The sequence below is a fragment of the Duganella sp. Dugasp78 genome, from assembly GCF_059491455.1.
The window spans coordinates 3,069,202-3,124,347 of sequence record NZ_CP168506.1 but is presented as its reverse complement, the minus strand read 5'-3'; the positions used below and the strand labels follow the sequence as shown (position 1 = coordinate 3,124,347).

At 63.3% G+C, this 55,146-nt stretch carries 58 protein-coding genes and 1 tRNA gene (2 of these 59 cut by a window edge); 31 read left to right on the top strand and 28 right to left on the bottom strand.

The features are described 5' to 3' along the window. Positions 1–1,452, bottom strand: partial view of a TonB-dependent receptor gene (locus ACEN9O_RS13945; RefSeq protein ID WP_495618120.1) — the 5' portion only. Its footprint begins 792 nt before the window's first position; only the first 1,452 of its 2,244 coding nucleotides appear in the window; the start codon lies at positions 1,450–1,452; its stop codon lies beyond the left edge, outside the window. Between the two features lie 203 nt (positions 1,453–1,655). On the opposite strand from ACEN9O_RS13945, the gene ACEN9O_RS13940 reads away from it, so the two are divergent. Together ACEN9O_RS13940 and ACEN9O_RS13935 are read left to right on the top strand one after the other, a co-directional pair. Next, positions 1,656–2,936 carry an NRAMP family divalent metal transporter gene (locus ACEN9O_RS13940; RefSeq protein ID WP_495618119.1) on the top strand — a complete coding sequence of 427 codons (1,281 nt, stop codon included), beginning with the start codon at positions 1,656–1,658 and terminating at the stop codon, positions 2,934–2,936. A 39-nt stretch (positions 2,937–2,975) separates the two neighbouring features. After that, positions 2,976–3,302 (top strand): hypothetical protein, encoded by a 327-nt coding sequence (locus ACEN9O_RS13935; protein ID WP_495618118.1) that lies wholly within the window; start codon positions 2,976–2,978, stop codon positions 3,300–3,302. Here the strand turns inward: ACEN9O_RS13935 and ACEN9O_RS13930 are convergent. Together ACEN9O_RS13930 and ACEN9O_RS13925 are read right to left on the bottom strand one after the other, a co-directional pair. Next, a complete protein-coding gene (locus tag ACEN9O_RS13930) occupies positions 3,295–5,034 on the bottom strand; it encodes a putative bifunctional diguanylate cyclase/phosphodiesterase (protein ID WP_495618117.1) in 1,740 nt (579 codons plus the stop codon). The two genes, ACEN9O_RS13935 and ACEN9O_RS13930, sit on opposite strands and share 8 nt — an antisense overlap. A gap of 869 nt (positions 5,035–5,903) precedes the next feature. Continuing rightward, complete coding sequence (locus ACEN9O_RS13925) at positions 5,904–6,512, bottom strand: LysE/ArgO family amino acid transporter (protein ID WP_495618116.1); 609 nt, start codon at positions 6,510–6,512, stop codon at positions 5,904–5,906. Positions 6,513–6,599: 87 nt separating this feature from the next. On the opposite strand from ACEN9O_RS13925, the gene ACEN9O_RS13920 reads away from it, so the two are divergent. Beyond that, positions 6,600–7,484, top strand: coding sequence for a LysR family transcriptional regulator ArgP (locus ACEN9O_RS13920; RefSeq protein WP_495618115.1), 885 nt, complete (start codon positions 6,600–6,602; stop codon positions 7,482–7,484). On the opposite strand, the gene ACEN9O_RS13915 is transcribed toward ACEN9O_RS13920, so the two are convergent. Next, the gene (locus ACEN9O_RS13915; RefSeq protein WP_495618114.1) at positions 7,481–8,560 is read right to left on the bottom strand and encodes a histone methylation protein DOT1-like protein; all 1,080 of its coding nucleotides are present in this window, start codon (positions 8,558–8,560) and stop codon (positions 7,481–7,483) included. The two genes, ACEN9O_RS13920 and ACEN9O_RS13915, sit on opposite strands and share 4 nt — an antisense overlap. Before the next feature lie 11 nt (positions 8,561–8,571). Beyond that, entirely contained in the window at positions 8,572–8,934 is a 363-nt protein-coding gene (locus tag ACEN9O_RS13910; protein ID WP_495618113.1) for a DUF5710 domain-containing protein, read from the bottom strand. Between the two features lie 104 nt (positions 8,935–9,038). On the opposite strand from ACEN9O_RS13910, the gene ACEN9O_RS13905 reads away from it, so the two are divergent. After that, a complete protein-coding gene (locus ACEN9O_RS13905) occupies positions 9,039–9,926 on the top strand; it encodes a bifunctional helix-turn-helix transcriptional regulator/GNAT family N-acetyltransferase (RefSeq protein WP_495618112.1) in 888 nt (295 codons plus the stop codon). A 54-nt stretch (positions 9,927–9,980) separates the two neighbouring features. Continuing rightward, entirely contained in the window at positions 9,981–10,610 is a 630-nt protein-coding gene (locus ACEN9O_RS13900; protein ID WP_495618111.1) for a hypothetical protein, read from the top strand. A gap of 34 nt (positions 10,611–10,644) precedes the next feature. Here ACEN9O_RS13900 and ACEN9O_RS13895 read toward each other — a convergent pair whose 3' ends face one another. Next, positions 10,645–11,850, bottom strand: a complete 1,206-nt coding sequence (locus ACEN9O_RS13895; protein WP_495618110.1) for an L-dopachrome tautomerase-related protein — start codon at positions 11,848–11,850, stop codon at positions 10,645–10,647. A gap of 97 nt (positions 11,851–11,947) precedes the next feature. Here ACEN9O_RS13895 and ACEN9O_RS13890 point away from each other — a divergent pair, with 97 nt between their 5' ends. The 12 genes from ACEN9O_RS13890 to ACEN9O_RS13835 all read left to right on the top strand — a co-directional run bounded on the left by ACEN9O_RS13890 (position 11,948) and on the right by ACEN9O_RS13835 (position 20,923). Continuing rightward, a complete protein-coding gene (locus ACEN9O_RS13890) occupies positions 11,948–12,850 on the top strand; it encodes a LysR family transcriptional regulator (RefSeq protein ID WP_495618109.1) in 903 nt (300 codons plus the stop codon). Between the two features lie 264 nt (positions 12,851–13,114). Continuing rightward, on the top strand, positions 13,115–14,491 hold the full coding sequence (locus ACEN9O_RS13885) for a tyrosine-type recombinase/integrase (protein ID WP_495618108.1): 1,377 nt from the start codon (positions 13,115–13,117) through the stop codon (positions 14,489–14,491). A 113-nt stretch (positions 14,492–14,604) separates the two neighbouring features. Further along, positions 14,605–15,522, top strand: coding sequence for a hypothetical protein (locus tag ACEN9O_RS13880; protein WP_495618107.1), 918 nt, complete (start codon positions 14,605–14,607; stop codon positions 15,520–15,522). A gap of 160 nt (positions 15,523–15,682) precedes the next feature. After that, complete coding sequence (locus tag ACEN9O_RS13875; protein ID WP_495618106.1) at positions 15,683–15,907, top strand: hypothetical protein; 225 nt, start codon at positions 15,683–15,685, stop codon at positions 15,905–15,907. Positions 15,908–16,053: 146 nt separating this feature from the next. Next, complete coding sequence (locus ACEN9O_RS13870) at positions 16,054–16,299, top strand: hypothetical protein (RefSeq protein WP_495618105.1); 246 nt, start codon at positions 16,054–16,056, stop codon at positions 16,297–16,299. A 109-nt stretch (positions 16,300–16,408) separates the two neighbouring features. Next, a complete protein-coding gene (locus tag ACEN9O_RS13865; protein ID WP_495618104.1) occupies positions 16,409–17,914 on the top strand; it encodes a plasmid recombination protein in 1,506 nt (501 codons plus the stop codon). Between the two features lie 55 nt (positions 17,915–17,969). Next, positions 17,970–18,590 (top strand): DUF6651 domain-containing protein, encoded by a 621-nt coding sequence (locus tag ACEN9O_RS13860; protein WP_495618103.1) that lies wholly within the window; start codon positions 17,970–17,972, stop codon positions 18,588–18,590. A 114-nt stretch (positions 18,591–18,704) separates the two neighbouring features. Beyond that, positions 18,705–19,007, top strand: coding sequence for a hypothetical protein (locus ACEN9O_RS13855; protein WP_495618102.1), 303 nt, complete (start codon positions 18,705–18,707; stop codon positions 19,005–19,007). Positions 19,008–19,037: 30 nt separating this feature from the next. Continuing rightward, positions 19,038–19,373, top strand: coding sequence for a hypothetical protein (locus ACEN9O_RS13850; protein ID WP_495618101.1), 336 nt, complete (start codon positions 19,038–19,040; stop codon positions 19,371–19,373). A 50-nt stretch (positions 19,374–19,423) separates the two neighbouring features. Beyond that, positions 19,424–19,819, top strand: a complete 396-nt coding sequence (locus ACEN9O_RS13845) for a DUF2280 domain-containing protein (protein WP_495618100.1) — start codon at positions 19,424–19,426, stop codon at positions 19,817–19,819. A gap of 214 nt (positions 19,820–20,033) precedes the next feature. Continuing rightward, positions 20,034–20,231, top strand: coding sequence for a hypothetical protein (locus ACEN9O_RS13840; RefSeq protein WP_495618099.1), 198 nt, complete (start codon positions 20,034–20,036; stop codon positions 20,229–20,231). Between the two features lie 419 nt (positions 20,232–20,650). After that, the gene (locus ACEN9O_RS13835; RefSeq protein WP_495618098.1) at positions 20,651–20,923 is read left to right on the top strand and encodes a helix-turn-helix transcriptional regulator; all 273 of its coding nucleotides are present in this window, start codon (positions 20,651–20,653) and stop codon (positions 20,921–20,923) included. 1,067 nt (positions 20,924–21,990) lie between these two features. On the opposite strand, the gene xisR is transcribed toward ACEN9O_RS13835, so the two are convergent. Further along, positions 21,991–22,227 carry an excisionase family protein gene (gene xisR / locus ACEN9O_RS13830; RefSeq protein ID WP_495618097.1) on the bottom strand — a complete coding sequence of 79 codons (237 nt, stop codon included), beginning with the start codon at positions 22,225–22,227 and terminating at the stop codon, positions 21,991–21,993. Between the two features lie 355 nt (positions 22,228–22,582). On the opposite strand from xisR, the gene ACEN9O_RS13825 reads away from it, so the two are divergent. From ACEN9O_RS13825 to ACEN9O_RS13800, 6 genes are all read left to right on the top strand, one after another. After that, on the top strand, positions 22,583–22,927 hold the full coding sequence (locus ACEN9O_RS13825) for a hypothetical protein (RefSeq protein WP_495618096.1): 345 nt from the start codon (positions 22,583–22,585) through the stop codon (positions 22,925–22,927). Then, positions 22,924–23,394: a hypothetical protein gene (locus ACEN9O_RS13820; protein WP_495618095.1), complete on the top strand. Its 471-nt coding sequence runs from the start codon at positions 22,924–22,926 to the stop codon at positions 23,392–23,394. The genes ACEN9O_RS13825 and ACEN9O_RS13820 overlap by 4 nt, the downstream gene beginning before the upstream one ends. After that, positions 23,391–24,023 (top strand): hypothetical protein, encoded by a 633-nt coding sequence (locus ACEN9O_RS13815; RefSeq protein WP_495618094.1) that lies wholly within the window; start codon positions 23,391–23,393, stop codon positions 24,021–24,023. Before ACEN9O_RS13820 ends, ACEN9O_RS13815 begins: the two co-directional genes overlap by 4 nt. Beyond that, positions 24,020–24,259, top strand: coding sequence for a hypothetical protein (locus ACEN9O_RS13810; RefSeq protein WP_495618093.1), 240 nt, complete (start codon positions 24,020–24,022; stop codon positions 24,257–24,259). Before ACEN9O_RS13815 ends, ACEN9O_RS13810 begins: the two co-directional genes overlap by 4 nt. Next, a complete protein-coding gene (locus ACEN9O_RS13805; RefSeq protein ID WP_495618092.1) occupies positions 24,256–24,453 on the top strand; it encodes a hypothetical protein in 198 nt (65 codons plus the stop codon). The genes ACEN9O_RS13810 and ACEN9O_RS13805 overlap by 4 nt, the downstream gene beginning before the upstream one ends. A gap of 648 nt (positions 24,454–25,101) precedes the next feature. Then, the gene (locus tag ACEN9O_RS13800) at positions 25,102–25,668 is read left to right on the top strand and encodes a recombinase family protein (RefSeq protein ID WP_495618091.1); all 567 of its coding nucleotides are present in this window, start codon (positions 25,102–25,104) and stop codon (positions 25,666–25,668) included. Between the two features lie 201 nt (positions 25,669–25,869). Here ACEN9O_RS13800 and ACEN9O_RS13795 read toward each other — a convergent pair. The 7 genes from ACEN9O_RS13795 to ybiB form a co-directional block, all read right to left on the bottom strand. Beyond that, positions 25,870–25,948: transfer RNA gene (locus ACEN9O_RS13795), tRNA-Ile, on the bottom strand. 103 nt (positions 25,949–26,051) lie between these two features. Continuing rightward, complete coding sequence (gene rpoD / locus ACEN9O_RS13790) at positions 26,052–28,292, bottom strand: RNA polymerase sigma factor RpoD (protein WP_495618090.1); 2,241 nt, start codon at positions 28,290–28,292, stop codon at positions 26,052–26,054. 489 nt (positions 28,293–28,781) lie between these two features. Then, complete coding sequence (gene dnaG / locus ACEN9O_RS13785) at positions 28,782–30,578, bottom strand: DNA primase (protein ID WP_495618089.1); 1,797 nt, start codon at positions 30,576–30,578, stop codon at positions 28,782–28,784. Between the two features lie 94 nt (positions 30,579–30,672). Further along, positions 30,673–31,122 carry a GatB/YqeY domain-containing protein gene (locus ACEN9O_RS13780; protein WP_495618088.1) on the bottom strand — a complete coding sequence of 150 codons (450 nt, stop codon included), beginning with the start codon at positions 31,120–31,122 and terminating at the stop codon, positions 30,673–30,675. Positions 31,123–31,264: 142 nt separating this feature from the next. Beyond that, positions 31,265–31,477: a 30S ribosomal protein S21 gene (gene rpsU, locus ACEN9O_RS13775; RefSeq protein WP_008451879.1), complete on the bottom strand. Its 213-nt coding sequence runs from the start codon at positions 31,475–31,477 to the stop codon at positions 31,265–31,267. 193 nt (positions 31,478–31,670) lie between these two features. Beyond that, entirely contained in the window at positions 31,671–32,888 is a 1,218-nt protein-coding gene (locus ACEN9O_RS13770) for a BaiN/RdsA family NAD(P)/FAD-dependent oxidoreductase (RefSeq protein ID WP_495618087.1), read from the bottom strand. A 159-nt stretch (positions 32,889–33,047) separates the two neighbouring features. Then, complete coding sequence (ybiB, locus tag ACEN9O_RS13765; protein ID WP_495618086.1) at positions 33,048–34,037, bottom strand: DNA-binding protein YbiB; 990 nt, start codon at positions 34,035–34,037, stop codon at positions 33,048–33,050. A gap of 74 nt (positions 34,038–34,111) precedes the next feature. Here ybiB and ACEN9O_RS13760 point away from each other — a divergent pair, with 74 nt between their 5' ends. Further along, complete coding sequence (locus ACEN9O_RS13760; RefSeq protein WP_495618085.1) at positions 34,112–35,170, top strand: 3-deoxy-7-phosphoheptulonate synthase; 1,059 nt, start codon at positions 34,112–34,114, stop codon at positions 35,168–35,170. 66 nt (positions 35,171–35,236) lie between these two features. On the opposite strand, the gene ACEN9O_RS13755 is transcribed toward ACEN9O_RS13760, so the two are convergent. After that, positions 35,237–35,476 (bottom strand): hypothetical protein, encoded by a 240-nt coding sequence (locus ACEN9O_RS13755; RefSeq protein ID WP_495618084.1) that lies wholly within the window; start codon positions 35,474–35,476, stop codon positions 35,237–35,239. Between the two features lie 231 nt (positions 35,477–35,707). On the opposite strand from ACEN9O_RS13755, the gene tsaD reads away from it, so the two are divergent. Then, positions 35,708–36,748 carry a tRNA (adenosine(37)-N6)-threonylcarbamoyltransferase complex transferase subunit TsaD gene (gene tsaD, locus ACEN9O_RS13750; RefSeq protein ID WP_117011957.1) on the top strand — a complete coding sequence of 347 codons (1,041 nt, stop codon included), beginning with the start codon at positions 35,708–35,710 and terminating at the stop codon, positions 36,746–36,748. A gap of 4 nt (positions 36,749–36,752) precedes the next feature. Here the strand turns inward: tsaD and ACEN9O_RS13745 are convergent, their stop codons facing one another. Then, positions 36,753–36,944: a hypothetical protein gene (locus tag ACEN9O_RS13745; RefSeq protein WP_495618083.1), complete on the bottom strand. Its 192-nt coding sequence runs from the start codon at positions 36,942–36,944 to the stop codon at positions 36,753–36,755. 133 nt (positions 36,945–37,077) lie between these two features. Beyond that, on the bottom strand, positions 37,078–37,998 hold the full coding sequence (locus ACEN9O_RS13740) for a LysR family transcriptional regulator (RefSeq protein ID WP_495618082.1): 921 nt from the start codon (positions 37,996–37,998) through the stop codon (positions 37,078–37,080). 108 nt (positions 37,999–38,106) lie between these two features. Between ACEN9O_RS13740 and ACEN9O_RS13735 the strand changes: the two genes are divergently transcribed. Next, positions 38,107–38,967 carry an oxidoreductase gene (locus ACEN9O_RS13735; RefSeq protein ID WP_495618081.1) on the top strand — a complete coding sequence of 287 codons (861 nt, stop codon included), beginning with the start codon at positions 38,107–38,109 and terminating at the stop codon, positions 38,965–38,967. A gap of 9 nt (positions 38,968–38,976) precedes the next feature. On the opposite strand, the gene ACEN9O_RS13730 is transcribed toward ACEN9O_RS13735, so the two are convergent. The 7 genes from ACEN9O_RS13730 to ybaK form a co-directional block, all read right to left on the bottom strand. After that, positions 38,977–40,227: a metal-dependent hydrolase gene (locus ACEN9O_RS13730; RefSeq protein WP_495618080.1), complete on the bottom strand. Its 1,251-nt coding sequence runs from the start codon at positions 40,225–40,227 to the stop codon at positions 38,977–38,979. 4 nt (positions 40,228–40,231) lie between these two features. Beyond that, positions 40,232–40,966, bottom strand: coding sequence for an AAA family ATPase (locus ACEN9O_RS13725; protein WP_495618079.1), 735 nt, complete (start codon positions 40,964–40,966; stop codon positions 40,232–40,234). Between the two features lie 3 nt (positions 40,967–40,969). Continuing rightward, entirely contained in the window at positions 40,970–41,260 is a 291-nt protein-coding gene (locus ACEN9O_RS13720) for a DUF427 domain-containing protein (RefSeq protein ID WP_332855131.1), read from the bottom strand. 18 nt (positions 41,261–41,278) lie between these two features. Next, entirely contained in the window at positions 41,279–42,331 is a 1,053-nt protein-coding gene (locus ACEN9O_RS13715) for a GGDEF domain-containing protein (protein ID WP_495618078.1), read from the bottom strand. A 226-nt stretch (positions 42,332–42,557) separates the two neighbouring features. Continuing rightward, on the bottom strand, positions 42,558–43,208 hold the full coding sequence (locus ACEN9O_RS13710) for a DsbA family oxidoreductase (RefSeq protein WP_495618077.1): 651 nt from the start codon (positions 43,206–43,208) through the stop codon (positions 42,558–42,560). Positions 43,209–43,286: 78 nt separating this feature from the next. Next, the gene (gene plsY, locus ACEN9O_RS13705; protein ID WP_495618076.1) at positions 43,287–43,916 is read right to left on the bottom strand and encodes a glycerol-3-phosphate 1-O-acyltransferase PlsY; all 630 of its coding nucleotides are present in this window, start codon (positions 43,914–43,916) and stop codon (positions 43,287–43,289) included. A 59-nt stretch (positions 43,917–43,975) separates the two neighbouring features. Further along, positions 43,976–44,467, bottom strand: coding sequence for a Cys-tRNA(Pro) deacylase (ybaK, locus tag ACEN9O_RS13700; RefSeq protein WP_495618075.1), 492 nt, complete (start codon positions 44,465–44,467; stop codon positions 43,976–43,978). A 47-nt stretch (positions 44,468–44,514) separates the two neighbouring features. On the opposite strand from ybaK, the gene ACEN9O_RS13695 reads away from it, so the two are divergent. Next, entirely contained in the window at positions 44,515–45,513 is a 999-nt protein-coding gene (locus ACEN9O_RS13695; protein WP_495618074.1) for an endonuclease/exonuclease/phosphatase family protein, read from the top strand. Between the two features lie 66 nt (positions 45,514–45,579). Here the strand turns inward: ACEN9O_RS13695 and ACEN9O_RS13690 are convergent, their stop codons facing one another. After that, positions 45,580–47,346 (bottom strand): putative bifunctional diguanylate cyclase/phosphodiesterase, encoded by a 1,767-nt coding sequence (locus ACEN9O_RS13690; RefSeq protein ID WP_495618073.1) that lies wholly within the window; start codon positions 47,344–47,346, stop codon positions 45,580–45,582. 211 nt (positions 47,347–47,557) lie between these two features. Here ACEN9O_RS13690 and ACEN9O_RS13685 point away from each other — a divergent pair, with 211 nt between their 5' ends. Continuing rightward, on the top strand, positions 47,558–48,784 hold the full coding sequence (locus ACEN9O_RS13685; protein WP_495618072.1) for an efflux RND transporter periplasmic adaptor subunit: 1,227 nt from the start codon (positions 47,558–47,560) through the stop codon (positions 48,782–48,784). Positions 48,785–48,787: 3 nt separating this feature from the next. Continuing rightward, entirely contained in the window at positions 48,788–51,934 is a 3,147-nt protein-coding gene (locus ACEN9O_RS13680) for an efflux RND transporter permease subunit (RefSeq protein WP_495618071.1), read from the top strand. A 105-nt stretch (positions 51,935–52,039) separates the two neighbouring features. Here the strand turns inward: ACEN9O_RS13680 and ACEN9O_RS13675 are convergent, their stop codons facing one another. The 3 genes from ACEN9O_RS13675 to ACEN9O_RS13665 all read right to left on the bottom strand — a co-directional run bounded on the left by ACEN9O_RS13675 (position 52,040) and on the right by ACEN9O_RS13665 (position 53,696). After that, entirely contained in the window at positions 52,040–52,222 is a 183-nt protein-coding gene (locus ACEN9O_RS13675; protein WP_495618070.1) for a hypothetical protein, read from the bottom strand. Between the two features lie 71 nt (positions 52,223–52,293). After that, positions 52,294–53,199 (bottom strand): site-specific tyrosine recombinase XerD, encoded by a 906-nt coding sequence (gene xerD / locus ACEN9O_RS13670; RefSeq protein ID WP_495618069.1) that lies wholly within the window; start codon positions 53,197–53,199, stop codon positions 52,294–52,296. Further along, positions 53,175–53,696 (bottom strand): methylated-DNA--[protein]-cysteine S-methyltransferase, encoded by a 522-nt coding sequence (locus ACEN9O_RS13665; RefSeq protein ID WP_495618068.1) that lies wholly within the window; start codon positions 53,694–53,696, stop codon positions 53,175–53,177. The genes xerD and ACEN9O_RS13665 overlap by 25 nt, the downstream gene beginning before the upstream one ends. A gap of 574 nt (positions 53,697–54,270) precedes the next feature. On the opposite strand from ACEN9O_RS13665, the gene ACEN9O_RS13660 reads away from it, so the two are divergent. Together ACEN9O_RS13660 and ACEN9O_RS13655 are read left to right on the top strand one after the other, a co-directional pair. Next, on the top strand, positions 54,271–54,918 hold the full coding sequence (locus ACEN9O_RS13660; protein ID WP_495618067.1) for a TRAP transporter small permease: 648 nt from the start codon (positions 54,271–54,273) through the stop codon (positions 54,916–54,918). Further along, positions 54,915–55,146, top strand: the 5' portion of a protein-coding gene (locus ACEN9O_RS13655) for a TRAP transporter large permease (protein WP_495618066.1). The gene runs 1,157 nt beyond the window's last position; the window shows 232 of its 1,389 coding nt (coding positions 1–232); its start codon is at positions 54,915–54,917; its stop codon lies off the right edge, out of view. The genes ACEN9O_RS13660 and ACEN9O_RS13655 overlap by 4 nt, the downstream gene beginning before the upstream one ends.

Below are 55,146 nucleotides of genomic sequence, written 5' to 3'. Positions count from 1 at the left end.
GCCGGCCTGCGGCAGGAATTTCTTCTCGGCGTCGAGCTCGCCGGCGGCGCGGGTGCCGATGAGGTTGGTGGCCTTGATGTCCACGTCCATCGCCTTGAAGCCGGCGTTGAACTTCAGCTTGCCGTCCATGGCGCTGAAGGTGTCGGCCACGTAGTACTGCGAGGTGGTGGTGACGAAGTTCTGCTTGAAGTCGGTGCGGAACGGATTGGACAGGAAGAACATGGTGTCGGCCGGACCGGTCACCTTGTAGTAGTTGCGGCTGACGTTGTGGTTGCTGCGCTCGCCCCACAGGCCGGCGGTGATGGTGTGGCTGCCCAGTTCCCAGGTCAGGTCGCTGGTGACGCCGTCGCGGCCGATCGAGTACTCGGTGGTGCGCAGCGAGATCGGGTTGGCGGCGTCGGTCGCCACGTACGGCGTGTACCAGTGGCCCTGGCCGTCGTTGTCGTGGTGGTAGATGGTGGTCTTCAGTTCGACCGTCGGGCCGAAGTTCAGCGCCAGCGTCAGGCCGCCGATGGTGTCCTTGCGCAGGCCGCCGGCCGAGTAGTAGGCGTCGTCCATGCTGTTGACGCCGCCGCTGTAGACGCCCTTGGCGGCGTTGACCGCGCGCTGCCAGTCAGGCTGGTAGTTGTCCCAGCCGTAGCCCAGGCGGCGCACCATTTCCAGCGACACGTCCTGGTAGTCGACTTCGCGGCGGTCGGAATAGTTGAGGAAACCGGTCAGGCTGTTTTCGCCGAAGTTGAACACGAACTTCGAGTTCAGCTGATCCTGGTCCTGGCCGCCTTCGCCCTTGGTCTTGTCGGTGCGCTGGCGGGTGCCGCTGAGGTAGGCCTTGACGACGTTGTTGATCAAGCCGGTGTCGACGCGGGCGAAGGTGCGCGAGGTCGAATCGCTGCCGAAGGTTTGCGCGAAGGTCAGGCCGCGCTCATCGCTGGGGGCCAGCGTGAAGAACTGCACGGTGCCGCCCAGGTTGCTGGTCGAGGCGGTGCCGACCGCGCCCGCGCCCTGCGACACGGTGACGTTGCCGAGGTTTTCCGACGAGATGGCGCGGCTGATGTGCAGGCCGTTGTTGTTACCGTAGCTCATGTCGCCGAGCGGCACGCCGTCCAGCGTGAAGCCCAGCTGGTTCTGGTTGAAGCCGCGCACGCTGAAGCGGGTCGACCACTCGTAGGCGCCGAACGGATCGGCGGACTGGAAGTTCACGCCCGGCAGTTTCTCCAGGACCTTCAGCGGGCTGGTGCCCGGCAGCGCCTCGGCCAGGTCGGCCTTGTTGATGTTCTGTACCTGGCGCGACTGGCCGCGGCCGGTGATTTCCACCGTTTGCATGGGACCGACCAGGGCGCCGGCAACCGAACTGTCGGCGGCGGCATCGGCCGCGTCGGCGGCGTAAGCCTGGCAAGCCAGGGCTTGCAGGACCACCAGGCACAAAGGTTTCAGAGGGAAGCGCTGTTGCATGATTTGTTCTTCTTTCTTGCTGGTTAGTGTGGACTAGGCTGGAAACTAAACTCGCAAGATTGTAGGAAGTGCATGTGACGCAGCGATGACGGCAATGTGACCGCTTAGTGACATGGCAACATTTCCTCGCGCACGATAAGTACGCGAACGCACGGACCGCCCGAGGATGCCGGCCTTAGCATGGCCGTCAACGAGGAGACATCATGGACATGACCAAGCCGCCGCAAGCCGGCAAACAAGGCTGGCTCAGCAAGCTGGGGCCGGGCCTGATCACCGGCGCGGCCGACGACGATCCCAGCGGCATCGCCACCTATGCGCAGGCCGGCGCGCAGTTCGGCTACGGCATGCTGTGGACCATGCTGCTGACCTATCCGCTGATGGTGGGCATCCAGGCGGTCAGCGCGCGCATCGGCCGCGTCAGCGGGCACGGGCTGGCGACCAATATCCGTGAACACTTTCCGAAGCCGCTGCTGTACCTGCTGGTCGGCCTGCTGCTGGTGGCCAACACCATCAATATCGCCGCCGACATCGCCGCCATGGGCCAGGCCGTGGCGCTGCTGGCCGGCGGCCCGGCGCACTGGTACGCGGCGGCGGCCGGGCTGCTGTCGCTGGTGCTGCAGGTGACGCTGCCGTACAGCCGCTACGTCAAGGTGCTGAAGTGGCTGACGCTGGCCCTGCTGGCTTACGTGGTCACCGCGCTCACGCTCAAGCTGCCGTGGCTGACCCTGCTGCACCAGGCGCTGCTGCCCAGGCTGTCCTGGCAGGCCGCCTACATCACCACCGTGGTGGCGATCTTCGGCACCACCATCAGCCCTTACCTGTTCTTCTGGCAGGCCTCGCAGGAAGTCGAGGACCTGCGTGCCGATCCGCAGGCCAGGGCGCTCAAGCACGCGCAGGAGCAGGCGCCGCACAACCTGCGGCGCATCAAGATCGACACCGTGGTCGGCATGGGGTTCTCCAACCTGGTGGCGGCCTTTATCATGCTGACCACTGCCGCCACGCTGGGCGCGCACGGCGTCACGCACATCGAGTCGTCAGCCCAGGCGGCCTCGGCGCTGCGGCCGGTCGCCGGCGACTTCGCGTTCGCGCTGTTCAGCATGGGCATCGTCGGCACCGGCCTGCTGGCGGTGCCGGTGCTGGCCGGCTCGGCCGCCTACGCCATCGCCGGCGCCATGCGCTGGAAGAACAGCCTGGAGCTGGAATATTCCGGTGCGCCCAAGTTCTACGCCATCATTGTCGGCGCCACCCTGATCGGCACCGCGCTGTGCTTCACCCATATCGACCCGATCCGCGCGCTGTACTGGAGCGCGGTGCTCAATGGCGTGATCTCGGTGCCCATCATGGTGGTGGTGATGCTGCTGGCGGTGCGGCCGGCAGTGATGGGCAAGCTGGTGATCCCGCGCCGGCTGCGCGTGCTGGGCTGGCTATGCACCGTCCTGATGGCCGCGGCCGTGGTGGCGATGTTCGCCACGCTGGGAAAATAATCGGGTAAGCTGGGGCCTCACCATTTGTGGAGCTCACCCATGCTGCGATTCTGTGCATTGCTGATGGCGGCCTGGCTGTCGCTGTCGGCGCTGGCGTCCGAACGGCCGTTTCCGGCCAACGCGCTGCGCGGCAGGATGACGCCCGGCTATTTCCCCGAGGTGAGCATCGACGGCAAGCCGCGCCAGCTGTCGCCCGCCGCGCGCATCTTCAACCGCGACAATATGATCGAAATGCCGGCCGCGCTGCGCGGCAGCGACATCGTGGTCAACTACACGGTGGACAGCCAGGGCAATATCGACCGCATCTGGATCCTCACCGCCGAGGAAGCGGCGCAAAAACTGCCCACGGCGGCGGATGCTAAATAGCGAAATTATCGGCCTGCGGCCTGGCTAGCAGGCCGCCCGCAAAAACCAGCAACTCCTCCGCCGGGATCGGCCGGGAAATATGATAGCCCTGCAGGTAATGGCAGCCCATCTTTTCCAGGATGGCGGCCTGGCCTGCGGTTTCCACGCCCTCCGCCACCAGCTGCAAGCCCAGGCTGTGTCCCATCGCGATGATGGCGTGCACCAGGTTGTTGCTGCGCTCGCTATGTTCGATGTCCATCACGAAGGCGCGGTCTATCTTCAGCGTGTTCAGGTGAAACTGGGTCAGGTAGCTGAGCGAGGAATAGCCGGTGCCGAAATCGTCCAGCGAGATGCTGACGCCCAGCGAGCGCAATTGCGCCAGCACCGCCTGCACGTGGCCGCCGTCGTCGATCAGCACCCGTTCGGTCAGCTCCAGCTCCAGCTGGCGCGCCGCCAGGCCGTTGCTGGCCAGCGCCTGCCGCACCAGGCCGACAAACGCCGGATCGGCCAACTGCCAGGCCGAGACGTTGATGCTGATGGTGATCTCGCCCAGTGCGCCGGACTTCCACTGCGCCACCTGGCGGCAGGCCTGGTTCAGCACCCAGGTGCCAAGTTCCACGATCATGCCGCTATCTTCGGCGACTGGTATGAAACGGTCCGGTGGAACCTCGCCCAGCATGGCGCTGTCCCAGCGCAGCAGCGCTTCGACCTTGGTCAGTTTTCCGGTGTGCGAGTTGGTGATGGCCTGGTAGACCAGGTGGAATTCGTCAGCCTCGATGGCGCCGCGCAAGGCGCCGTCGATCACCAAGGCGTCCTTGGCGGCGGCGTTCATCGCGTCGTTGAAGAAACGCATCTCGCCGCGGCCCGCCTTCTTGGCCTCATACATGGCGATGTCGGCGTTGCGGATAAGCGTATCGCTATCGATACCGTGCAAGGGATAGCAGGCGATGCCCACGCTGGCCGACACGCCGATCACGTGATGGGACAGGTTGAAACTGTCGGCCATGGTGGCGATGACGCCGGCCGCGCAGTCGCTGGCCGTTTTCTCGCTGAAGCCCAGCGGCAGGTCGGGCAGGATGACGATGAATTCGTCGCCGCCGAAACGGGCCAGCACGTCCTGCGGACGCAGGATGGCGTGCAGCCGGCGCGCGAACTGGCGCAGCAGCTCGTCGCCGACGGCGTGGCCGAAGGAGTCGTTGACGCGCTTGAACTTGTCCAGGTCGATGAACAGCACGGCGCACTCGCTTTGGCTGGAGGCGGCTTTCGCCACCTCCTCGTCCAACCGGCGCGACAGCGCGTGGCGGTTGAAATAGCCGGTGACGGGATCGATGCGGGCCGCCTGGTACAGCAGATCATCCTTCTTTTTGCGCTCGCTGATGTCCAGCAGCTGGACCAGGCAATACATGCGGCCGCGCTCTTCGTACGGCGAACCGAGCATCTCTAATGGCAGTTTATTACCATTATGCAATGTCACGATGGCAGTATCGACGATGGGATACTGGACGCCCTCGGTGACAAAATTGCTGAAATACTGGTCGGCCATCTCACGGGTGAGGCCGGGAAGCAAATCGGTGACATGGCGGCCGATCAAATCGGCCGGACCGCTAAAACCCAGCAAACGGGCGCATCGTTCATTGGCCACCATGACATAGCCGCGGCGGTCCCGGATTAAAAAGCCATTGCTCAGGCTGTCGATGGTACGGGCATAGCGCTGCTGGATCTCATCCTGTACCGCATAAATCAAACCCAACATGCTGAGGGTTTTCAGGATCGTGGTGCCGACAAACCAGATCAGATATAACTCGGGGCCCAGCGTTATCGCAGTGAGGAGATTAAATCCGCCGCGTAATATTAAAGTGATACCCAATAAACGGTAGCGGTTTTTATTTTTTATCAGGCGCTGGCCGCACCACAGCATCATGGCACCCAATATGGCCGCACTACCAGGAGCGATGATGGCTGGATTATTAAACCATATCACTCCGCATATTCCGGCAATCAATATACCGCAAGGCAATATCCAGCGTATTTGATAGCGCTGTAATTCGCCCAGGAAGAATTTCGTTCCGCTCCAATAACCCAGCATGCCTACGCTAAGCAGCAAGGCGCAAAGCATAATGCGCACAGATTCGGAGAAAACGCGATCGCCGATAAACCAGGTAATGATGCCGCCCATTACCGCCAGCTGCCCCAGCCCCCAGAATAACGCATGCTTTTCCTTGCGCTGCATAAGCCAAAGGAAAATAAGCAAGGTACTCAGAATAGCGTCAGCTGCAAAGGCAGCCGCTACTGCGGAGAGATGGGCGTAATTACTGAGGTCCGTGCTCATATATATCGGCCGTCGTGGGGCCCGGAATCCTGAAGAACTGTGTTGAGGTAGCTATCTCCATTGTATGCTGAACCGCCACGCTGGCGGCGTTTCGGGCCGGTCAGAGTGTTGCCGATTGGCACAATGCCCCGTCCCGTCTGAAAAAGAGCCTACAACTATGCTTTTTATGCCAAAAATTAGCATGTACCTGCCAGTTTCAAGCGCGGCTCGCCCTGCCCAGGGGCAAGCTGCGCAGGGCTGGAGGCGGTACGAAATTGATCCATCACGGCGTAAAGGCAATACGGGATATCGCCTTATCCGGCGAACAAGGAAATGGCCAAGGTCCACATGACCAGCGCAATGACACCATCCAAAATCTGCCAGGCGCGCGGCTTGGCAAATACCGGCGTTAAATAGCGGGCGCCGAATCCCAGGCTGCTAAACCAGAGCACCGAGGCGAGCATGGCGCCCAGCGCAAAATATAAACGTCCATTACCGGCTTGCTGCCCGCCTATCGAACCGAGTAATACGACGGTATCCAGATATACATGCGGATTCAATAAACTAAATGCCAGCATCGCGGCGATAACCGTACGGCGGTCGCCGGCCTGGGCATTCTCGCCGGCCACCATCGCGCCTGGATTAAAAGCCGAACGAGCCGCCCGTAATCCATACCAGAACAGGAAACCGGCGCCGGCGAGCTTAATCCAAAACAGCAGCACCGGCGCCTCCATAATTAATCGCCCCATGCCAGCCACGCCCGCGCCGATCAATACCACGTCGCAAATAACGCAAATGGCAATACAGGTCAGCACGAACTCACGCTTCAGCGCCTGCCTGAGTAAATACGCGTTTTGCGAACCGATAGCGACGATCAAACTGCCGCCGAGGCCGATGCCCTTTAAAAATGCCGCAGCTTCCATATTTTTCTCCCTGAATGAAGCCGATAGCTTAAATCGCGCGCCAAGATAAGTATAATTAATAATACTTACCAAATATTAGAGGCGCTAATGAAGCAAGTGGACTATCGCGGCCTGGCGGCGCTGGACGCCGTCATCGACCATGGAAGCTTCGACAAGGCAGCCTTGGCCTTGTCGATCACGCAATCCGCCGTTTCGCAGCGGATACGCATGCTGGAAAACAGCGCCGGCGAATTGCTGATCGTCCGCAGCCAGCCGCCCTCGCCCACCGAGGCCGGCCAGCGGCTGATCGCCCACTATCGCCAGGTGCGCCTGCTGGAGGCGGCGCTGCTCCATCGGCCCGATTCCGGCGCCGCGCGGCCGGAAATCGCCATCGCCGTCAATGCCGACAGCGCCGCGACCTGGGTACAGGAAGCGGTGACGCCGCTGATGCGCAGCGGCGAGTGCCTGCTGCACATCCGCCTGGACGACCAGGACCATACATTGACGATGCTGCGGGAAGGCCGCGTGTTCGGCTGCGTGACCAGTGAATCGGCGCAAGTTGCTGGAACGACATCGACACCGCTGGGCATCATGCGCTATCACTGCGTCGCCAGCCCGGCGTTTGCCCAGCGCTGGTTCCCTGACGGCATGACAGCCGCCGCCGTGCAACAAGCGCCGGCGCTGAATTTCGACCGCAAAGATGCCCTGCAAGAACGCTACATCGCCCGCCGCACCGGCTACACCGGCCACTATCCGCATCATTCCTTCGCCAGCTCGACCGGGTTTGTGCAGTTTATCGAGGCGGGCTTCGGCTATGGAATGGTGCCGCTCTTGCAGTGCGAGCAGCAATTGAAGGCGGGAACGCTGGTAGAAATGACGCCTGGCGATACGCTGGATGTGCCGCTAATCTGGCATATGTGGGATATCCAGACGGCATTTACGCGCGCATTGTCGGACAATATGATCGCTACTGCGCGTAAATGGCTGCTTTAAGCTTTGCTATCCAGCGCCGCAAACTCTTGCCGCACACGCTCTTCCCAGGCGGCCGGATCAGGCTCGTACAAGGCCGCCGAGACCGCCGGCGCCAGCGTTTCCAGCGCCCCGGTGCGCTGGTAAAGCATCACATTGGTCCAGGCCACGGTGCCAGCCGGGAAGCTGCAGAGTAATTTGAACGCCGGGTGCTTCAAGGGATAGGTCGTCGTGCTGACCAGGGCGCCTTCCTGCATCTCGCGCGCCAGCTTGTCGCCCAGGGCATCCATCAAGGGGCCGAAGCAAGTGCTGTACATGAACACCAGGCTGGCGCCGCGCACGTCGACCCGGAATATATCCGCCTCGATAAAGGCGATGCGCGAGCCGAGATCGAGCAGATGGCTGCCGCTCGCCTCGCCGCCAAACGGCAGTTGCAGCGGCGTCTCCGGCGTCAGCGGCAACGGCAGTGCCGCCAGCGCCTGTCGTGCCAGGGTCAGCAAGCCCTGCAAGCGCTGCACCGCCATCGCGTGCCGATAGCCCATCAACTCCACGCCGATGCAGCGCTGGAACGGAAACGCCAGCGCAGCCGACATCACCACCTTGCCCAGCCCGCTGCCCAGATCGACCATCACGCCGCCGGGACGGATCGCGGCGGCGATCGCATCGAAATAATTCTCCAGCTCGAAACGCCTGAGCTCGCCATAGATCAAACCGCCGTCCTCCACCAGCCAGGCCCGCACTTCCGCGTCGCCGATCTGCTCCAGCGGCCGGAAGCCGGGTGGCGCCGCAGTGCGCGGCAACATCCCCTGCGGCAGCAGGCTCGCCGGCAAGGTGCCGATGATCGCGCTCACGTGCGGACGCAGGCGCTGCACCAGATAATCGCGACGCGACTTGTCTTCCAGGCAGGCGCGCAGCGCGTAGCCGACTTCGATAAATTTGAGGAAGGGAGAGTCCGGCCGCAACTCCAGTGGCGGCCGCACGTGTTTTTCACCGCCCTGTATGCTTTGAAACAGCGCCTCGAAGACATCATCGGGATGCCGGAAGCTGGTAACCGGCGGGGTCGCCGCATCCTCGGTGCGAAAAGCCGGTGCGCTCCGCATGGCCTCGTGGCTCAGCCGCGCAGTGCCGCCAGCATCTGGTCGACACTGTCGTGGGCGGCCTGCCAGCCGGAACTAGCCAGCGTCGGTGCGCAGACCGGGCATGCTTCGAAAGGATTGCAGTCGTGCGGCAGTTCCAGGTAGAACTTGCCCACCACCGATTTGCCGACATACGAATCGACCGACAACGGCTTGGCTTTCGGCGCCACCGAAGCCTTGGCCGGCACAAAATCGGCGCCGCCGGGCGCCAGCCAGCGCTCGAAGGGCTCGGTCGGCTTACCGTCTGGAACGTACCACGACTTGCGCTCGCCATTCCAGCGCGCGCCCAGGGCCTTGGCTTCGTCTTTTTCCGCAAACGGAACTTTTAAAAACATCATCGTCGCTACTCCGCTAATGGAAGCGATCATTTTACATGCACACCCGGTTGACTGCACCGCCCATCGCCGATATAGTTGCCAAAAGCAAGCATTAGGAGAGACCCGTGCATCAGGACATGCAACAGCAAGCCGACGTTGTGCGGCAATTCAACCGCTACTACACCGTACACCTGGGCCTGCTGCGCGGGCGCTACCTGGACACCGACTATTCGCTCAGCGAAGGCCGCATCATGTACGAACTATCGATGAATCCGGGCTGCACCGCCAACCACCTGCGCAACAAGCTGGGCCTGGACGCCGGCTACATGAGCCGTCTGGTGCGCTCGCTCAGCGAACGCGGCCTGATCAACGGCGTGCGCTCGGAACAGGACAAGCGCGCCACGCTGCTGAGCCTGACCGACACGGGCCAGGTCGTCATCGCCGACATCAACCACCGCGTCTCGGCGGAAACGGTGCGCATGCTGGGCCAGCTGGGCGAATCGCAGCGCACCGAGTTGCTGGACGCGATGCGCAAGGTGCAGCACATCCTGTCGACCACGGCCACGCGCGTGGTCCGCGCCACCGCAACCCAGCTCGACGATGCGCGGCATCTGCTGCACGAATATTTCGACCTCATCAACGTTGTGCTGCGCGACGACGACGACGCCATCCGCGCCTTCCTCAACGATGCCAGCTCGGCCATGTGGATCGCCTACGTGGACGGCGTCGCGGCCGCCTGCGTGGCCATGCGGCCGCTGGCGGAAGTGGCCGGCGCGACCGAGTGCAAGCGCCTGTATGTCGCCGACCGCTTCCGCCGGCGCGGCCTGGCCGAGGCGCTGATGCAGGCGCTGGAAAGCCATGCCGCGCAAGCCGGCTACGACGCCGTCTACCTCGACACCAAGGACGACCTGCACGCCGCGATCAGGCTGTACGAACAACTGGGCTACGAACGCTGCGAACGCTACAACGACAATCCGCAAGCGACCATCTTCATGCGCAAGCGGATAAAGTGATGGCGCGCTGTCGTCTGTGAGAAAATTCCGGATTGGATTCTACTCGCGACAACAATGCCCATCATCGAACCTATCACCCTGACGCTGGCCGAACTGGCCAGCCGTTGGAACAAGCCCGCCAGCCAGCTACTCGAACAAGGCCTGCCGATGTATTTCTACTTCGACGGCCTGGTGTTCGACTTCGGCGACAAATGGCATCGCGCCAACGGCGACGTGAAAGAACAGCAGGATCTGGATGCGCATCAGCAGCGCCTGTCCACGGTCGACCTGGACCTGCAACGGCAAGCGTTGCACAAGCGCGGCCTGCTGAAGCTGACGCAATGGGAAGACGCGCTCAGCGACGACGAGCTGCGCAATCTGCAAGCCGAGTCCGACCGCCTGCACAAGGAAATCGGACGCCTGACGACGCTGCTGAAAGAGCGCAACGAAGAACGCCAGCGTCACGTCCGCAACGGCCTGCTGCGCGCCGCCCCGCGCACCCTGCGCGACATCGCGCAGCACGGCCAGACCAAGTTCCCGCAGTTCGCCTTCATGCCGAACTCGCCGTCCGGCGACGAGAAAATTTCCGGCGGCGCGGTGGTCGCGCTGGAAGATGGCTTCCCGGCGAAAGCGCTGCTGACCGAAGCGGACCTGGTGGTGGCGATGCTGGACGTGCGGTCTGCGGAGTCGGCCGACAAGGGCTGAGCCGTACCGGACTGCCCGTCCGAAGCTGAACTGCTTATTTCACCTCAACTGGCGCCAGTCGCATGCGCCACAGCTCGTACCGCTCACTGCCGGCCTTCACCGCGCCGGCGAAGTGATTATTGAGCTGGCTTGCGGTGACCACGAGATAGCCGTCGGGCGTGATGGCCGGGGTGTCAGGCCAGGAGATGCCGTCGTCGGTCGCCAGCACGGCCATTGCCTTCCTGGCCGGATCGAAGCGCACAATGCCGTTGCGGCTGACATCGGTGATGTAGAGATTGCCTTTGTCATCGGTGACGATGCCATCGGTATTGCCGCCCACGTCGCCGATCATCTTGACGGCAGACGCAACCGTCTGCGCGTTTGCGGCTGGGTTGCGCAGCACATCGGTTTTAATCGAGAACGCGTGCGTGCCCGTGGTGACGGTCCAATACAGGGTACGCGCATCCGGCGACAGCGCGATGCCATTGATACCCAGTGTCAGCGGATTGCCGGGCCACACCTCCTGTCCATGCGACACTACCTTCACGCCCGGCTCCGGCAGCACAGCCGGCGCGCGGTGCAGGACGCGGCGGCTGGCGCCAGTGGCGAAGTCGGCCACGATGATCGCCGCCAGATTGTTCGGAGCGCTGCGCAGGCCGCTGTCGGAGATGTAGGCGATCTTGCGCGCGTCGTCGACGGCGATGTCGTTGAGGAAGCTGCCCTTGCGGTCGGCCACGCCATCGAGCGCGATGCGTTTCACGACACGGCCGCTGCTCAATTCATAGATCATTATCTTCTGACCGCCAGCCGGAGCCTCGGCCTCGCCGGCAACGAAGCCCATGTCGAGCGCCCACAGCCAGCCGTTGCGACGGTCGATATGGAAGCCCAGCACGTTGCGCAGGCTGGTCTGGGGAGACGCCGCGACCGAGTTGCCGTCCTCGGACGGGAAGGCCGTGAGGCGGGCCGGGCCGCCGTTGGACGCCGTGTCGAGAATGCTCAGCGTGGCGGGCGTATCGGCCGCGATCAGCCGCGGCGTGCTGACGAAGGCGCGTCCGCTGGCGTCGAAATGGATGCCGGCAATGGGCGCGTTCACCGAGTTGCGGAACGGCGTCTGCGCGGCTGCATCGATGCCCCACGTCACGCCGCTGTAGCCGCGCCAGCGTTCGAGCTGCGCACCGTCCGCGCCCCATGCGGTTTGAGCCAGGGCGGCAGTCATCAGCAGCGCGCCGAAAGTGTGTTTGAAGATCCGGGAGGTAATCATAGTGTCATCCGTGTGTATAGGGTGTGAGCACTATATTTGCGTCTCGATAGGAGATAAACTAGCCGAATTGAAAATTATTAGTTCTTAAGAGGATCAAATGAGCCGAAGCTTTGATTACCTGGGAGACGTCGAGGTGTTCCTGGCGGTGATAGAGCATGGCTCGTTCACATCGGCTGCGGCTGTGTTATCGACGACCGCGTCCGTTCTCAGCCGGTCGATTGGACGGCTGGAAGCGCGGCTCGGCCAGCAATTGATGCGGCGAACCACGCGCCGCCTCGGGCTGACGGATGCGGGACAGCGATATCTGGAACAGGCGCGCAGCGCCTTCGGCCTGCTAAGGGAGGCGGAGCAGGAAGCGCAGTCGCACAGTGCGGCGCTGAGCGGGCGCGTGCGCATCAGCGCTCCCACGACGTTCGGCCATTTCCGCCTGCCGGCCTTGCTCAAGCCGTTTCTGGCGCAAAATCCCGAGGTCCGGCTTGAGCTCAACATCACCAATCGCAACGTCGATCTGGTGGCGGAGGGTTTCGACATGGCCATCCGCCTCGGCCACCTGCCCGACAGCGGCCTCGTCGCGCGCAAGCTGGAAGACGCCAGGCTGCGGCTGGTCGCGGCGCCGGACTACCTGAAGCGGGCTGGTGTGCCGCAAAATCTTGAAGATTTGGCCCAGCATGTCTGCCTGCCCTTCGTGCTGCCGCGCACTGGCAAGCACGGCCCGTGGTCGTTCCGCGCCGGCGATGAAGACCTCGAATGGCAGCCCAGGTCTGTGCTGGAAGTATCGGACGATGTGCTGGGCACGGTATCGATGGCCGAACAGGGAATTGGCATCTGTCAGACCTACGACTTCATCGCGCACGAGCGCCTGGTCAGCGGACGACTGGTCGAGCTGCTGCCTGAACTGGGCGGCCGGACGAGACCGTTTTCGCTGGTGTACGCGCCCCATCGACACCAATCGGCAGCGGCGCGCGCGCTGATCAAAGCCCTGGTTGGCGACGGCGGATAAGAAAAAAGGACTTAGATTCGCATCTAAGTCCTTGTTTTATTGGTGGGCCTCCCGTGAGTCGAACACGGCACCAACGGATTATGAGTCTGCGAGATAAGCCATTTCCCTGCGTTGATTCGGACATCAAAAATAAGAACATCCCATAAAAATCAATGACTTGGTATAAAAACGCCTGTACTTTGCGTTGATGAGGATTGATTGCTATACTCTGAATCGGGTTACATGGCGGTTACATGACGACCCTCAATATTGAGTAAGGCAACAATGGCAAAGATAAAATTCACGGCGGGTCGAGTAGATAGCTTCGAATGCGAGCCGGGCAAGGGGCAGTCTTTTCTCTGGGATGCGACCGCACCTGGCTTGGCACTTCGTGCAACCGCCAACGGCGCGAAGTCGTATGTTTTTCAGGCTAAGCTGAAGGGACAGGCAATTCGCATCACCATTGGTGCAACGCAGACGTGGAGCATTACCGCCGCCCAGACCGAGGCGCGCCGCCTCATGGTCATAATCGACAAGGGGCAAGACCCCCGCAAGGTCAAGGCCGATGCGGTAGCCGCCGAAGAGGCCGCCAAGACCGACGCGGCCTCTACCGCACTCAGGGAATCGATAACCCTTGGCGACGTATGGGGTCTTTATGTCGCCGACCGGGCGCCGCGCTGGAGTGAGCGCCATACGGACGACCACATGAGGATGATTTCGCCCGGAGGTGCACCGCGAACACGGTCCAAAATCAAACTGACCAAGGCCGCGCCGCTGGCGGCACTGATGAGCGTTCGCTTGGTCGACCTCGATGCTCAGCGTATAGAGGCGTGGGCAGAAACAGAGGGCGGAATCAGACCAACAAGCGCCCGCCTCGCGCTGCGCATACTGAAAGCGTGTCTGAACTGGTGCGCGCGGCATCCGACCTATTCGGAAATCGTCACGAACAACCCGGCCAGGAGCACCCGAGCCAGAGAGTCCTTGGGCAAACCGCAGGTAAAACATGACGTGCTACAGCGTGAGCAGCTCGCGACGTGGTTCGAGGCCGTTCGAAAAATTAGCAACCCAGTAATTTCCACCTATTTGCAGGCCCAACTGATAACCGGTGCGAGACGACAGGAAATGGCGGCGCTCCGGTGGGAGGATATCGACTTCAGGTGGCGCAGCATGTCAATCCGCGACAAAGTGGAGGGGCGACGCACTATCCCGCTGACGCCTTACTTGGCCTCGCTGCTCGAAACTCTAAAGCGCATTAACAATACGCCGCCGACGCCGAAGAAATTGCGCAGCGGCGCGGCGCCTGCACCGACTTGGACGCCCTCTCCATGGGTATTCAGCAGCCCGGCGTCAAAAAGTGGTCGTCTGGCCGAGCCGCGCATCGCCCATAATGAGGCGCTGAAGGCCGCCGGCCTGCCTCACTTGACAATACAGGGTTTGCGCCGCTCCTTCGGCACGCTCTGCGAATGGGTCGAGGTGCCAAGCGGCGTATCTGCGCAAATTCAGGGGCATGCGCCGCAGGGAGTGCGCGAACAGAATTACATCCGCCGACCTCTCGATATGCTGCGCAAGTGGCACGACCAGATAGAAACCTGGTTGCTCGAACAGGCCGGCGTGCAGTTCCAACCAGCGCCAGCAGGGTTGCGCGCGGTACCGGCCGCCTGACCTCATCAGGCAAGATTTACGCGTCAGTCTAGTTTTAGCGGACGAAAAGCCGGACTCCTTCACCGGCCTGACTGGCGCCCCATTTTATGAGGGTGACACCTGAAGGGGTGCCAATGGAAAACGATGTAGAAGAACCGTCAAACGACGAACTGCCGTCTTTGTGCATACCGACGCGGGCGAAAGATATGCTCGGGATGTCAGGCGAGATAATCCGTAATTTGCTCGACCACCGCTGCGATTACGACTTGATGGCTTTGTATGGTATTCGCCCCGAAGAAGCTAAGGTATCACTACATTTCGCTGATTTGGCTTCGCTACCGGTATGGGATATTGAGGTACTGGCCGAGGTGGCGGGCGTCGCGAGCACTGCCGAACTGGCCGAACTGAGGCGACGGGTAACAGACGCAAAACGCGACATCGACAAGCAGATGTGGTCGAACCAGCTATCCAACAAGGAAGAGGCGGATATCCGTCTTACCCGTAGGCTTCGATTGGCGATGCTATCCGAGAAGCTGGCAGAAACCATTAGTCCTGCGCTGGGAGTCCTCTTCCTGAGGCGGGCTGGAATTGAAGTGCACTACGAGCTGCTGGACGCTGTGGCGACTATCACCATTGGCGCGGACACCGACGAGGCAGTGGAATTGTATCGGGAACTGATGAGGCTCGCCATTTCAAGAACGGCTCAAGTGGAGTTGCAAATTCCTGACGCTCCACGTGCAGCGGCCTTATCCGACGAAGGCGGCGCCGAGCAAGGTATTCCGGGAAAGCTGCCAACAGTCGGCGCTGGCCGAGTCGCGATACAGGTGGCCTGGGCGCTTGAGTGCGAACTGGGACACAGGCCGGCAGCAAAACAGGTTATGACGCGCCTGCGCGAGCTGGCAAATAGCGGAGAAGCATTTTCTGATATTTTGCGTAAAACGTCGACTGAAGTACAAGGAGTCAATTGGATAACTAGGAAGGGGAAGACTCAAATTTACACGGATGGCGCGCTTGTGGCAGCGCTTGGCCGCTGGACGGGGAGCCGACAGTAGGAACGGTAGGAACCGACAGTAGGCACACACTAGGTGCAGTGGGAAAACACTAGGAACAGTAGGAAAAATAGGGCTTTTTTACGGAATATAAATCGTATCGCTATCTACTTAACTGCGAATGAGCGCAGCAAGTAGAAAATCAACATAAGGACATCTAGCGATGCAAACCACCGTGAATATTCCCACTGCCCTAGCCGCGATTGCCGCTGGCCGCGACCACATCCAGACTGCCGAGTTCGCACGTGCTGCGAATCGCGCCAGCCAGACCATCCGTAAGCACTATTGCCTGACAGGTGAGTGCTTCGGCATCCGACCGGTGAAATTCGGCAATCGCTTACTGTGGCCTGTGGAAGGAGTCGCTGCGCTGCTGAATGGCGGCCACTAATGGTCAGCCCGCCCCGCAAGCGCCCAAAGAAAAAGTCCGGGCTCCACCGCCAAGCAGAACCGGACCTCTTCGAAACAGCAGTACCTGCTGCGCATTCTACCTCAACTGCTCAATTTTCAGGCACGGATAATCCGCGTCACCTGCGCGTGATTCATTCGCTGCTGCTGCGCGCCCGCCGGCGCGAGGAAATAGACCGTATCGCCGGCGCCTCGAATGGCCCAGAGCTGATTGCCGAGTTGCGACGTCGTGGGCTGCGCGCCGCGTGCCAGCGCACGCCAGGTATCGACCGCGACGGCAAGCCCGTCAAGTTCGGCGTCTACTCGCTTGACGAAGTCGACCGCCGCGCCATCAACACCTGGTTGCGCTTGCGCGACCGCAAGGACGGTGAATGATTGCCGCCGTCTACCGCCTTCGCGCTGCCGCGCTGCGCCCGCTGCCACCACCACCGCCAGGCCTGTTGGTCCTGCTGGTACTGGTGTGCACCGCCTTCAAAGGGTGTGCATGACCGAAGCGCTGTACCTGCGGCTTAAGAGCTTAAACACCCGTACCGTGCGCGGCGTCACGTCCCCAAAGAACATCATTCGGGTGGCGGCGATGCACAACCTGCGCGAGATACAGGCTGAACTGGGCGCCAGCCCCGCCAGCGGCATCAACCCGGCGCGCATGCACATGAACTACGTTTTGCGCGGCCCGGCGACCGCCGACGAGGTGGCCGGCCTGGCGCTGGCGCTGCTGGACAATGCTGGCGTGAAGGCGCTGCGCAGGGATGCGTGTATGGCGCTGGAACTGGTCGTCAGCCTGCCGGCCGATACTGCCATCGACCACCGCGAATATTTTTCCGCCGCCGTGACCTGGACGGATGCCTTTTTCGCTGTTCCTATCCTGAGCGCCGTCGCCCACCTGGACGAGGCCGCGCCGCATTGCCACATCCTACTGATGCCGCTGGTCGCTGGGCGCATGCAAGGCGGCGCGCTCGCCGGCGGCCCGGCCAAGATTCGCGCCATGCTGGCCGACTTTCAGCAGCAGGTGGCGCAGCGCTTCGGCTTGACACACCAGCCGCGCGCAAAGCGCCTCAGCAAGCCGAACAGGGACGCGGCGGGGCACGTGGTGCTGGAAGCGCTGCGCGCGCGCCCTGAGCGCCTGAGCGAGCCCGGCATGCGCGACGCACTTATCGCCGCCCTCGGCAGCCAGGCGGAAACGCTGCTGGCGCTGCTGGGCTTGGGCGCGCCCACCAAGGCGAAAGCCAAGAGCTTCGTCGATATCATGACGGCGCCATGCAAGCCTGAGCGCGCGCACCGCGCCGCGCCGAACAAGAAGCATATAGACGTTGCACAAAATTTAGGCAATCAGGAAGGCGAGAAATTCGACAACGTCTATCTCTGTGTAGACGTTGCCCCCTTGCCCTCCCCAATTCCAGCCGGCGAGCAGCCGCTGCAACCTTCCACAGACGCCGCCACCAGCAGCACCGACCAGAGCCAGCCGCCCGACACCACGCCCACGGCCGGCATGCGGCGGGCCACCGGCCCGACCGCGCCCACCAGCCCGACGAAATTCGTCGGCTTGGTCGAGCAGCGCGAGGACAGCGCCCGCCACCAGTCCGGCCAGGGTGCCGGAAAAACTTCCGCCCCCCCTTCGCCCGAGGGAAGTCACCGGAGCGGCGCCCAGTTCGTCCACCACCGCAACGGGGGTGTGCGGCAGCACCTGACACCCTGCAACGCAGGAAGCCAGCAGCAAGCCGACATGGCGCCGGCCTATCCCGCCAGTGGCGGAAAAGCCTCCAAGCCCGGCCGGCGAACCCAACCCCCAACGGTGGATGGGAATTGGCAGCGCGGCCGGACAGCACATCGTCTTGATGCTCCAAGCAATGCTCCAAGCATGCCCGGAGCATTGCCGGAGGACGACTATCGGCGCGAGCGCGACGCCGACCACCCTGCCGAGCACTGGGACGGCGAGCGCGGCGAGTTCGTGCAGGCCACCGGCCCGCCGCCCGGCGCCTACCACCTGTAGCGATGACCAAACACCCGACCCGGCGGTACCGGGAAACGAACTGAAAGGCATGACCATGAAACTGAAATTGACGAAAGACGGCCACGCGGTGGTCAAGGACGGCAAGCCTGTCTACGTGCACGCCAACGGCCGTGAGGAAGCGTTCGACGCGCCTGCCGCCTGGAAGCTTGCGCTGGGCGCGCACTTCAAGAACAGCCCCGTGATGGCCGGGCTGAAGCTTCCGGCCGACGTGGCCGCTTCGTTCTTCGGCGAAAGCTTCCGCCTCGATGCTGGCAAGCTGGTGGCCGTCGATAAGCACGGCATCCAGCTGTATTCGCCGACACGCCACGGTGAGGCCGCCGACTTCAACGAAGCATTCGCGCTGCTGGTCGACCGCTACGAGAGCAAAGGCATGATTCAGCGCGAGGGCGGCGAGCCTGGCGCGAAAGCTCCGGCGGGCCAGCAGGGCCAGTCAGGCGGCGCCATCACCCGCGCGCAGTTTGACTCGCTGCCGCAGGACTCGCGCAGCAAGTTTCTGCGAGAGGGCGGACGCATTACCGAAGGCGCTGCGGCACCGGCCGGCAATTCAGCGCCGGCGACGTCGGCCGCCAAGACTATCACCAGAGCGCAATTCGATGTGATGCCGCACATGGAGCGCGGCGCGTTCTTCAAAACCGGCGGCAAGGTCGAGGGCTAGGCGAAATCGGTCCGCTGAGCGGTTTGCGCTGCTCAGCGGACCCAATGCCGCAAGCAGGGCCAGTTTGCGCCACCACGGCGCGATTGATGGCCTTGCCGGGCAAACGGAGATGAGATGAACGACCGAGATTTAATAAACGCCGCGCTGCTTTGGCACACCGCCCACGCGCGCCGCCTCGCTGTAGGGCGAGAGAAGCGCCGCATCGACGCCCAGCTCAAGGCCGGGGGCGAAGACGGCTGGTGCGTGCAGCGATGCGTTCAGCAGAACGAGACGGGACGCCAGCTGACCGAGCTAAAGCGCCGCGAACTGGCCGCCCTTCGCGTTCTGGCCAAGGCCTGCGCGAAGCAGCGCGGACGCCTGGACACCGCCGACGTCATCGACCTGGACGGCGCCGTGGTGCTTCTCGCCGCCGAATAACGACCGCCCGCAAGGGCAGAAAGCAAAATCATGAACACGACTACCTACCGCAACGGAGAACCCGCCAACCTGGGCGGCCCCGAGATTCTGGTCATCTGCGGCGACATCCTGCGCTGCAATGGCGACGTCGGCGACGATGACCCCGTGCCGCCGGAAGGCATGCAGTTCGCCCGCGACGCCGTGGCCGGCATCCTCGCGGCCGCGCGCGCCGGCGGATACACGCAATGCGACATCCTGCAAACGCTGTTGCTGTGCGGCGACATGACACCCCGAATCGGGGTGATGGCCAGGGACGCATGCGCCGCCGCCGGCATGCCAGCGCTGCGCCAGCTGTTCGAGCGCATCGGGCTTTTTGCGGACGAATGAGGCGGCGGCATGGCCTATTTTAGCTTGACCCACCTTGACGGATTTGCCCCATGACGAAGCTGCCCGGCCACGTGTGCGCCCATATCGTTGCTGCCTTGGCATGCTACGACACTCCCGAGCAGGTGGCCGCCGCCGTCAAAGTGAAATTCGGCCTATCGCTGACTCGCCAACGCATCGAGGCGTGGCACCCTGAGCGCCGCGCCGGCGCCCGGCTGGGCAAACACTGGCGGGCCATGTTCTACGAGACGCGGGCGAGGCTGCTGGCCGAGTTGGACGACATCCCCATTGCCTGCCAGTCCTATCGCCTGCGGCAGATAGAGCGCATGCTCGAGCAGGCCGAGCGCGCGGGCAACTTGGTGCTGGCGCTGCAGCTCATCGAGCAGGCCGCGCGCGAGGTCGGCGGCATGTACGCAGCCAGCCGGCCGGTGCAAATTTTGCCAAAATAGGTGCGCGGTCGGTTCGCGGATAGTGCGCAGTATCGACGCAGTTTCGAAACCGCAGCAGGAAGCACCACCCCATAGGGGAAAAGGCCTGATATTCGCCATCGAATTGGTGCGATTTCTGAACGATTCCGACGCGGATAGGTGCGCAGTTTGGTGCGCATCCGGCTCGCCATGCTACCCTTGCGCATGGTCGCGCCGCGCGGCCGCCGGAGCCAGCATGCAAGACATCACCGATACATTCTTTACCGACCAGCCGCTGGAGAAGCAGGCAGAGCGACGTGCTCGCCTCCTGGCGCAACGAGCGCTCATACCGCCCGGTGCAGAGGACGTCCGCTGGTTCTGCTTCGGCTGGGAGCCAGTGATTGAATACATGTCGATGCCGCCGCCATTGGACTGGGGTGACGCACCGGTCTGACTTCCTCGCAATGAGGCAGCGTCCGCAAGTTGAGGATGCCGTGCTGCTGGCGCTGGCCTGCACCCAGCCGACCTCCTGGGCTTTCAGGTGATTCCCCACCAGCGCCAGCGCGTGGCCTAAAAATTTAGGCCAAGTTCAATCCGGGATTTCCCCGGAACGCTGGCGGCACAATTCTGTGCCGATGCGGAGTTAGAGCGGTTCCCGCGAAACCGGGAACACGACCGCCCGCCTAATTTCTGGCAGACGGTACAGATGCAGAAAATCCTGCATTGCCCCGACGTGGGAAAATCCCACTTTGCGCCGATATGGGAAATCCCATACCGCCTAAATCCGGGAAAATCCCGCCTTTAAACCGACGCGTCAGCCACGCGTGCCGCACGCGTCAAACACGCCTGCTATTCTGCCGCAGGAGGTAGCCCATGACCGAAATGACCCGCCAGCAGCTATGCGCCGCGCTGGGCGTGAGCGAATCGACCGTTCGACGCCTGGAGCAGCTAGGCTTGCCGTACACGCCGGTCGGTGCGCGCTCGCACCGCTACGACCTTGGCGAATGCAGGGCGTGGCTGAGGGCCAACCCGCCCGGGGCGACAGCTGCGGCGCCGCGCGCGTCCAGCAGTGCGGACCTGGCCAAGGCGGGGCGAGCGTTCAGTGAATCATGCCGTAAGGTCAAGCTACGCGTGAAGCCGAGCTAATTTCGCGAACGCTCGCGAGGCTTCGCGAATCGTCGCGCCAGGTCCCGCCATTACCAGATTTTCTGGTATCGCCGCCGGGCCGGGGTAGGCAGAGATACGCTCAGTTTTCAGCGCATCTCCCGCGCGCGGCGCCGACTGGTACGTCCAGATGTGGACGCGTCCTGGCCGGTAAGAATTTACCGCGGTGTGAGCAGAACTGCGCGCATCTCGGCGCCGCGCCAGCCGCCTGTAACGCACCCGTCACGGCACCTGCGACGCCTGCAACGCGTTACAGGTCGGCGCGCCGGACTGTCGCGAAACCCCTCGGAAAGCCTTTGCCATACCCTTTCGCGAGGCCTTTCAGGAAGCCTTTGCCGAAGGCTTCGAAGCCCCTTGTAAGCCCCTTCGAAGGGCCGCGCGCCAAGCCGGCGCCGCGCCGCGTCCGCATCCTGTCCGCATCCTGTCCGCAATTTGTCCGCAATGCTGTGGACGGGCTCCGGAAACGCCGCTGTAACGCTGCAGATAACGGTGCCAGCGTTACCCGGTGCCGCGCGCCGGCCCAACGGGCGTTGGACGGGCGTTGAACGGACGTTGAACTGGCGCTGGAAATCACCCGGCATCAGGGTGGTTTGCGGGTGACAATCGGTCCCTTGCAAATACCGGCCAGAACGGCATTTGGCGGTTTTCTACATGTGGGATTTTCCCGTATGTAGCGTGTGACAGTGAGTCACGCGCATCTGCGGCTTACTTTGGGTATGGTGCAGCCGCAGGAGATTTTAAGTCTCCAGCAAATCTGCGAGTAGGTTTGAGCGACTCGCAAACAGAGTCGCGCCCAGGACCACACTGCCGGCCCGGCCGGCCTCGTTCGGAGGAACGACACCTAGCAGGAGTCACATTCGTTGCGTTCCCCCCCCCTGCCAGCATCGTGCACGGATGGTGCACGACTGGTGCACGCATAGTCCTGACCGGATTATTTCCGGTCTGTGGTGGCGGTGACTGGCAGACAAAGGGGGGGCGCCGATTTTCGCCGGCGGCCTACCTGCACTGGCAAGCCCATTCGCAGAAGCTCTGGAGGATTGACCATCAGCTTATTTTTTCGCCTTGAGGAGCGAGCCGCCGGCGGCAAGCATGGGGGCACTAGCATCCCAATCTTCTACCCAACGCTGCGCTGCACGGAGGTCAATCCACAGCCGGCCGTCCACAATTTTGCACTGATTCCCGTCAAGCCATTTGCCTGCTTTGCGGCGCGCCTGAACCGAATCTACGCTGTCGCCGGTGAGCTCGACGTACTTCTCCAATTTAACCCATGCGACTGGATGCTCCATGACTTCCCCTTTGATTATATATAAAGCAAAGTTGATTATTTAACCCTAACAACCATCATACTGCTAAAATCCGCCTCGACGAAAACCGCTTGACGCCATGTCGGTCGCGGGTCTATTCTAAAAACGTCCCCGATAAAGAGGGGAAACGGGTTTGGCGACTCGGAACTGACAAAGGCGGACAACCGCCACAAGGCGGCTTTTTTTCGTCCGTACCACCACGTCTCTATGAGCGGCGGTGGTGGGGATACCTTCGGGTATGCCGGTTTCCTTTGTCACCGGTTCGCCAACCCCGCCACTTGCTGCTCACCCCGTTTGGCGACGGGTTGTGCGGTTCATCACCGACAAGGAGGCCATCATGGTCAAACGTACCACCACATCTGTAGTATCCCAATCCACATCCAGCCCGGCCGCAATAATCGCGGCACCTGACGCTGCAATCGAAGCCATGAGTTTGGCGATTGACCAGGCCCAGATAGGTGCATCGTGGGCGAATGACCGCATCGCACCGTTGATTCAGGCTATTGTCGGCCTAGCCGATTATTCCAGCGACAAGACGGCCGGCGCCAACGAGCGGCTGGCGCTGGTCCGCCGCATCGCGATGGAGACTGGCATCTTGGTCGACGATATGGCCGGCTGCTTCGAGCGCGAGGCACGCGACTTGCGGAAAAAACTAGCAGTGCTGGAAGGAGTTCCAGCATGAGCGCCGCCGCCACCCCGGCCCTGCTGGTCGAACTGCATCACGCAGACCACATCATCAAGACCATGCTCAACGCCATGACCGCGCAGCAGCAAGCCCGCGTCGGCGCCCAACTGGAGGCGGCGGGCGTGGCCGGCGAAGGTGTCACCCGCCACCACGAACGCGCTGCCGCGATTGAAGCGGCCACCATAGCGCCGACCAGCGCCAGCACGCCGGCCAACCGCGAGCAACTGCGCGCCATCCGTCAGCAGCTTGGCGACATCGAGTCGCAGGCGCTAGCCGGCCAGACGCTGTGTGAGATTTGCTTTGAGGTGCTGGACCGCTTGGGTGATGCCAGCAACGACCCGGTCGTCGCCGGCGCAGTGGTGCGCCTCGACGCATTGGTCAAGGCCACCTGCCGCAACACGGTGCTAGTGCAGGAATCGGTCGACCACATCGGCGGTCTGCTACTGGAAGGAGGTGCCGCATGAATGCCCGCGAGACCCCAACGGTGGAGGATTTCACTGTCGACAGCGTGCGTGCCATGGCGCTGCGCCAGGCTGCAGCATGGAACGGCAATGCCGACGGCCTGCGCGACACCACGACGTTGACGGAGTGGAGGGACAATTGCCGCGATGAGGTGCGTGATGAGGTGCTGAGCACTGAGGCCGGCGGCATTATTCTGGCCAGCTGGGAGGAAACCTTTGACGGCACGGTGTTTGACGTCAGCGACGCAGCCGACGAAATCGAGTGCGCGGTCGAGACGGTGAACGACCTACTGCGCCTGGCGCTGGACCAGTTGGCCAGCGTGACCAATACACGGGCCGATGCCGCCATCCGTGGTGCGAAACGCTTCGTCGACGACATCCGCGGCATCGCGCAGCAACTGCACTCGCCCGTCGGCCGCCGGCGCGCCGACGGATGGACGGCTGTGGCGAGCGCCGCGCCTGACAGCGACCGTGATGTGCTTGCCTGGGGTGGTGCCGACCAGCTCCCGCTCCCTGCCTTCTACGCACTTGAGGAGGACTGCTGGTTCTCGAAGCTCGACGGCAGCCGGCTCGATGGCGGCGTTGTCACGCACTGGCAAGAAATCCAAGTCCCGCAAGGAGCGGCGGCATGAGCCCGACTACCGACATCAAGGCGGATGCCAAGCCGAAACGCAAGCGCCAAGCCATCAAGGTTCAGCCGGCGGCGCCTGCCCCACTCACCGCCGACCAGCTGCGCATCGCCAAGCTATTCGCTGCGATGGACGGCAAGGCGCAGGCACCCATGCTACTGATGATGGAAGATATGGCGAGGAAGTGGCCCCGGCACGCCCGGCCGGAGTTACGCCTGGTCAGCGGAGGTGCCGTATGAAGGCCGCGCCCACTCCGCCAACGATGATACTCAGCGCTGAAGAGCTTCAGCTCATCATGGCCTTCCGTGCCATGGACGCGCGTCGAAAGCGCGAAAACCTGGACTTGCTGATGAGCGATGCTGCGGACTACCCGGAGCGCGCGCCGGTGCCGAGGCTGTGCCTCGTGCCCGCCTCAGCGCCGCCCGCACGGTAGCCGTCAATCACGCAGCCCGGCCAAGTGCCGGGCTTTTGTTTGCGGGCGCTGCTGGCGCTGGAAGGCAGGGGTAACGAAACGCTACCCCCTCCCCTTGCCTGAAATTCAAGGATGGGGTGCAAAAGCTGCACCCCCTTGTTATTCAAGTTAGGAGGTGGTGAAACGCCCCCCCCAAGACTACTTTGTTGCTACGATAAGTTTCCACCGGATAGCGCCTTGGGCTTGGGTGTGTTGATGGTGATTCTGCGGCGGCATGGGGTGCCCATGAGTTGACACCTCATTCTCGCCACAACCTTCGCAGCGATAAATGCCGCTGTAAGGTGTCGGATGCCCAGGGTGGGTGATGTCATCAAATGCCTGGCTCTGCGACTGAGTCAAATAATTTCCGTTTTTATAAAGCGCCATTCTTGTCTCCCTATCGGTATCGGAAGGGCAACAATATACCGGTATTTCCGTAAGGTAAACATAATTCATAAATAGCAATATGCCAGTAACATTGATGGTGTCCACCTCGCTGTTAGAAAACGAACGATTTCTAACATCAACAGATATCAACGTTAATCTATGTTGGAAATATAGGGCTTGCTATTTCTAACAGGTGAGTATATTCTAACAGTGTTTTCCAACAGTCTTAACCGGAGATAGACCATGGCAACCTTCGCATACGGCCGCGTCAGCACCACCGAACAGAGCGCAGACAATCAGCGCATCGAAATCGAGGCAGCCGGCCACCAGGTCGATTTCTGGTTCGCCGACACCATCAGCGGCAAAACCAGCGCCACCCAGCGCCCACAGTTCGCCGCGCTGCTCGGTCAAATCCGGAATGGCGAAACGCTGGTGGTCGCCAAACTGGACCGCTTGGGCCGCGATGCGCAGGACGTCGGCGCCACGGTCAAGTTGCTGGCCGCCCGCAAGATTGCCGTCATCGTCCTGCAACTGGGCAAGCTGGACCTGACCTCGCCCGCCGGCAAAATGATGCTGACCATGCTGGCGGCAGTCGCTGAGATGGAGCGCGACCTGCTGGTAGAGCGCACCCACGCAGGCTTGGCCCGCGCCAAGAGCGAAGGCAAGACGCTGGGCCGGCCATCGAAGACCACGGCCGAGCAGCGCGCGGAAATCGTCGCAAAGTACGCCGCCGGCGAGAGTGTCAGCGCGCTGGCCCGCCTGTACGACGTTTCCCGCGCCAACATTCTCAGCGTGGTGAAGCCAGCGTAGGGCTGGCCGTAGCCGACTCAAGAGCCCAGCCTAAGTGCTGGGCTTTTTGTTGTGGCCCATACCCCTCCCTCCTCTACCGCTACCGAGCAAGTATTCCCGCAGTAGGGTTACATGGGGGTTACATAGAGAGAGTCAGGCAGGGAAAAGCAAAAAGAGGTTACACGGAAAATCGCGTAACCTCTTGAATATACTGAGTAAATTTGGTGGGCCTCCCGTGAGTCGAACACGGCACCAACGGATTATGAGTCCGCTGCTCTAACCAAGCATGAGCTAGAGGCCCAGGGTCTTGCTATGCGCTGGGAGCCTTGCCAGCCCCTCTGACGCGCCCCCGTTTTTAAAACGAACTCGCGAGGATAAGGGCTAGCGCAGCCACTAGTCAAGTCTTAGTTGCCTTCCAAGAAGCTTTTCAGCTTGTCCGAACGCGATGGGTGGCGCAGCTTGCGCAGCGCCTTGGCTTCGATCTGACGGATGCGCTCGCGCGTCACGTCGAACTGCTTGCCCACTTCTTCCAGGGTGTGGTCGGTCGACATTTCGATACCGAAACGCATCCGCAGCACCTTGGCTTCGCGCGGGGTCAGCGAGTCCAGCACATCCTTCACCACGCCGCGCATCGAGGCGTGCAGCGCGGCGTCGGACGGCGCCAGCGTGTTGTTGTCCTCGATGAAGTCGCCCAGATGCGAATCGTCGTCGTCGCCGATCGGCGTCTCCATCGAAATCGGTTCCTTGGCGATCTTCATGATCTTGCGGATCTTGTCCTCGGGCATCTCCATCTTGATGGCCAGCGTGGCCGGATCCGGCTCGGCGCCGGTTTCCTGCAGAATCTGGCGGGAAATCCGGTTCATCTTGTTAATGGTCTCGATCATGTGCACCGGAATACGGATGGTGCGCGCCTGGTCGGCGATCGAACGGGTGATGGCCTGACGGATCCACCACGTCGCGTAAGTCGAGAACTTGTAGCCGCGGCGGTATTCGAACTTGTCCACCGCCTTCATCAGGCCGATATTGCCTTCCTGGATCAGGTCGAGGAATTGCAGGCCGCGGTTGGTGTACTTCTTGGCGATCGAAATCACCAGGCGCAAGTTGGCCTCGGTCATTTCGCGCTTGGCCTTGCGCGCCTTCATTTCACCGGCCGCCATCTGGCGGTTGATGTTGCGCAGGTCCGGCAGCGGCAGCACGACGCGCGCCTGCAGGTCGATCAGGCGCTGCTGCAGTTCCTTGATGGTCGGGATGTTGCGGCCCAGGATGGTGCTATACGCGTGCCCTGCGGCCACTTCGCCGTCCACCCATTCCAGATTGGTTTCGTTGCCAGGGAAGACCTTGATAAAGTGGGCGCGCGGCATGCCGCACTTGTTCACGGCCACGTCGAGGATCTGCTTCTCGATATGGCGCACTTCGTCGACCTGGCCGCGCAAGGTGTCGCACAGCTTCTCGACCACCTTGGCGGTGAAGCGGATGCCCAGCAGCTCGAACGAGATCGCCTCCTGCGCCTTGACGTAGGCCTTGGAGTTGTAGCCTTCCTTCTCGAAGGCGCGGCGCATCTTGTCGAATTGCAGGGAGATGACGTCGAATTTTTCCAGCGCGGCGTTTTTCAACGCTTCCAGCTGTTCGGCCGAGAAACCGGCGGCGCCGGACGCGCTTGCTTCTTCCTCTTCCTCTTCTTCCTCTTCTTCCTCTTCCTCTTCTTCCTCGTCCTCTTCGGCCGGCGCGGCAGCTACCGGCGCGGCCACTTCCTCGCTCTCGTCGACCAGGCCGTCGACGATTTCATCGATCTTGATTTCATCGGCGCGGATGCGGTCGGAGGCGGCGATGATCTCGGCAATCGTCACCGGGCAGGCGGAGATCGCCTGGATCATGTCCTTCAGGCCGTCCTCGATGCGCTTGGCGATCTCGATCTCGCCTTCGCGGGTCAGCAGCTCGACCGAGCCCATCTCGCGCATATACATGCGCACCGGGTCGGTAGTGCGGCCGAAATCGGAGTCGACGGTCGACAGCGCCGCTTCGGCGGCCGCCTCGGCCTCGTCGTCGCTGGTGACGGTGGCAACGTTGTCCGACAGCAGCAGGGTCTCGGCGTCCGGCGCGTGCTCGTAGACGGCGATGCCCATGTCGTTGAAGGTGCCGATAATGCCCTCGATCGCTTCCGGATCGACGATATTTTCTGGCAGGTGGTCATTGATCTCGGCGTAGGTCAGGAAACCGCGTTCCTTGCCGAACTTGATCAGGGTCTTGAGTTTCTGGCGGCGGCGTTCGAGCTCTTCCTCGGTGGCTTCCGTGTCCGACGAGAAAGCATCCTTCAGCAGCGCCTTTTCCTTGGCCTTGCGGTCCTTGGCCTTGGCCTTGTCGACCGCCTTCAGCTCGGCGCGCTCGACCGCGTTCAGCGCGGCGACTTCGTCGTTTTCTGGCTGGAATTCTTTCGGTTTGCGCCCGCGCCGGCCCGGCACTTTGACCGACGGCAGCACATAGCCCGATGTATCGATGGCAGCAAGCGTGGCCGCGTCGGTGGTCTGGCTGACCACTGGCGGGTTGCTGGCGACACGCGTTTCCGATTTGTCCGCCGTCTTGGCGGATTTTGCGGTCACTTTGCTCGGCTTTGCAGCCGCTTGGGATTCAGGTTTCTTGATTGGCACAGGCGCTTTCGATTACACAACGACTTGCTTATTTAGGATAAAGTTTCTTGCGGCCCTTGCGGGCCTACGTCTTCGAACATGCCGACTGCACAAGTCCGACAATACTACGACTTACTTACACCTGGTCGGGCCGATCAGCCTCAACAGAACTCCACCCTCTTGGCGGAAATTCTACTGCATCAGACACGTGCGTGGGGGCAAGAAACCATGACTAGGTTGGAAAGCGAACGGAACGTCCGCTATACAGCGCCGCCGTAGCGCGCTGACTCAACCAAAGCTGGCCCTGGCCGCCGACACCCGTCTTTCCATGCCGATCAAGAGCCTAACTTACTGAAAACAAACACACTCTGAACTGAAAAACGATGCCAAAACATACAACACTTAGCGTTTTATTATAGCACGTCACTTTTCAATTTCCAGAGGGCAGAACCCCACTTCCCACCTCTGCAACCATGACAGAAACATTACTATACAAAACGCCTTGCAATACTATCGGTTCGCCAACTCCGCCTGTGCCTCGCGCAGCAGTTGATCTTGCTGCGCCGTCAACTCCCGGTAGCGCACGCCGATCTCGTCGGACGACAAACCGGCCGCGAACAACTGACTCAATTCCTGCTTCAACGCGTCATTCTTCACCTGGCGGATCGCGCCGCGCAGGAACAGCCGCACCGCGTCGTAGTCCGATTCCGGCTCCTTGACGATCTCGCCGATGATGCCGTCGTACTCGTCGCCCTGCGACTTCAGATGCTGGGCAAAAGCGGCGAAACTGCCGTTCGGCCCCAGCGCCTGGGCCGACGCCACCAGCTGCGCCAGCCGCTCGGCCGGCTCGGCGCCGAAGTACTGGAACGCCGCCAGCGCCGACGCGTCGATGTCCAGCGCCAGCGGCGGATGCGCCACCAGCAGCCGCACGATCTGCAACTCCAGCCCCACCGGCACCGGCCGTCCGGTGCGCGGCGGCGCCTGACGGGCGACGGCGACCGGCTTGGCCAGCTCGAACAGCACCTCGATCTCGGACGGCGTGGTCTGCGTCAGCTGCGCCAGGCCGCGCACGATCTGCAGCCGCAACGCGGTCGGCGTCATCGACTGCAACATCGGCTTGGCGTCGAACTGCGCCCGGGCCCGACCTTCCGGACTCTGCAAATCATGCTCGCCAACCGCCTCCTTGACCAGGAACTGCGACAGCGGCATCGCCTCGTGTATCTCCTGCTCGAACGCTTCCTTGCCATAGGCGCGGACGTAGCTGTCCGGGTCGTGCTCGGTCGGCAGGAACAGGAATTTGATGGTCTTGTTGTCCGTCACGTGCGGCAGACAGGCTTCCAGCGCGCGCCGTGCGGCGCGGCGGCCAGCCTTGTCGCCGTCGAAACTGAAAATCACCGTGTCGGTTTGACGCAACAATTTCTGTACGTGGTGGGTGGTGCAGGCGGTGCCCAGCGTCGCGACGGCTTGCGGGAAGCCCATCTGCGCCAGCGCCACCACATCCATATAGCCTTCCGTCACCAGCACGTAACCCGCATCGCGGATCGCCTGGCGCGCTTCGAACAAGCCATACAGCTCGAATCCCTTTGAAAATAAAGGCGTTTCGGGAGAATTCAAGTACTTCGGTTCACCGTGGTCCAGGACCCGGCCGCCAAAGGCGATGACCTGGCCTTTGGTGTTTTTAATCGGAAACATCACGCGCTCGCGGAAGCGGTCGTAGCGTTTGCGGTTGCCGCCGTCCTCGTCCACCTTGTCGATCACCAGGCCGGCCTCGGCCAGCGCCACGACCTCGTAGTCGGGGAAGATCGAGCGCAGATTGTCCCAGCCAGCCGGCGCGTAGCCCAGGCCAAAGCGGGCGGCGATCTCGCCGGTCAGGCCGCGGTTCTTCAGGTAGGCGATGGCGTCGGTGGCGCCGCGCAACTGGGCGCGGTAAAAGTCGCTGGCGCGGGTCATCGCCTCGGTCAATGCCAGGCTTTGCGCGGCCATTTGCGCGCGCTGGGCCGGCGGAATTTTATCGTCCTGCTCGGGCACCACCATGCCGACGTTCTGCGCCAGGTCTTTGACGGCGTCGACAAAGCCCATGCCGGAATATTCGATCAGGAAACCGATCGAGGTACCGTGGGCGCCGCAGCCGAAGCAATGGTAAAACTGCTTGGTCGGGCTGACCGTGAAACTGGGCGACTTTTCGTTGTGGAACGGGCACAGGCCCATGAAATTCGCGCCGCCTTTTTTCAGCTGCACATAACGTCCGACCACGTCGACGATGTCGACCCGGTTCAGCAAATCAGAAATAAAGGATTGTGGAATCACAGGGCTATGCGGTCTTGTTATGGATCAGACTATACCGCCGCGCCAATCCGGTTTTGACGCGGATCAAACTGCGGCGGAGGTAACTACGCAGGCATTATGCCGGGGTCAGCGCTTTCTTGACCAGCGCGGACACCACGGTCATGTCGGCACGGCCGGCCAGCTTCGGCTTGACGATGGCCATGACCTTGCCCATGTCCTGCGGACCGGCGGCGCCCGAGGCGGCCACGGCGGCGGCCACTTCGGCGGCGATTTCCTCATCGGACAGGCCGGCAGGCATGTAGGCGGTCAGCACCACCAGTTCGGCCTTTTCGATGTCAGCCAGGTCGGCGCGGCCGCCGGCTTCGAACTGGGTGATCGAGTCCTTGCGCTGCTTGATCATTTTTTCCACGATGGCCACGGTCTGGGCGTCGTTGACTTCGATGCGCTCGTCCACTTCCTTGCGCTTGATTTCCGCCAGGATCAGGCGGATGGTGGCAAGGCGGCCGGCTTCCTTGGCGCGCATGGCGTTTTTCATGTCTTCGGTGATTTGTTCTCTCAAGCCCATGGCGTAGTTTCTCTCAAAAAATTGTTGGAGTAAAAATGCGAAAACCCGCCGCGGCGAACCGGGGCGGGTATCTCTTAGATGCAACAAGAAGCAACCCGAGGCGTGAGCGCCATACTGCCGGGTTGAATCTGCAAGCGCAGTCTTAGAAGAGTTTTTTCGGCAGTTGCTGGCTGCGGATGCGCTTGTAGTGACGCTTCACTGCAGCTGCCAGCTTGCGCTTACGCTCAGCCGTTGGCTTTTCGTAGAACTCGCGTGCGCGCAGTTCGGTCAGCAGACCGGTTTTTTCGATGGTGCGTTTGAAGCGACGCATTGCGACTTCGAACGGCTCGTTTTCTTTAAGGCGAATAGTGGTCATGTAAAAATTCAAACCGTTGAGGTTATAGGGAGAAAGAGACTATAGCAGCTTTTGCAGGAAAATGGAAGACGCCTGGCCATCTGAACGGCCAACCGTAAGGCTTTCACTGCAAAAACAACGCGGCGTATGGTGCAATCTTTCAGGAACTTCAACGATTGCGTGACGCCACTAACTTCCAGAGACGTGCAGTATATCAGACTGCTTGCCCCGCCGCTACACCGGACGCCCACGCCCACTGGAAATTGTAGCCGCCCAGCCAGCCGGTGACGTCCACCGCCTCGCCGATGAAGTACAGGCCCGGCACCTTGGTCGCCATCATGCTCTGCTGCGATAGCTCGCGCGTGTCGACGCCGCCGCGCGTGACTTCGGCCTTCTTGTAGCCTTCCGAGCCGTTCGGCGTGATGGTCCACTGGTTGATGGCCGCGCCCAGCTTGCGCAGCTGGGCGTCGGGCAGGTCGGCCAGGCGCGCGTCCAGCGCGAAGCCGTGCGCCAGCAGCAAGCCTTCCGCCAGCCGCGCCGGCAGCCATTGCGACAATACATTGCCCAGCTGCTTCTTGATCGTACCCTTGCCTTCGATTAGCGTGGCCGCCAGGTCCAGCTCGGGGATCAGGTTGATGACGATGGGCGTGCCCGGCGTCCAGTACGAGGAAATCTGCAGGATCGCCGGGCCGGACAGGCCGCGGTGGGTGAACAGCAAATCTTCGCGGAAGCGGCCGCCGGTCGGATTGCGGCCCTTGAAGGAGCCGGTTTCCACGTCCACTTCCAGCGCGATGCCGGCCATCTCGACGAACGGCGCCCACTGCTGCGGGTCAAAGGTCAGCGGCACCAGCGCCGGGCGCGGCTCGATCATGCGCAGCCCGAACTGCTCGGCGATGCGGTAGCCGAAATCGGTCGCGCCGATCTTGGCGATCGACAGGCCGCCGGTGGCGATGACCACGCTGTCGGCCTCGATCTCGCCGGTGTCGGTTTGCAGCACGAACGCACAATCCGCGCCCTGGTCCGCCTGCGCCAGGCTGGCGACCTTGCACGGCATGCGCCAGTGCACGTCGCCGCCGGCGCATTCGTCTTTCAGCATGTCGATGATTTGTTCGGCGGAGTCGTCGCAGAACAGCTGGCCGCGATGTTTCTCGTGGTAGCCGATGCGGTGCTTCTTGACCAGCGCGACGAAGTCGGCGGCGGTGTAGCGCGACAGGGCACTCTTGCAGAAGTGCGGATTCTCGGACAGGAAGTTGGCCGGACCGGCGTTGATATTGGTGAAGTTGCAGCGGCCGCCGCCGGAGATGCGGATTTTTTCCGCCAGCTTGGTGGCATGGTCGATCAGCACCACGCGCTTGCCGCGCTGGGCCGCCGTCGCCGCACACATCATGCCGGCCGCGCCCGCACCGATCACCGCTACATCAAACTTTGCCATTTTATTTCCAATCAGAGTAAGGATCCCGTCATTCCCGCGCAGGCGGGAATCTATACTTTGCTTGAAGGCAAGCGGTCTATGGATTCCCGCTTTCGCGGGAAGTCATTTCCCCCAATGGGGGAATGACAGGGGCGAGATTGTACTTGAACTCTCACCGCCCTACTCGATCGGCTCGCTCACCCGCTGGCGCGACTGCAAGGTGCGCGACACCAGCAGGCACTGCTGCACCTGCTCGGCGATCGACGGCGGCACCGGCACCTCGCCGTCCAGCACGGATTGGATCCAGGCCGCCGTGGTGGCCGCGTCCTTATCCTCCGGCAGCAGCGGCAACTCGCCCACCAGGGTCTGCTTGGGCACCAGCGTCGTGCGCAGGCCGCCGTGGAACCAGTCGATCTGCTGCGCCTTGTTGGCGTTGGCCACGGTCTCGCCCTCGGTGCCGCGCATCAGGAAGGCATCGCCGCGCTCGTGCAGCGCCGCCGTGGTGAAGTATTCGCCCAGCATTTCCAGATACTCGGGGTGCGTGTACGACACCAGCCGCAACGCCGGCCCGGCGAACGGCTGCATGATCTTGACCAGCGTGTGCGTCGAGTTGCGCACGCCCAGCCGGCGCCGCAGCGACAGCAGGTAAGCCAGCTTGGGCGCCAGCACGTCGATGGTGATGAAGGCCGGATGCCCCTGCGACATGGCCTCCTCCGCTTCCGAGCGGTGGCGCGCGGCCGGCACGCCCAGCGCCTCGAACACCTCGGCCGTGGCGACCCGGCCGGCGTCGCGCGCCACGCCGTGCACCAGCACCGGCACGCCTTCGCGCGCCAGCAGCAGCGCCAGCAGCGGCGTCAGGTTGGCCATCTTGCGGGCGCCGTTGTAGGTGGGGATGCAGACCGGGGCAAACTGGCCAGGCGGCGCGCTTAGCGGCTCGAAGGCGGCCTCGGCCGCATCAAGGAAGCCGGCGATCTCCTCCACCGACTCGCCCTTGATGCGCATGGCCAGCAATATGCCGCCCAGCTCCAGCTCGGAAACGCGGCCGTCCAGCATGGCCTGATATAAATCGTGGGCGTCGTCGCGGCTCATGCTGCGGGCGCCGTTCTTGCCGCGACCTATTTCTTTGATGAAACGTGCGGCTGGGAATGGTTCGATAGTTGGTGTCGTCATGGCGTCAGCTTAAACCACTCCGCCGCATTTCGGCTACACTATCCCTCCCCCGCAATAAATATACGTAGAGAATCATGATCTCCCCAGATATCGAAAACATCAACGTCACCTCGTTCGCGCCGATGCCGTCGCCGGAAGCCTTGCACAGCAAGCTGCCGCTGACCGACAGCGCCTCGGACACCGTGATGAAGGGCCGCGAGGCCCTGCGCAACATCATCGACCGCCAGGACAAGCGCCTGTTCGTGGTCGTCGGTCCATGCTCGATCCACGATCCCGTGGCCGGCCTGGATTACGCCCGCCGCCTGAAAGCCCTGCAAGCCGAAGTGGCCGACACCATGCTGCTGGTGATGCGCGTGTATTTCGAAAAGCCGCGCACCACCACCGGCTGGAAGGGCTATATCAACGATCCGGACATGGACGATTCCTTCCGCGTCAACGTCGGCATGGAGAAGGCGCGCCAGTTCCTGCTGGACGTGTGCGAGCTGGGCCTGCCGACCGCCACCGAGGCGCTCGACCCGATCTCGCCGCAATACCTGGGCGACCTGATCGCCTGGACCGCCATCGGCGCCCGCACCACCGAATCGCAGACCCACCGCGAAATGTCGTCCGGCCTGTCGACCCCGGTCGGCTTCAAGAACGGCACCGACGGCGACATTAGCATCGCCATCAACGCCATCCTGTCGTCGGCGCATCCGCACGCCTTCCTGGGCATCAACGCGCAGGGCAACGTGGCGATCGTGCGCACCCGCGGCAACGCCTACGGCCACGTGGTGCTGCGCGGCGGCGACGGCCGTCCGAACTATGATTCGGTGTCGATCGCGATCGCCGAGCAGGCGCTGGCCAAGGCCAAGCTGCCGGCCAACCTGGTGGTCGACTGCTCGCACGCCAACAGCTACAAGAAGCCGGAGCTGCAACCGCTGGTGATGGCCGACGTCATCCACCAGATCGTGCAGGGCAACCAGTCGCTGGTGGGCGTGATGATCGAGTCCAACATCGTCGGCGGCAACCAGAAGATCCCATCCGACCTGAGCCAGCTGAAGTATGGCTGCTCCGTCACCGACGGCTGCATCGACTGGGAGACCACCGAGAAGATGCTGCGCGACGCGCACAAGCAGCTCAAGCACCGCCCGTAACCCCGCACCCCGCCACGAACCGGGGTCGGACCCCGTACGGGGTCCGACCCCTTTTGCTGTGGGGGTTCAGCCGAAAGCCACGCCCAACGCCCCGGCCAGCGCCGCCTCGGCCCGGCTGGCCGGGGCGCTCAGTTCATCCAGGTCCAGATAGACCCTGCTGTCCTCCACCTTGACCGAGTAGCGGCGCGGCTCTGGCTCGTCGGACTCCAGCATCGCGTGCACCTGCTCCTCGCCGGTACGGAACAGCGCCACGCCCGGCAACTCCTGCCACGCCAGTCCGCGCGGCACCAGGCGCGCGCCGCTCATGGGCACATCCTTGAGTTTGCAAATCAACTTCCATCGTCCAGACATCGCGCGCCTCCCTAGTCAACTTCCCTCAGTTGTCTAAGCAAAACCGGTGCCACAAAAAACGCCGCACATCCTGACCGAATGGCAAAATTCCGCACTTCGCCAGTGCGGTGCCGACCTGCGGTGGTGCATGCTTGCGCGCACTTTCCATTACAATGGCGGATTCCCCTTTTCATTTGTGCCTTCTTCATGATCGTTCTCGGCGTTGAATCCTCCTGTGACGAAACCGGCCTTGCGCTGTACGACACGCAACACGGCCTGCTGTCCCACGCCCTGTATTCGCAGGTGGCGATGCATGAGGAGTACGGCGGCGTGGTGCCGGAACTGGCCTCGCGCGACCACATCCGCCGTGCCATTCCGCTGCTGACGCAGACGCTGGAAGGCGCCGGCAAGACCCTGGCCGACATCGACGCCATCGCCTACACCCAAGGCCCCGGCCTGGCCGGCGCGCTGCTGGTCGGCTCCTCGGTCGCCTGCAGCCTGGGCCTGGCGCTGGACAAGCCGGTGCTGGGCGTGCACCACCTGGAAGGCCACCTGCTGTCGCCGCTGCTGGCGTCGCAGCCGCCGGAGTTCCCCTTCATCGCGCTGCTGGTCTCGGGCGGCCACACCCAGCTGATGCGGGTGGACGGCGTCGGCCAGTACACGCTGCTGGGCGAAACGCTGGACGACGCGGCCGGCGAAGCCTTCGACAAGTCGGCCAAGCTGCTGGGCCTGGGCTACCCGGGCGGCCCGGCGATTTCACGCCTGGCCGAGTTCGGCGATCCGACAGCCTACAAGTTGCCGCGCCCGATGCTGCACACCAAGGATTTCAATTTCAGCTTCTCCGGCCTGAAGACGGCGGTGCTGACGGTGGTGAAGAACCACGAGGAAAAAGTCATCGCGAACATCTGCGAGCAGGACAAGGCCGACATCGCGCGCGGCTTCGTCGACGCCATCGTCGACGTGTTGACGGCCAAGTGCGTGTCCGCGCTCAAGCACACCGGCCTGAAGCGGCTGGTGATCGCGGGCGGCGTGGGCGCCAACTCGCAGCTGCGCGCGTCGCTCAACGCGGCGGCGGCCAAGAAGAAGTTCAAGGTCTACTACCCTGAACTGGAATTTTGCACGGACAACGGCGCCATGATCGCCTTCGCCGGGGCCATGCGCTTGATGATCAACCCGGACGCGGCAAAAAAAGACTACTCGTTCAACGTGCGGCCACGCTGGCCGCTGGACGACATCAAAGTCGTCTGAGCGCCTAAGCCTGGCTCTGCGCGAACGCGACCGAGGCCAGCACGGCCAGGCCGGCCAGCGCCAGCAGATACTTGAGCTTGCCCTGGCCCAGGTGCACGCCGCGCGCGGCAATACGCTCGCTGCGCAGACGGTGCTCGTCGGATGCCGATTCGTGGACCAGCGTGTGGGTATTTTCTTGTTTAGTTGCGCTATTCATAACTGCCTCCATGTTTGTCGATCATCTTCCTTTCTGGAGGGCAATGCAATTGTCATGCCAACCATCTTGTGCGAAAGTGGCCTATACGACTTGATTTTAGGCCGTTCTGTGGCAAACACGCTACACGATACCGCTAAGCAAGCGCACCGTGCTGGGCCGCCAGCCGCTGCGGCGCCCGCTCCGCCACGAAATCGATGAAATGCCGCACCCGCAGCGGCATCAAGGTGCGCTGCTGGTAGTACATGAACACGCCGCTGTTGGAGGTCGCCGTCTGCGGCAGCAGCGGCACCAGCGCGCCGCTGGCCAGCTCGTCCTCGATCATGAACACCGGCAGCTGGCCGATGCCCAGGCCGCTGCGCACCGCCGTCAACTCTCCCTCCACCGTATTGAAACTGGCCACCGCCGGCATCTCCTGGTAGACCGTGGTGCCGTCCACCTGCAGCTCCCACGGCATCAAGCGGCCGGTGCTGGGACGGCGGTAGCCGGTGCAGCGGTGCAGCTGCAATTCCGCCACCGTCCGCGGCGTGCCGTGCAGCGCCAGGTAGCCGGGCGTGGCGCACGGCACCAGCACGATCTCGCCCAGCTTGCGGGAGATCAGGTTGCGTTCGGGGGGATTGCCGGCGCGGAAGCCGACATCGATCTTGTTCTCCACCAGGTCGGTGAAGTGATCGTCCAGCTGCAAATCGAAATGCGCGCCGGGATAGCGCCGCTGGAACTCCGGCAGCAGAGGCACGATGACCGCGTTGCCGATCGACATGGGCGCCACCACGCGGATCAGGCCGTCCACCTCGTGACGGCTGTTCCGGACCAGGTCCAGCGCCTCGTCCAGCAGGCGCAGGCCGGGGTTGGCCAGCTCGAACAGGCGGGCGCCCTCCTCCGTCAGGCTGAGGCTGCGCGTGGTGCGGTGGAACAGGCGCACGCCCAGGTGATCCTCCAGCTGCCGCACCGCCTTGCTGACGGCTTGCGGCGTCAGGCCGGCATCCACCGCCGCCTGGCTGAAGCTCCTGGCGCGCGCCACGCCAATGAACAGGCTGATAACCCTGGCTTTATCCATATTCGCAACCCAAAGGTGATAATCAAACAGCTTTCCTATGGCTAGTGTAACAGGTAGCTCATGCCTACACTGCTGTCTACCAACCCACCTCACACCAAGGAAACGATCATGACTGGCACTGCACAAAAAGTATGGTTCATCACCGGCGCATCCCGTGGCTTCGGCGTGCTGACGGCGCAACAAGCGCTGGCACGCGGCGACCTCGTGGTCGCCACCGCGCGCGATCCGCACAGCGTCACCGCCGCCCTGGGCGCGCACCCGAATCTGCTGGCCCTGCGCCTGGACGTCAAACTGGAGGCGCAAGCCATCACCGCCGCCCAGCAAGCGATCGCGCGCTTCGGCCGCATCGACGTGCTGGTCAACAACGCCGGCTACGGCCTGCTGGGCGCGGTGGAGGAAGCCAGCGCCGAGGAAGTGCGCGCGCTGTACGACACCAACGTCTTCGGCCTGCTCAACGTCACGCGCGCCGTGCTGCCGGCGATGCGCAAGCAAGGCGGCGGCCATGTCATCAATATCTCGTCGGTGGCGGGTTATTCGGCCTATCCCGGCTGGGGCCTGTACAGCTCGACCAAGTTCGCGGTCGAGGGCCTGAGCGAGGCGCTGGCGACGGAAGTGGCGCCGCTGGGCATCCATCTGACGGTGGTGGAACCTGGCTTCTTCCGCACCGATTTCCTCGATGCCTCGTCGCTGGCGTCCACCCACCACCGCATCGAAGACTATGCCGCCACCGTGGGTGCGATGCGCGAGTTCGCCGCCGGCGTCAATCACCAGCAGCCGGGCGATCCCGCCAAGCTGGCCGGCGCCCTGCTGCAACTGGCCGACAGCGCCAAGCCGCCGGTGCGACTGCAACTGGGCTCGGACACGGTGGAACGCGTGCGCGCCAAGAACCAGTTCGTCGAAACCGAGATGGCGCAGTGGCTGGAGCTGGCGGTATCGACCGACTTCGGCGCGCAGCAAAAGGCAGCTTAAAAAAGCGGCTTAAAGTTTGCCCGGCGGGTGCAGCGACAGCAGATCCTCGCGCGGGTAGGCCCAGCCGGGTACACCCGCCGGACAGGCGCCGCCCTGCCCCGCATGCAGCGTCGTGAAGTTGCCGCGCGGCGTGGTCGCGAAGCGATAGTCGGCCAGCTCTCCGGTCGACAGTATCAACGCCGGCATGCGCGCAAAGCGCAGCCAGGCGTCCACCTGGCAGTTCTCGTCCTTCAGCATGCGCAGCGCCGGCAGGCTGGCCAGCACCGTGCCGAATTGCTGCACGCCCGGCGACAAGGCCAGCACCTTGTCGGGCGCCCCAACCATCCCGGCCGGACAGGCCAGCGGCGCCAGCCACTGCGGCGCCAGGCTGGCCACCCCGCGCCGCAAACGATAGTAGCCCTGCTTCTCATTGGCCTCCACGCTGGCATACGACCAACACAAAGGCTGCGACGGGAACGCCGTCATCGCCACGTCGAACACGCGCACCGAGGGATCGGCCTTCAGCAACGCGGCCGTGATCTGCTCGCGTCCGTAATGCGAGGCCACACCTTGCACCGCGATGAAGCCGGCGCTGAGCGCCAGCGCCAGCGCCAGGCCCGCGCGCCCGCGCGCACCGGCACGCCACTGCGCGCGGCCGCAAGCCGCGGCAATCAGCAGTAGCGCAGCAAACGACGTCCACGCCAGATAGCCCTTGGCCGCGAACACCACCAGCGCGCCAAATAGACAGGCCAGGCCGAGCATGCGCAATGAACGCCAGCGCATGATGAGCGCCATCGGCACGCCGATCGCCACCCAGAACAGCGGCTCGACGATGAACACCATGTCGCCGTAGAACCAGCGCCCGGTGAATGGATACCAAGGATGGATGCCGTAGGAATTGGTGAAGTCCATCAGCAGATGCAGCGCGAAGCCCAGCCCCACGCTCAAGCCCAGGCCAAGCCGCGCCGGCCGGCTGGCCTTCAACAGCGCGCGCGCCGACGGCCAGCACAGCCACAGCAGCGCCGCCAGCAGCAAGGCCTGCGGCAGCGCCAGCAAGGCCGTATGCGTGTGGCCGCGATGATGCAGCAGGTAGCCCAGCGGATCGGGCAGCAGCTTGTTCAGGACCAGATCGAGATCGGGGAAATTACTGGCCAGCGCGCAGGACACCAGCAACAGCCGATGCCGCACCCGCTGCGACGGCGCATCCGCCTCGTCGGGCAGGCTGCGGTGCACCAGTTCTCCAACGCCGAAACCGATGATGCTGTGGGTGATATTGTCCATGTAGCTATTCAGGTTTGAGCAGCTGTTCCAGCCGCCGCGGATAGTGGTTGAGGAAGTCGCGCGTAACGGCGTAGTGCTCGGTGTCCTCGTAGGCGACTTCGGTGATGCCGGTGCTGTCGAACAGCAGTATCTTCGCGTTCGGGTAGGCCAGCAGTATCGGCGAGTGGGTGGCGATGATGAATTGCGACTCGTCCTCCACCAGCTGATGGATCGCCGTCAGCGCCGCCAGCTGGCGGTTGGGCGACAGCGCCGCTTCCGGTTCGTCCAGCAGGTACAGTCCCTTGCCTTTGAATTTATTCAGCAGCACCGCCATGAACGCCTCGCCATGCGAGCGCTCATGCAGCGAGCGGCCGCCGTAGCCGTCCAGGTAGCCCACTTCGTCCATGTAGGTGGCGACGTTATGAAAACTCTCGGCGCGGAAAAAATAACCGTCGCGCGGCGCGCGAAAACTCTTGGACAGCTTGAGCGACTCAAACAGCGGCGCATCTTCGCGCGCGGTGTTCAGGCGCACGCCCTTGGTGCCGCCCTCCATGCTGAAGCCGAGCGCCAGCGCGATCGATTCCAGCAGCGTCGATTTGCCGGCGCCGTTCTCGCCGATGAAGAAGGTCACGTCCGGATGAAAGCCGATCGACTCCAGGTTGCGCACCGCCGGCACGGTGTAGGGATGGCGCTCCCAGTCGACGCCATCGCCAAACAGCGCCGTGATCCTTTGCAGATACGGCTTGGCCTGTAAAGCCATCGGCTAGCGCTGCACGTCCACGCCGCGCCAGAACGCCACGTGGTCCTTGATCTGCGCGGCCTTCTCGGACGGCGCCGGGTAGTACCAGGCAGCGTTCTCGTTGACCTTGCCGTTGACGTTCAGGCTGTAGTAGCTGGCCAGGCCCTTCCACGGGCAGCGCGATGTATGCGCGCTCGCCTGCAGGTATTCCGTCTTGACGCTGGACGGCGGGAAGTAGACATTGTTCTCGACGATTTCAACCTCGTCGTCCTTCGCTTCGGCGATGACGACGCCGTTCCAGCTGGCGGTGGGCATGGGGACTTCCTTTCAGTGTCAGGTGGGGCCGCATTCCACGCGGTTGCGGCCGGCGTGCTTGGCGCGGTACAGCGCGGCGTCGGCCTGGCGCAGCAGGCTTTCCGCATCGCTGATTTCCATGTGGTCGAAGGAACCCACGCCCAGGCTGGCCGTCACCGGCAGCAGGCGCGGGCCAGCGTAGTGCAGCTGCGCCTCGATCCTGGCGCGCAGCGTCTCGGCAAACTTGCAGGCGCCTTCGACCGGCGTGTTCGGCAGGATTACGCACAGCTCTTCGCCGCCGTAGCGGCCCGGCACGTCGATCACGCGCACGCTCTCGCGCAGCAGGCGGCCGACGCTGGCCAGCACCTGGTCGCCCACCGCGTGGCCGTATTCGTCGTTGATGCGCTTGAAGTGGTCGAGGTCTATCATCACCGCCGACAGCGGCGAGCGGAAACGCTTGGCGCGCGCGGTCTCGAACTTCAGGCGGTGCAGCAGCGAGCGGCGGTTGTGCAGGCCGGTCAGCTCGTCGGTGGTGGCCAGCTGCTCCAGCTCGCGCACGCTGGACTCCAGCGCCTTCTGGTTTGCGCGCAGTTCGATCAGCGCCATCACCTGGCGCGCCAGCTTGACCAGCGTGGCGCGCTGCTCGGCACTGAGGCCGCCCGGCCTGGTGTCCATCACGCACAAGGTGCCGATGGCGAAACCGTCGGACGAGGTCAGCGCCACGCTGCTGTACATGCGCATATAGGGCGCCTCGACCGTCAGCGTCATGTGGGCGGTGCGGAAGTCCTGCGTCAGGTCGGGGATTTCGGTGGTGGCCTCGCCCAGCACCGCCAGCGAACAATAGCTCTCGCCGCGCGGCAGCTCGCCCAGCTGCATGCCGGCGCAAGACTTGATCCAGACACGCTCGGCGTCGACCAGCGAGATGAAGGCATACGGCACCTCGCATACTTTCGCGGCCAGCTCGGTGAGGAAGCTGAAGTCTTCGCAGGCGGGGGTGTCGAGGATGTGGTAGCGGTGCAGTGCGGCCAGCCGGAACTGGTCGGCCTGCGGGCGGGCGATGGACAGTGTGTGTACTTTTTGTGCGGCCAGCATAGGCCTCCCTGTAGCGACGTCGATCTTTTTTTTGGCACCCGGCATGAAGCGGGACCGGACTATGGTGCTACCCGATCAGTTTATCGCAAAACCAGGACGGTGGGAGCACTTGCCCTCCGCCTCATCCATTTTTTACCCCGCACCGCCAAGCGGGGTCAGACCCCGTACGGGGTCCGACCCCTAAGCGGAGCGGCAGGCATCCCGCTAAAGCACGCGGGGTAAAACCTTAAGCCGCCTGCGCCATAATCTCGCGCAGCGCCTTCTCGAACACCTCGGCCGGCTGGCCGCCCGAAATCAGGTGGCGCTCGTTGATGATCACGGCCGGCACCGAGTTGATGCCGTGGCGCTGGAAGAACTTCTCGCGCTCGCGCACCTCGTCGGCGTAGCGGCTGGTGCGCAGCACCTCGGCGGCGGTGTCGGTGTCCAGCCCCACCTGGCCGGCCACGCGCAGCAGCACCGCGTGCGAGCTCGGGTCCTCGCCCTGGGTGAAGTAGGCGCCGAACAGCGCTTCCTTCAACTCCTTCTGCTTGCCCTCCAGCTCGGCCCAGTGCAGCAGGCGGTGGGCGTCGAAGGTGTTGTAGATGCGGCCGCGCTTGCCCATCGCGAAATCGAAGCCGACTTCGGCGCCGCGCGCGCGTATCATCTCGCGCGCCTGCTCCTGCTGGGCGGCGGTCGAGCCGTATTTTTCGCTCAGGTGCTCGCCGATGTCCTGGCCCTCGGGACCCATGTTGGGATTGAGCTCGAACGGCTGGAAGTGCATGCTGACTTCGGCCTCGCCGCCGATATTGGCCAGCGCGCGGTCCAGCGACTTGAGGCCGATGGCGCACCATGGGCAGGAAACGTCGGAGATGAAATCGATCTTCAGGGAAGTGGTCATACTGAGCCTTTGCTAAAACGGTATTTCAGCATATGGCGATGCCCGGCGCGAAATCAAGCGCCGGGACGGGGGAGGGTCTTACTTTTTCCTGGCCGGGACCGCGTCCTTGCTCTTGCTGCCGATGCGGCTTTCCTTGCCAGCCAGCAAATTGGAAATATTTTTGCTGTGACGGAAAGCCAACAGTGCGCTCATCACGAACACGGCCAGCAGCTGCGGCTCGACGCCGAACAGCAGGCCGTAGTAGAACGGCGCGAACAAGGCCGCCACCAGCGCCGCCAGCGAGGAGTAGCGGAACGCGAACGCCACCGCCAGCCAGGTCACCAGGGTGGCCAGGCCCAGCCAGGGGTCCAGGCCCAGCAGCACGCCCAGCGCGGTCGCCACGCCCTTGCCGCCGACGAAGCGGAAGAACACCGGCCACAGGTGGCCCAGGAACACCGCGATCGCCACCAGCGCGATGGTGGCGTCGCCGATCTGCAGCTGGTTCTGGTAGCGGATCGCCAGCCAGACCGCCAGCCAGCCCTTGGCGCCGTCGCCCACCAGGGTCATGATGGCGGCCGCCTTGTTACCACTGCGCAACACGTTGGTGGCGCCGGGGTTTTTCGAGCCGTAGGTGCGGGGATCGGCGATGCCGAACAACTTGCTCATGACGACGGCAAACGAGATCGAGCCGATCAGATAGGCGGCGACGGTCATCCAAACTGTATTCATTATTTCCTCAAAAGTAGTCATACGCCCGTTGGGGGCCGCTGAATATACACTGCCGCGGCTTAATCAGCCAGCGCGCAGCGCACCGGCCTGGCCTGCAACAGATCGACCAGCACCTGCGGCGCGATGCCAACCAGATAACCCCTGCGGCCGCCATTGATATAAATCGTTTCCAGCGCAAGGATGCTATCCTCGACATACACCGGCAGCGCCTTGCGGGTGCCGAACGGCGAGGTGCCGCCGATCTGGTAGCCGCTGTGGCGCGTGGCCACCTCCGGCTTGCACGGTTCGACGGATTTGCAGCCGATGCCGCGCGCCAGGTTCTTGGTCGAGACCTTGCAATCGCCGTGCATCAGCACAATCAAGGGTTTAGCGGCCTCGTCCTGCATGACCAGGGTCTTGACCACCGCGTGTTCGTCCACGCCCAGTTCGCGCGCCGACACCGAGGTGCCGCCGTGTTCTTCGTAGTCGTAGGGGTGCTCGCTGAAGACCACCTTATGCTTGCGCAGCATTTGCGTTGCCGGGGTCTCGGAGATGTGCTCTTTTTTAGCCATGCGTGATACGCTGCTTGTGAAGTAATGTCGATCGGGAGTTTCTTATTATGCAGCAGGAAATTCGCTTTGCCACTTTCAATGTTTGCAATCTTTCCCAGCCTGGGGCGAAATTGTACGACAATCTGCCGCCGTTGACGCCGGCCGAGTACCAAGCGAAAGTCCGCTGGACCGCGCAGCAGCTGAATCAGCTCGACGCCGACGTGATCGGTTTTCAGGAAATTTTCTCGCTGGCGGCGCTGCGCGACGTGCTGGCCCATAGCGAGCATTACCGCGAAGCCACGCTGGTGGGCTTCGACGCCGCGCCCGATCCCGTCACCGGCGCCGCGCGCCTGGTGCCGCAGGTGGCGCTGGTGTCGCGCCTGCCGCTGGCGGCGCCGGCCGCCGAATACCACGCCTTCCCCGACGGCGTGGCGCTGCCGGCCGGCAGCCGCGACGCCGACCGATTCGCCCGCGCGCCGCTGCACGCGCAAGTGCTGCTGCCGGACCAGCGCGTGGTCGACGTGGTCGTCATCCACCTCAAATCCAAGCGCCCCGACTACAGCAGCGACGACAACTGCGCCGACCCGATGCACTACGCGCAAGCCAACCTGCGCTCGCTGATACGGCGCGGCACCGAGGCGGTGGCCCTGCGCGCCCTGCTCAGCAAGCTCGAAAGCAACGCGCGCCGGCCGCGCGTGGTGCTGGGCGATTTCAACGACACCGCCGACGCCGTCACCACCGCCATCGTCATGGGCTCGGGCGCGGCCGGCCTGCCGGGCGAGGAGCTGAGCGGGCGCATGTTCGACTGCAACCAGATCCAGCTGGGCCGCGACACGCTGCGCCAGGTCGGCTACACCAACATCCACGAAGGCCACCACATGACCATTGACCACGTGCTGGTGTCGGAGGAATTCAACCCGGCCTCGCGCTACGCGGTCGGCGAGGTGCTGGACGTGACCTACCTGAACGACCACCTGCTGCAGGACCGGCCGGAAGCGTCCGACCACGGCCAGGTGCTGGTGCGGCTGCGCCTGTACGGCGCGCGCGACCGCGCCGGGGCGCTCTAACGTCATTCCCTCCATAGGACGTCACCCAGTCCGCTCAGCATGGGTTCCCGCCTGCGCGGGAACGACCTAGGCTGCGCCGTCGAGCAGGCCGCCCAGGCCGTCGAGCAAGCCCTTGTTCCGCACGTAGCGGCCCTGGAACTGCTGGCAGCCGTGCTGCGCCAGGAAGTGCAGCTGCGCCTCGGTCTCCACCCCTTCCGCCAGCACCGTCAGCCCCAGGCTGCGCGCCATGGCGATGATGGCGATCACCGCTACCGGCGACTGCGCGCCGTCGGCGCCGTTGCCGTTGCCGTTGCCGATGTCGTCGATGAAGGTGCGGTCTATCTTCAGCTTGTCGAACGGGTACTCGCGCAGGTGGCCGACCCGCGCGTAGCCGGTGCCAAAGTCGTCGACCACCAGCCGCACACCCAGCGCCCGCAAGGCGTTCAGCGTGGCCGGCGCCGAGGCCGCGTGCTTCATGACGATGGCCTCGGCCAGCTCCAGCTCCAGCCACTGCGGCGCCAGGCCGGACGCCGCCAGCGCCGCGCCGACGCTGTCGGCCAGGTTGCGCTGCAAGAACTGCGTCTGCGACAGATTGACCACCACCGTCAGCGGATAGCCGGCGTCCTGCCAGCGCCGGGCGTCGCGGCAGGCCTGCTCCAGCACCCACTGGCCGATCGACACCATCAGCCCGCTGTCCTCGGCCACCGCGACGAAGCGCTCCGGCGGCAGCAGGCCCTGGGTCGGATGCTGCCAGCGCAGCAAGGCTTCGGCCGCCAGCGGCCGGCCGCTGGCGATATCGACCTGGGCCTCGTATTCCAGCACGAACTGCTGCTCGCGCAGCGCGCGCCGCAGGTCGTTTTCAAACGCCACCCGCTCGACGATCTGCGCGTTCATTTCCGGGCTGAAGAACTGGAAGCCGCCGCGGCCTTTTTCCTTGGCGTGGTACATGGCCAGGTCGGCGTTGCGGATCAGGGTGTCCATGTCGGCGCCGTCGTCGGGATAGATGCTGACGCCGATCGAGGTGCTCACATGCAGCCGGTGCGGCTCCAGCACGAACTCCTGGCTGATGGCGGCCAGCACCGTGTCGGCCACATGGGCCACCTGGTCGATGCCGCCGATCTCGGACAGCATGATGACGAACTCGTCGCCGCCCTGGCGGCTGACGGTGTCGACGCTGCGCACGCAGCGCGCCAGCCGCGCCGCCACCTCCCGCAGCAGCTGGTCGCCGACGTGGTGACCCAGGGTGTCGTTGATGTTCTTGAAACGGTCGAGATCGAGGAACAGGATCGCCAGCCGGCTGCGCTTGCGCCGCGCCGCCGCCATCGCCAGGCTCAGGCGGTCGAGCAACAGCACCCGGTTCGGCAGGTCGGTCAGGAAGTCGTGCTCGGCCAGGTGGCGGGTCTGTTCCTCGGAGCGGCGGCGGTCGGCGACGTCGGACAGCAAGGCCAGGTACATCACCAGCTGCTCGTGCTTGCGGGCCGAGATGTCGCGGATCACCACATACATGCGTTGCGGGCCGATGGCGGTCAGCAGCACGTCGGCCCAGAACTGGCGCCCGCCGCAACCCACGCAGCGCCATTCGAACTGACGGTTGCCGTCGCGCTGGGCTTCGGCCAGCAGGTCGGCCATGGCGCGCGCGGACAGCACGCCCTCGGCCTGCTGCAATGGTGACAAATCGACCAGCCCCAGGCCCAGCAAGCGGTCCGGCTGGCCGCATTCGAACAGCGCCAGCGCGGCGGGGTTGCAGGCGGCCACACGGCCATCCTGCAACAGCAGCACGGCATCGCTGGTTTGCGCGTACATCGCGCGGAAATCCGCGCAGGCGCCGTCGTCCCGCTTGTTTGCTTTTGCCACCTGGCCCTCTCCGGCAGATCGCCCTCTCAGGCCTAGCCCATTCTTGCCGCTGACAGGAATAAACCATTGACCTCCGTCAAACGCGCTTGATCGCCCGTTTTTACCGTTCATCCGTATTTTTTCGCGGCCTGTCGCATTCCACTGGCAGCCGGTCTTGAAAATTCCTAAAGTGCCAATATGCGCCGTGGCGACCTTTTGATAGAAGAACGATATGAAACTTGAAACCTTGCCCGCTCCCCCACAAACCACCGTGCGCAGCAAGCGCTGGCGCAAGCCGCTGGCGGCGCTGATCGTCATCGGCCTGGCCGGCGGCGGCTGGACCGTCCTGCACAAGAAGGACGCGCCGCCGCCAAGCGCGCAGGCGGCCAAGGACGATAAAAAGAAACAGGAAATCTTCGAACTGGCCAGCGGCGATATCGCGGCCATCGATGCCCGGTCATTGGCGGTCAGCTTGCCCTTATCCGGCTCGCTGGCGCCCCTGAGTTCGGCCACCATCAAGTCCAAGGTCTCGGGCGTGGTGGAGGCCACCACGGTGCAGGAAGGCATGGCGGTGGCGGCCGGCCAGGTGCTGGCCCGCATCGACCAGGCCGACCTGCGCGCGCGCCTGCAACAGCAGCAGGCCATGCTCGACGAGGCGCAGGCCAAGCTGTCGCTGGCGAGCAAGAACGAAGCCAACAGCCAGGCCCTGCTCAAGCAAAAATACATTTCGCAGAACGCCTACGATTCGACGCAGAACAGCGTCGACCTGGCGCGCGCCAACGTCAAGTCGGCCGCCGCGATGGTGGAGATCGCGCGCATCGCGCTGAACGACGGCGTCATCAGGGCGCCGATCAGCGGCGTGGTCAGCAAGCGCCACGTGCAGGCCGGCGAGAAGCTGGCGCCGGACATGCCGGTCTACAGCATCGTCAACCTGTCCGAGCTGACCTTGGAGGCGCAGGTGCCGGCCTCGGAAATCCCGCGCGTGAAAGTGGGCCAGGACGTCAGGTTCAAGGTCGACGGCTTCCAGGGCCGCGACTTCGCCGGCAAGGTGGCGCGCATCAATCCAGCCACCGAGGCCGGCTCGCGCGCGATGCTGGTCTACATCTCGGTGAAGAACGACGACAGCGCGCTGCGCGCCGGCATGTTCGCCAAGGGCAGCATCGTCACCGACCGCTCCGCCGTGATGCCCATCGTGCCGACGGCGGCGCTGCGCACCGAGAAGGGCCAGCAGGTGGTGTACAAGATCGAACAGGGCAAGGTCATCGCGCAGCCGGTCAAGCTGGGCCTGCGCAACGAGGACGAAGGCTACGCCGAAGTGGTCGACGGCCTGGCGCCGGGCGCCAACGTCATCGTCTCCAAACTCGACAGCGTCAAGCCGGGCAGCCAGGTCAAGCTGCCGGCCAATGTCGCCACGCCGGCCCAGCCGGCCAAGTCCGCCATGCTGGCACAGAAGGGCTAAATCATGTGGATCACTAAAACCAGTATCCAGAACCCGGTCTTCGCCACCATGGTGATGGTGGCGTTGGTGGTGCTGGGCCTGTTCTCCTACCGGGGACTGGGCCTGGAATCCATGCCCAACGTCGACATCCCCGGTGCGATGATCGAGGTCAATTATCCGGGCGCCTCGCCGGAGGCGGTGGAGAACGACATCACCCGGCCGATCGAGGACGTGGTCAACACCGTCAGCGGCATCAAGACCCTGCGCGCCAACTCGTGGGAAGGCCGCGCCGGCATCTACATCGATTTCGAACTGTCCACCAATATGGACAAGGCCATGCAGGACCTGCGCGACAAGGTGGCGCAGGTGCGCCCGCGCTTCCCCAAGGAGGCCAAGGACCCGTTCATCGTCCGCTTCGAAGGCGAGAACAGCCGCCCGATCGCGCAGATCGGCCTGACCGCCAGCGACCATACGCTGCGCGACCTGTCGACCATGGCCGACCAGCTGATCGGCAAGCGCTTCCAGGGCGTGGCCGGCGTCGGCCAGGTGCGCCTGAACGGCACGGCCTCGCGCCAGATCCTGATCAGCCTGCGCCCCAGCGACCTCAACGCGCAAGCCATCGGCGTTGACGAGGTGATCAATGCCATCCAGGCCACCAACACCAACCTGCCGGCCGGCTCGATCAGCTACGCCGGCAGCGAGCAGCTGGTGCGGGTCGAGGGCAAGATGAAGGATGCGCGCGACTTCAACAAGATCATCGTGGCGCGCCGCGCCAACGGGCCGGTGTTCCTGGAGCAGGTCGCCACGGTGATCGACGGCGCGCAGGAAGAGCTGTCGGTGTCGCGCCTGAACGGCAAGCGCGCCGTCACCATCGACATCACCAAGGTGCAGGACGCCAACGTGGTCGAGGTGGGCCGGCGCATCCAGCAGGTCGCCGCCGACCTGCAGAAGACGCTGCCGGCCGACATCACGCTGACCGTGCTGAACGATGAATCGCTCAAGGTGCAAAGCCAGCTCGACAACGTGAAGGAAACCATCATCGAAGGCGCGGTACTGACGATGATCATCGTGTTCTTCTTCCTGCACTCGTGGCGCTCGACCATCATCACCGGCCTGACCTTGCCGATCTCGGTGATGGCCAGCTTCATCGCCATGAAGTTCTTCGGCTTCACGCTCAACTTCCTGACCTTGATGGCGCTGTCCCTGTGCATCGGCCTGCTGATCGACGACGCCATCGTGGTGCGCGAGAACATCGTGCGCCACCTCGGCATGGGCAAGAACCACCGCCGCGCGGCCGAGGACGGCACCAACGAAATCGGCCTGGCCGTGATGGCCACCACCTTCGCCATCGTCGCCGTGTTCATCCCGGTGGCCTTCATGCAGGGCATCATCGGCCGCTTCTTCCTGCAGTTCGGCATCACCGTCGCGGTGGCGGTGCTGGTGTCGCTGTTCGTCAGCTTCACACTCGATCCGATGCTGTCCTCGGTGTGGCCGGACCCGGTCAAGGACCGCTTCAAATACCTGCCGTGGCTGGGCCGCTTCATGCACTGGCTGGAAGGCGGCGTGGAAAGACTGCACGTGGTGTACGGCAAGGTGCTGGGCCTGGCGCTGCGCTGGCGCAAGCTGACGCTGGCCTTCGCCGCTACGCTGTTCGTCGCCAGCCTGATGCTGGTGCCGATGATAGGCGGCGAGATGTTCCCCGACCAGGACAACGGCTGGATCAACCTGCACCTGAAGACCCCGGTCGGCTCCAGCCTGGAGTACACCGACAACAAGGTGCACCAGGTCGAGGAGGCATTGAAGGCCTTCCCTGAAATCGCCAGCGTGATCTCGGTGGTGGGCACGCAGGAAGGCCGCAACAACGCCCAGATCGACATGAAGCTGCAGGACCGCAAGACCACCAAGCGCCGCTCGCAGAAGGAGCTGGAAGGCGTGGTGCGCGCGCGCCTGAGCAAGATCGCCGGCATCACCATGTCGGTAGGCTGGAAGCCGATCTTCATCGCCATCCTCGGCACCGACGAAGGCAAGCTCGATTCGGTGGCCCACCACCTGATGGACAAGATGCGCAAGATCAAGGGCATCGCCGACCTCGAATACAGCCAGGAAGGCGCCAACCCGTCGACCACGGTCAAGATCAACAACGAGCTGGCCAGCGACCTCGGCCTGTCGGTGCAGCAGATCGGCAGCGCGCTGCGGCCGTTCGTGGCGGGCGACACCACCAGCCACTTCCTGGCCGACGATGGCCAGAACTACGACGTCAACGTGCAGCTGCCCAAGTCCGGCCGTCAGAAGATCGCCGACCTGGCCGACCTGTCGCTGGCCTCCAGCAAGCTGGGGCCGGACGGCCGTCCGGTGATGGTGCCGCTGCGCCAGGTGGTGGACTTCGTGCCCTCGTTCAGCCCGCAGGTGTTGAAGCGCCAGGCGCTGCAGCGCCGGGTGGCGGTGTATGCCGGCGTCGAAGGCCGTCCCGGCGGCGACGTCGACAGCGACGTCAAGAAGGCCATGAAGGAAATCGAGCTGCCGGCCGGCGTGCGCTTCGACGTCGGCGGCAATGCGCAGGACATGGAAGAGAGCATGTCGTCGGCCATGATCGCGCTGGGCATCGCGGTGATCTTCATCTACCTGGTGCTGGCCTCGCAGTTCGGCAGCTTCCTGCAGCCGGTGGCGATCATGATGTCGCTGCCGCTGTCGCTGATCGGCGTGCTGGTGGCGCTGCTGATCACCGGCAGCACGCTGAACATCTTCTCGGTGATCGGCTTCATCATGCTGATGGGTCTGGTGACCAAGAACGCCATCCTGCTGGTGGACTTCACCAACCACGCGCAGCGCGGCGGCATGGGCCAGCGCGAAGCCATCATGTCGGCCGGCCAGGTGCGGCTGCGGCCCATCGTGATGACCACTTTGGCGATGGTGTTCGGCATGCTGCCGATGGCGATCGGCATGGGTGACGGCGGCGAGACGCAGGCGCCGATGGGGCGCGCGGTGATCGGCGGGGTGATCACCTCCACGCTGCTGACCCTGGTGGTGGTGCCGGTGGCCTACACCTACCTCGACAGCCTGGGCAAGCGCTGCGCCCGCTTCTTCAAGGGCAAGGCGCACGACGAAGAGGCCGCGCTGCAGGACGCCATCGAACCGATGCACGACATCAAGGCCCGCAACGAAGTCGCGTAAACAACTCGGGGGTCAAGTCTGACATTCGGACACGGGCTCTACCGTAGCGTGCGCTACGGTAGAGCCCGTGTCCGAATGTCAGACTTGACCCCCGATGATCTGTAATTACTCGGCGGCTGCCGCGTCGCCGTCGGCGGCATCGCCGCCATCGGCCTCGTCAAGCTCGCCTTCCTGGGCCAGGCCTGGGTTGTTCTTCAGCTCGGCCTTGCGCCGGGCTTTTTCATCCGCTTTTTTCTTCTTCTCCAGCTCACGCTGGCGCTTTTCATACGCGAAATTCGTCTTTGCCATTTGCCACCTCTTCTTTATACGGTTCGATTACCTGCCCACATTATGACGCAGTTACGGCCGGCGCAAGTTTTTCAGCCGCGGGGATGATGCTGCGCATGCAAATGCTTCAGGCGTTCGCGCGCGACGTGGGTGTAGATTTGCGTCGTCGAGATATCCGAATGGCCCAGCAGTAACTGTACCACCCGCAGGTCGGCGCCGTGGTTCAGCAGGTGGGTGGCGAAGGCGTGGCGCAAGGTGTGCGGCGACAGCGGCGCCGTGATGCCGGCCTTTAAAGCATGTTTTTTAATCAAGATCCAGAACATCTGCCGCGTCATCGGCCCGCCGCGCCCGGTGACGAACAGCGCGTCGTCGACCTGGCCGTTGAGGATGACGCCGCGCGCTTCCTTGACGTAGCGCTCGATCCACACCCGCGCCTGCTGCCCGAACGGCACCAGCCGCGTCTTGGCGCCCTTGCCGGTGATGCGCAGCACGCCGTCGTTCAGGCTCAGTTCCAGCAGCTTGAGCGTGACCAGCTCGGACACCCGCAGGCCGCTGGCGTACATCAGCTCCAGCATGGTGCGCTCGCGCAGGCCCAGCGGCGTGGCGACGTCGGGCGCCGCCAGCAGGGCCTCCACTTGAATTTCGCTCAAGGTGTGGACGAAGCGCGCCGGCTGCTTGGCAGATACCAATTTCAGCGTCGGGTCGTCGGCGATGCGGCGCTGGCGCAGCAGCATCTGGTAGAAGCGCCGTATCACCGACAGCCGCCGGTTCGACGAGGTGGCCTTGCCGCTGTCCTGGTGGCGGGCGGCGATATAGCCCTCGATGTCGTGCGCGGCGGCCGCCGCCAGCCCCGCCACCTGCGGCCGCTTCTTCTCCAGCCAGGTGGCGAACAGGCGCATGTCGCGCCGGTAGGCTTCCAGCGTGTTCTTCGACAGGCCGTCCTCCAGCCACAGGCTGTCGCAGAACTCGTCGATCAGAGCAGCGTTGTCTGTTGCCATGCGTATTCGCTCGATCCTTCATGCGCCAGCAGCCAGCGCTTGATGCCCAGCAGGTAGCCATTGGGGTCGTCGCTGTTGGCGAAGCCACCCAGGCCGCTGGCAGAGGTGACGCGGTGACAAGGCACCACCACCGGGAACCAGTTGGCGCCGCACGCCTGGCCCACCGCGCGCGGCGCCGAGCCGATGTGCCTGGCCAGCTCGCCGTAGGTGCGCACGCTGCCGCGCGGGATAGCGCGGATGGCGTCCCAGACCTTGTGCTGGAACTCGGTGCCGGCGCGCTTGAGCGGCAGGTCGAAGACGAAATCGGCGTCCCGGCAATACTGCTCCAGCTGCGCGGCCGCCCGTTCCGCGATGGCGTCCTGCGGCGCCTTTGCATCAAAATGGGGCGGCAGGTAACACAGTTCAGTTATCAGACCACTTGCCGTGCGCACGCCTAGCTTTCCAAGCGGTAAATCCAGGACGGCGGAAAACAATTCATGCTGCTGTTGTATTTTCATCACACTCTACGCACCAAAAAAGCCGGCCAAAGTTGTCGTAATGCACCATTTTGTTGCATTCAAACTACATTAAAAAAACCACACCGTTGCATTGTAAATCCGCGCTGCTGGCGACAGGCGAAAAAAAACGCACCTTGCGGTGCGTTTCCAAATCCTGCTTCACGTTCCCGGTCGTTTGCCTGTCCCCGTAGCGCGCTTGTGGCGGCCTGCAGCGACTATAACAACGACATTCTGTAAAACGTGGTCTCCTCGATCTATTGCCGGTATTCAGTACCGTTTCTCTACACACTCCCCACCTACAATTCTTGCTACCGGATCGCATATTGATATGCAGTTATCCCTGAGAGCGACGCAATCATAACGTATCTATTTCGCTTTTTCTCCTTTTTTTTCGGTCCCGGGACGGCCTCGCTTTAAACATGAAACAAATCTGGCGCACATCAAGAAAGTTGTGGTATTGGGCTTGTTTTTGCCAAAAGACCTAGTAGTACCCCTCATTGCTTTGAGCCCAACAAAATTATAATTTAGGCGAAAATGCCGGATTTCCCGGCATCAATAAAATAAGAGACAAATCATGTTCGCAAAACTACTGGACCATCTGGAGGAGTGGATCATCACCTTCCTGATGGCAGGCGCCACCCTGATCATTTTCCTGTCCGTGCTGCACCGTTACGGCACCGGCCTGCCCATCCCCGGCGTCCAGGACTATTTGCTCTCGCTGCACTTCGAGTGGGCCCAGGAACTGGCCATCATCATGTTCGTGTGGATGGCCAAGTTCGGTGCCGCCTACGGCGTGCGCATGGGCGTCCACGTCGGCGTCGACGTGCTGGTCAGCCGCCTGCCGGACGCCTGGCGCCGCCGCGCCACCTACGTCGCGCTGGCCTGCGGCATGCTGTTTACCGGCATCATCGGCACGCTGGGCCTGACCTTCGTGTGGGAGAACGGCATGCACTACGCGCTGTTCAACAAGCTGGGCCTGGATGTCAGCGCCCTGACCGAAGGCCCGACCACGCCCGACCTGGAGTGGCCGACCTGGTTCATCTATTCGGTGGTGCCGATGGGCTCCTACCTGATGTGCTTCCGCTTCATCCAGGTGTCGCTGGTCTACTGGCGCACCGGCGAGATGCCGCACCAGGACGAAACCCAGGTCGAGGGCCTGGACGACGCCAAAGACGACGACATGTTTGCCGTCACCCAGCCGGCCCACGGAGGTGCCAAATGAGCGGCGCCGCACTCACCTCGGTCAAGGTGATGTCCAGGAAGCGCGCGGCAGCCTGGCTGATCGGCATCGCCGCCATCCTGCTGTCGGTGTGCGTCATCGGCGGCAAGGTCGGCATCGTGTTCGCGCTGCTGCTGGCGCTGATGTTGACCGGCATCCCGGTCTCCATCGCGCTCGGCCTGACGGTGCTGATGTTCATGTACCTGCTGACCCACGTGCCGGTCGAGGCGG

Coding starts and splice junctions, on each gene's coding strand:
- ACEN9O_RS13940 (WP_495618119.1), top strand. CDS start 1,656: ATGGACATGACCAAGCCGCCGCAAGCCGGCAAACAAGGCTGGCTCAGC.
- ACEN9O_RS13935 (WP_495618118.1), top strand. CDS start 2,976: ATGCTGCGATTCTGTGCATTGCTGATGGCGGCCTGGCTGTCGCTGTCG.
- ACEN9O_RS13930 (WP_495618117.1), bottom strand. CDS start 5,034: ATGTTGGGTTTGATTTATGCGGTACAGGATGAGATCCAGCAGCGCTAT.
- ACEN9O_RS13925 (WP_495618116.1), bottom strand. CDS start 6,512: ATGGAAGCTGCGGCATTTTTAAAGGGCATCGGCCTCGGCGGCAGTTTG.
- ACEN9O_RS13920 (WP_495618115.1), top strand. CDS start 6,600: ATGAAGCAAGTGGACTATCGCGGCCTGGCGGCGCTGGACGCCGTCATC.
- ACEN9O_RS13915 (WP_495618114.1), bottom strand. CDS start 8,560: ATGCGGAGCGCACCGGCTTTTCGCACCGAGGATGCGGCGACCCCGCCG.
- ACEN9O_RS13910 (WP_495618113.1), bottom strand. CDS start 8,934: ATGATGTTTTTAAAAGTTCCGTTTGCGGAAAAAGACGAAGCCAAGGCC.
- ACEN9O_RS13900 (WP_495618111.1), top strand. CDS start 9,981: ATGCCCATCATCGAACCTATCACCCTGACGCTGGCCGAACTGGCCAGC.
- ACEN9O_RS13895 (WP_495618110.1), bottom strand. CDS start 11,850: ATGATTACCTCCCGGATCTTCAAACACACTTTCGGCGCGCTGCTGATG.
- ACEN9O_RS13890 (WP_495618109.1), top strand. CDS start 11,948: ATGAGCCGAAGCTTTGATTACCTGGGAGACGTCGAGGTGTTCCTGGCG.
- ACEN9O_RS13885 (WP_495618108.1), top strand. CDS start 13,115: ATGGCAAAGATAAAATTCACGGCGGGTCGAGTAGATAGCTTCGAATGC.
- ACEN9O_RS13880 (WP_495618107.1), top strand. CDS start 14,605: ATGGAAAACGATGTAGAAGAACCGTCAAACGACGAACTGCCGTCTTTG.
- ACEN9O_RS13875 (WP_495618106.1), top strand. CDS start 15,683: ATGCAAACCACCGTGAATATTCCCACTGCCCTAGCCGCGATTGCCGCT.
- ACEN9O_RS13865 (WP_495618104.1), top strand. CDS start 16,409: ATGACCGAAGCGCTGTACCTGCGGCTTAAGAGCTTAAACACCCGTACC.
- ACEN9O_RS13860 (WP_495618103.1), top strand. CDS start 17,970: ATGAAACTGAAATTGACGAAAGACGGCCACGCGGTGGTCAAGGACGGC.
- ACEN9O_RS13855 (WP_495618102.1), top strand. CDS start 18,705: ATGAACGACCGAGATTTAATAAACGCCGCGCTGCTTTGGCACACCGCC.
- ACEN9O_RS13850 (WP_495618101.1), top strand. CDS start 19,038: ATGAACACGACTACCTACCGCAACGGAGAACCCGCCAACCTGGGCGGC.
- ACEN9O_RS13845 (WP_495618100.1), top strand. CDS start 19,424: ATGACGAAGCTGCCCGGCCACGTGTGCGCCCATATCGTTGCTGCCTTG.
- ACEN9O_RS13840 (WP_495618099.1), top strand. CDS start 20,034: ATGCAAGACATCACCGATACATTCTTTACCGACCAGCCGCTGGAGAAG.
- ACEN9O_RS13835 (WP_495618098.1), top strand. CDS start 20,651: ATGACCGAAATGACCCGCCAGCAGCTATGCGCCGCGCTGGGCGTGAGC.
- xisR (WP_495618097.1), bottom strand. CDS start 22,227: ATGGAGCATCCAGTCGCATGGGTTAAATTGGAGAAGTACGTCGAGCTC.
- ACEN9O_RS13825 (WP_495618096.1), top strand. CDS start 22,583: ATGGTCAAACGTACCACCACATCTGTAGTATCCCAATCCACATCCAGC.
- ACEN9O_RS13820 (WP_495618095.1), top strand. CDS start 22,924: ATGAGCGCCGCCGCCACCCCGGCCCTGCTGGTCGAACTGCATCACGCA.
- ACEN9O_RS13815 (WP_495618094.1), top strand. CDS start 23,391: ATGAATGCCCGCGAGACCCCAACGGTGGAGGATTTCACTGTCGACAGC.
- ACEN9O_RS13810 (WP_495618093.1), top strand. CDS start 24,020: ATGAGCCCGACTACCGACATCAAGGCGGATGCCAAGCCGAAACGCAAG.
- ACEN9O_RS13805 (WP_495618092.1), top strand. CDS start 24,256: ATGAAGGCCGCGCCCACTCCGCCAACGATGATACTCAGCGCTGAAGAG.
- ACEN9O_RS13800 (WP_495618091.1), top strand. CDS start 25,102: ATGGCAACCTTCGCATACGGCCGCGTCAGCACCACCGAACAGAGCGCA.
- ACEN9O_RS13780 (WP_495618088.1), bottom strand. CDS start 31,122: ATGGGCTTGAGAGAACAAATCACCGAAGACATGAAAAACGCCATGCGC.
- rpsU (WP_008451879.1), bottom strand. CDS start 31,477: ATGACCACTATTCGCCTTAAAGAAAACGAGCCGTTCGAAGTCGCAATG.
- ACEN9O_RS13770 (WP_495618087.1), bottom strand. CDS start 32,888: ATGGCAAAGTTTGATGTAGCGGTGATCGGTGCGGGCGCGGCCGGCATG.
- ybiB (WP_495618086.1), bottom strand. CDS start 34,037: ATGACGACACCAACTATCGAACCATTCCCAGCCGCACGTTTCATCAAA.
- ACEN9O_RS13760 (WP_495618085.1), top strand. CDS start 34,112: ATGATCTCCCCAGATATCGAAAACATCAACGTCACCTCGTTCGCGCCG.
- ACEN9O_RS13755 (WP_495618084.1), bottom strand. CDS start 35,476: ATGAGCGGCGCGCGCCTGGTGCCGCGCGGACTGGCGTGGCAGGAGTTG.
- tsaD (WP_117011957.1), top strand. CDS start 35,708: ATGATCGTTCTCGGCGTTGAATCCTCCTGTGACGAAACCGGCCTTGCG.
- ACEN9O_RS13745 (WP_495618083.1), bottom strand. CDS start 36,944: ATGAATAGCGCAACTAAACAAGAAAATACCCACACGCTGGTCCACGAA.
- ACEN9O_RS13740 (WP_495618082.1), bottom strand. CDS start 37,998: ATGGATAAAGCCAGGGTTATCAGCCTGTTCATTGGCGTGGCGCGCGCC.
- ACEN9O_RS13735 (WP_495618081.1), top strand. CDS start 38,107: ATGACTGGCACTGCACAAAAAGTATGGTTCATCACCGGCGCATCCCGT.
- ACEN9O_RS13730 (WP_495618080.1), bottom strand. CDS start 40,227: ATGGACAATATCACCCACAGCATCATCGGTTTCGGCGTTGGAGAACTG.
- ACEN9O_RS13725 (WP_495618079.1), bottom strand. CDS start 40,966: ATGGCTTTACAGGCCAAGCCGTATCTGCAAAGGATCACGGCGCTGTTT.
- ACEN9O_RS13720 (WP_332855131.1), bottom strand. CDS start 41,260: ATGCCCACCGCCAGCTGGAACGGCGTCGTCATCGCCGAAGCGAAGGAC.
- ACEN9O_RS13715 (WP_495618078.1), bottom strand. CDS start 42,331: ATGCTGGCCGCACAAAAAGTACACACACTGTCCATCGCCCGCCCGCAG.
- ACEN9O_RS13710 (WP_495618077.1), bottom strand. CDS start 43,208: ATGACCACTTCCCTGAAGATCGATTTCATCTCCGACGTTTCCTGCCCA.
- plsY (WP_495618076.1), bottom strand. CDS start 43,916: ATGAATACAGTTTGGATGACCGTCGCCGCCTATCTGATCGGCTCGATC.
- ybaK (WP_495618075.1), bottom strand. CDS start 44,467: ATGGCTAAAAAAGAGCACATCTCCGAGACCCCGGCAACGCAAATGCTG.
- ACEN9O_RS13695 (WP_495618074.1), top strand. CDS start 44,515: ATGCAGCAGGAAATTCGCTTTGCCACTTTCAATGTTTGCAATCTTTCC.
- ACEN9O_RS13685 (WP_495618072.1), top strand. CDS start 47,558: ATGAAACTTGAAACCTTGCCCGCTCCCCCACAAACCACCGTGCGCAGC.
- ACEN9O_RS13680 (WP_495618071.1), top strand. CDS start 48,788: ATGTGGATCACTAAAACCAGTATCCAGAACCCGGTCTTCGCCACCATG.
- ACEN9O_RS13675 (WP_495618070.1), bottom strand. CDS start 52,222: ATGGCAAAGACGAATTTCGCGTATGAAAAGCGCCAGCGTGAGCTGGAG.
- xerD (WP_495618069.1), bottom strand. CDS start 53,199: ATGGCAACAGACAACGCTGCTCTGATCGACGAGTTCTGCGACAGCCTG.
- ACEN9O_RS13665 (WP_495618068.1), bottom strand. CDS start 53,696: ATGAAAATACAACAGCAGCATGAATTGTTTTCCGCCGTCCTGGATTTA.
- ACEN9O_RS13660 (WP_495618067.1), top strand. CDS start 54,271: ATGTTCGCAAAACTACTGGACCATCTGGAGGAGTGGATCATCACCTTC.